Source organism: Micromonospora echinofusca, from assembly GCF_900091445.1.
GTDB lineage: Bacteria > Actinomycetota > Actinomycetes > Mycobacteriales > Micromonosporaceae > Micromonospora > Micromonospora echinofusca.
Window position 1 is genome coordinate 903,098 of the sequence record NZ_LT607733.1, and the last position, 41,903, is coordinate 945,000.

Annotated in this window: 40 protein-coding genes, 2 tRNA genes and 1 rRNA gene (2 of these 43 running past the window's edge); 29 read left to right on the forward strand and 14 right to left on the reverse strand. The window is 70.0% G+C overall.

Features of this window, described 5'->3' with window-relative positions; genetic code table 11:
- The 4 genes in view from GA0070610_RS04210 to GA0070610_RS04225 are tightly spaced (at most 40 nt apart) and all read left to right on the forward strand, a layout consistent with a single transcriptional unit that may run on beyond the window.
- On the forward strand, positions 1-168 hold the 3' portion of the coding sequence (locus GA0070610_RS04210; RefSeq protein WP_088998812.1) for an aldo/keto reductase. Its footprint begins 816 nt before the window's first position; 168 of the gene's 984 nt are visible here — the last part of the coding sequence; its start codon lies off the left edge, out of view; the stop codon is at positions 166-168.
- 40 nt (positions 169-208) lie between these two features.
- Positions 209-946: a sulfotransferase-like domain-containing protein gene (locus tag GA0070610_RS04215; protein WP_088998813.1), complete on the forward strand. Its 738-nt coding sequence runs from the start codon at positions 209-211 to the stop codon at positions 944-946.
- The gene (locus GA0070610_RS04220; protein ID WP_088998814.1) at positions 943-1,800 is read left to right on the forward strand and encodes a family 3 encapsulin nanocompartment shell protein; all 858 of its coding nucleotides are present in this window, start codon (positions 943-945) and stop codon (positions 1,798-1,800) included. Before GA0070610_RS04215 ends, GA0070610_RS04220 begins: the two co-directional genes overlap by 4 nt.
- 36 nt (positions 1,801-1,836) lie before the next feature.
- Entirely contained in the window at positions 1,837-2,997 is a 1,161-nt protein-coding gene (locus tag GA0070610_RS04225) for an MFS transporter (protein WP_231925900.1), read from the forward strand.
- A gap of 103 nt (positions 2,998-3,100) precedes the next feature.
- On the opposite strand, the gene GA0070610_RS04230 is transcribed toward GA0070610_RS04225, so the two are convergent.
- The 4 genes from GA0070610_RS04230 to GA0070610_RS04245 form a co-directional block, all read right to left on the reverse strand.
- A complete protein-coding gene (locus tag GA0070610_RS04230) occupies positions 3,101-4,198 on the reverse strand; it encodes an NAD(P)/FAD-dependent oxidoreductase (protein WP_088998816.1) in 1,098 nt (365 codons plus the stop codon).
- Between the two features lie 134 nt (positions 4,199-4,332).
- On the reverse strand, positions 4,333-5,556 hold the full coding sequence (locus GA0070610_RS04235; protein ID WP_088998817.1) for a S8 family peptidase: 1,224 nt from the start codon (positions 5,554-5,556) through the stop codon (positions 4,333-4,335).
- Between the two features lie 115 nt (positions 5,557-5,671).
- The gene (locus GA0070610_RS04240; RefSeq protein ID WP_088998818.1) at positions 5,672-8,800 is read right to left on the reverse strand and encodes an Hsp70 family protein; all 3,129 of its coding nucleotides are present in this window, start codon (positions 8,798-8,800) and stop codon (positions 5,672-5,674) included.
- A 106-nt stretch (positions 8,801-8,906) separates the two neighbouring features.
- Positions 8,907-9,773, reverse strand: coding sequence for a sigma-70 family RNA polymerase sigma factor (locus GA0070610_RS04245; protein WP_088998819.1), 867 nt, complete (start codon positions 9,771-9,773; stop codon positions 8,907-8,909).
- A 146-nt stretch (positions 9,774-9,919) separates the two neighbouring features.
- Between GA0070610_RS04245 and GA0070610_RS04250 the strand changes: the two genes are divergently transcribed.
- Positions 9,920-10,384, forward strand: coding sequence for a carboxymuconolactone decarboxylase family protein (locus GA0070610_RS04250; RefSeq protein WP_197697793.1), 465 nt, complete (start codon positions 9,920-9,922; stop codon positions 10,382-10,384).
- Between the two features lie 63 nt (positions 10,385-10,447).
- Here GA0070610_RS04250 and GA0070610_RS04255 read toward each other — a convergent pair whose 3' ends face one another.
- Both GA0070610_RS04255 and GA0070610_RS04260 read right to left on the reverse strand, forming a co-directional pair.
- The gene (locus tag GA0070610_RS04255) at positions 10,448-10,867 is read right to left on the reverse strand and encodes an ASCH domain-containing protein (RefSeq protein ID WP_088998821.1); all 420 of its coding nucleotides are present in this window, start codon (positions 10,865-10,867) and stop codon (positions 10,448-10,450) included.
- Between the two features lie 328 nt (positions 10,868-11,195).
- Positions 11,196-11,639 carry a hypothetical protein gene (locus GA0070610_RS04260; RefSeq protein ID WP_088998822.1) on the reverse strand — a complete coding sequence of 148 codons (444 nt, stop codon included), beginning with the start codon at positions 11,637-11,639 and terminating at the stop codon, positions 11,196-11,198.
- 455 nt (positions 11,640-12,094) lie between these two features.
- Between GA0070610_RS04260 and GA0070610_RS04265 the strand changes: the two genes are divergently transcribed.
- The 9 genes from GA0070610_RS04265 to GA0070610_RS30315 all read left to right on the forward strand — a co-directional run bounded on the left by GA0070610_RS04265 (position 12,095) and on the right by GA0070610_RS30315 (position 22,416).
- The gene (locus tag GA0070610_RS04265; RefSeq protein WP_088998823.1) at positions 12,095-12,874 is read left to right on the forward strand and encodes an SDR family NAD(P)-dependent oxidoreductase; all 780 of its coding nucleotides are present in this window, start codon (positions 12,095-12,097) and stop codon (positions 12,872-12,874) included.
- Between the two features lie 175 nt (positions 12,875-13,049).
- Positions 13,050-13,220 carry a contact-dependent growth inhibition system immunity protein gene (locus GA0070610_RS04270; protein WP_157747026.1) on the forward strand — a complete coding sequence of 57 codons (171 nt, stop codon included), beginning with the start codon at positions 13,050-13,052 and terminating at the stop codon, positions 13,218-13,220.
- Between the two features lie 509 nt (positions 13,221-13,729).
- Positions 13,730-14,335 (forward strand): SigE family RNA polymerase sigma factor, encoded by a 606-nt coding sequence (locus tag GA0070610_RS04275; protein WP_331716496.1) that lies wholly within the window; start codon positions 13,730-13,732, stop codon positions 14,333-14,335.
- Entirely contained in the window at positions 14,325-15,731 is a 1,407-nt protein-coding gene (locus GA0070610_RS04280; RefSeq protein WP_157747027.1) for a hypothetical protein, read from the forward strand. The genes GA0070610_RS04275 and GA0070610_RS04280 overlap by 11 nt, the downstream gene beginning before the upstream one ends.
- A 397-nt stretch (positions 15,732-16,128) precedes the next feature.
- A complete protein-coding gene (locus GA0070610_RS04285; protein WP_172896390.1) occupies positions 16,129-17,280 on the forward strand; it encodes an outer membrane protein assembly factor BamB family protein in 1,152 nt (383 codons plus the stop codon).
- Positions 17,281-17,827: 547 nt separating this feature from the next.
- Positions 17,828-18,271, forward strand: coding sequence for a hypothetical protein (locus GA0070610_RS04290; protein WP_157747028.1), 444 nt, complete (start codon positions 17,828-17,830; stop codon positions 18,269-18,271).
- 1,003 nt (positions 18,272-19,274) lie between these two features.
- Entirely contained in the window at positions 19,275-20,057 is a 783-nt protein-coding gene (uppS, locus tag GA0070610_RS04295; protein ID WP_231925902.1) for a polyprenyl diphosphate synthase, read from the forward strand.
- A 344-nt stretch (positions 20,058-20,401) separates the two neighbouring features.
- Entirely contained in the window at positions 20,402-21,013 is a 612-nt protein-coding gene (locus tag GA0070610_RS30310) for a hypothetical protein (protein ID WP_157747029.1), read from the forward strand.
- Positions 21,010-22,416, forward strand: coding sequence for a hypothetical protein (locus tag GA0070610_RS30315; RefSeq protein WP_157747030.1), 1,407 nt, complete (start codon positions 21,010-21,012; stop codon positions 22,414-22,416). Before GA0070610_RS30310 ends, GA0070610_RS30315 begins: the two co-directional genes overlap by 4 nt.
- 279 nt (positions 22,417-22,695) lie before the next feature.
- Here the strand turns inward: GA0070610_RS30315 and GA0070610_RS04300 are convergent, their stop codons facing one another.
- The 3 genes from GA0070610_RS04300 to GA0070610_RS04310 all read right to left on the reverse strand — a co-directional run bounded on the left by GA0070610_RS04300 (position 22,696) and on the right by GA0070610_RS04310 (position 26,024).
- Complete coding sequence (locus GA0070610_RS04300) at positions 22,696-23,940, reverse strand: IS256 family transposase (RefSeq protein WP_088998828.1); 1,245 nt, start codon at positions 23,938-23,940, stop codon at positions 22,696-22,698.
- A gap of 368 nt (positions 23,941-24,308) precedes the next feature.
- Positions 24,309-24,776 carry an NUDIX domain-containing protein gene (locus GA0070610_RS04305; RefSeq protein WP_231925903.1) on the reverse strand — a complete coding sequence of 156 codons (468 nt, stop codon included), beginning with the start codon at positions 24,774-24,776 and terminating at the stop codon, positions 24,309-24,311.
- Between the two features lie 24 nt (positions 24,777-24,800).
- A complete protein-coding gene (locus tag GA0070610_RS04310) occupies positions 24,801-26,024 on the reverse strand; it encodes a helix-turn-helix domain-containing protein (protein WP_088998830.1) in 1,224 nt (407 codons plus the stop codon).
- A gap of 383 nt (positions 26,025-26,407) precedes the next feature.
- On the opposite strand from GA0070610_RS04310, the gene GA0070610_RS04315 reads away from it, so the two are divergent.
- Together GA0070610_RS04315 and GA0070610_RS04330 are read left to right on the forward strand one after the other, a co-directional pair.
- Complete coding sequence (locus GA0070610_RS04315) at positions 26,408-26,665, forward strand: hypothetical protein (protein ID WP_088998831.1); 258 nt, start codon at positions 26,408-26,410, stop codon at positions 26,663-26,665.
- A gap of 583 nt (positions 26,666-27,248) precedes the next feature.
- Positions 27,249-27,974: a GntR family transcriptional regulator gene (locus GA0070610_RS04330; RefSeq protein ID WP_088998833.1), complete on the forward strand. Its 726-nt coding sequence runs from the start codon at positions 27,249-27,251 to the stop codon at positions 27,972-27,974.
- Between the two features lie 51 nt (positions 27,975-28,025).
- On the opposite strand, the gene GA0070610_RS04335 is transcribed toward GA0070610_RS04330, so the two are convergent.
- Entirely contained in the window at positions 28,026-28,472 is a 447-nt protein-coding gene (locus GA0070610_RS04335) for a hypothetical protein (RefSeq protein WP_089003262.1), read from the reverse strand.
- Positions 28,473-28,615: 143 nt separating this feature from the next.
- Between GA0070610_RS04335 and GA0070610_RS04340 the strand changes: the two genes are divergently transcribed.
- Positions 28,616-29,044 carry a hypothetical protein gene (locus GA0070610_RS04340; protein WP_172896392.1) on the forward strand — a complete coding sequence of 143 codons (429 nt, stop codon included), beginning with the start codon at positions 28,616-28,618 and terminating at the stop codon, positions 29,042-29,044.
- A 199-nt stretch (positions 29,045-29,243) separates the two neighbouring features.
- Here the strand turns inward: GA0070610_RS04340 and GA0070610_RS31640 are convergent, their stop codons facing one another.
- Positions 29,244-29,372 carry a hypothetical protein gene (locus GA0070610_RS31640; RefSeq protein ID WP_269458863.1) on the reverse strand — a complete coding sequence of 43 codons (129 nt, stop codon included), beginning with the start codon at positions 29,370-29,372 and terminating at the stop codon, positions 29,244-29,246.
- 54 nt (positions 29,373-29,426) lie between these two features.
- Here GA0070610_RS31640 and GA0070610_RS04350 point away from each other — a divergent pair, with 54 nt between their 5' ends.
- Both GA0070610_RS04350 and GA0070610_RS04355 read left to right on the forward strand, forming a co-directional pair.
- Entirely contained in the window at positions 29,427-30,860 is a 1,434-nt protein-coding gene (locus tag GA0070610_RS04350; protein WP_088998835.1) for an FtsK/SpoIIIE domain-containing protein, read from the forward strand.
- Positions 30,857-31,486 carry a DUF2637 domain-containing protein gene (locus GA0070610_RS04355; protein ID WP_088998836.1) on the forward strand — a complete coding sequence of 210 codons (630 nt, stop codon included), beginning with the start codon at positions 30,857-30,859 and terminating at the stop codon, positions 31,484-31,486. Before GA0070610_RS04350 ends, GA0070610_RS04355 begins: the two co-directional genes overlap by 4 nt.
- Here GA0070610_RS04355 and GA0070610_RS04360 read toward each other — a convergent pair.
- Positions 31,468-31,785, reverse strand: coding sequence for a CPCC family cysteine-rich protein (locus tag GA0070610_RS04360; RefSeq protein ID WP_089003263.1), 318 nt, complete (start codon positions 31,783-31,785; stop codon positions 31,468-31,470). The genes GA0070610_RS04355 and GA0070610_RS04360 overlap by 19 nt on opposite strands.
- A 47-nt stretch (positions 31,786-31,832) precedes the next feature.
- Between GA0070610_RS04360 and GA0070610_RS04365 the strand changes: the two genes are divergently transcribed.
- Genes GA0070610_RS04365 through GA0070610_RS04375 form a run of 3 tightly spaced genes read left to right on the forward strand, consistent with a single transcriptional unit; the run spans position 31,833 to position 35,167 of the window.
- A complete protein-coding gene (locus GA0070610_RS04365) occupies positions 31,833-33,605 on the forward strand; it encodes a replication initiator (protein WP_088998837.1) in 1,773 nt (590 codons plus the stop codon).
- 21 nt (positions 33,606-33,626) lie between these two features.
- Entirely contained in the window at positions 33,627-33,845 is a 219-nt protein-coding gene (locus GA0070610_RS04370) for a helix-turn-helix domain-containing protein (RefSeq protein WP_088998838.1), read from the forward strand.
- Positions 33,845-35,167: a tyrosine-type recombinase/integrase gene (locus tag GA0070610_RS04375; protein WP_088998839.1), complete on the forward strand. Its 1,323-nt coding sequence runs from the start codon at positions 33,845-33,847 to the stop codon at positions 35,165-35,167. Before GA0070610_RS04370 ends, GA0070610_RS04375 begins: the two co-directional genes overlap by 1 nt.
- Before the next feature lie 53 nt (positions 35,168-35,220).
- On the opposite strand, the gene GA0070610_RS04380 is transcribed toward GA0070610_RS04375, so the two are convergent.
- A tRNA-Gly gene (locus tag GA0070610_RS04380) sits at positions 35,221-35,294 on the reverse strand.
- Between the two features lie 188 nt (positions 35,295-35,482).
- Between GA0070610_RS04380 and GA0070610_RS04385 the strand changes: the two genes are divergently transcribed.
- The 6 genes from GA0070610_RS04385 to GA0070610_RS04410 all read left to right on the forward strand — a co-directional run bounded on the left by GA0070610_RS04385 (position 35,483) and on the right by GA0070610_RS04410 (position 40,989).
- Positions 35,483-35,556 (forward strand) — tRNA-Pro (locus GA0070610_RS04385).
- Positions 35,557-35,692: 136 nt separating this feature from the next.
- On the forward strand, positions 35,693-37,045 hold the full coding sequence (gene tig, locus GA0070610_RS04390; RefSeq protein WP_088998840.1) for a trigger factor: 1,353 nt from the start codon (positions 35,693-35,695) through the stop codon (positions 37,043-37,045).
- Positions 37,046-37,214: 169 nt separating this feature from the next.
- Positions 37,215-37,856, forward strand: a complete 642-nt coding sequence (locus GA0070610_RS04395; RefSeq protein WP_088998841.1) for an ATP-dependent Clp protease proteolytic subunit — start codon at positions 37,215-37,217, stop codon at positions 37,854-37,856.
- A gap of 10 nt (positions 37,857-37,866) precedes the next feature.
- The gene (locus GA0070610_RS04400) at positions 37,867-38,529 is read left to right on the forward strand and encodes an ATP-dependent Clp protease proteolytic subunit (RefSeq protein ID WP_088998842.1); all 663 of its coding nucleotides are present in this window, start codon (positions 37,867-37,869) and stop codon (positions 38,527-38,529) included.
- A gap of 219 nt (positions 38,530-38,748) precedes the next feature.
- On the forward strand, positions 38,749-40,044 hold the full coding sequence (clpX, locus tag GA0070610_RS04405) for an ATP-dependent Clp protease ATP-binding subunit ClpX (protein ID WP_088998843.1): 1,296 nt from the start codon (positions 38,749-38,751) through the stop codon (positions 40,042-40,044).
- 147 nt (positions 40,045-40,191) lie between these two features.
- Positions 40,192-40,989 (forward strand): carbon-nitrogen hydrolase family protein, encoded by a 798-nt coding sequence (locus GA0070610_RS04410; RefSeq protein ID WP_088998844.1) that lies wholly within the window; start codon positions 40,192-40,194, stop codon positions 40,987-40,989.
- Between the two features lie 3 nt (positions 40,990-40,992).
- Here GA0070610_RS04410 and GA0070610_RS04415 read toward each other — a convergent pair whose 3' ends face one another.
- On the reverse strand, positions 40,993-41,220 hold the full coding sequence (locus GA0070610_RS04415) for a hypothetical protein (protein ID WP_088998845.1): 228 nt from the start codon (positions 41,218-41,220) through the stop codon (positions 40,993-40,995).
- Positions 41,221-41,871: 651 nt separating this feature from the next.
- Here GA0070610_RS04415 and GA0070610_RS04420 point away from each other — a divergent pair.
- Positions 41,872-41,903: ribosomal RNA gene (locus GA0070610_RS04420) — 16S ribosomal RNA — on the forward strand; it runs 1,483 nt beyond the window's last position.

Genomic DNA, 41,903 nt, shown 5'->3' on the forward strand with positions numbered 1-41,903 from the left:
TTCATCCTGCACCACCCGGCGGTGAGCACGGTGATCCCCGGCATGCGCCGCGTCGAGCACGTGCGCGCCAACCTGGCCGTCAGCGACGGCGTACCGCTGGACGCCGGGGTGCTGGACACGCTGCGCGGCCACCGGTGGGACCGCAAGCCCACGTCGTGGTCGCAGTGAGCGCGGCGCAGCACCGGGCGACGCGGTACGGGAGGCCGACATGCCGGTGATCGCCATGTGGGCGCACCCCCGGGCGCTCTCCACCGCGTTCCTGCGCATGATGATCGCCCGCGGCGACGTCACCGTCGTCCACGAGCCCCTGGTCACCCTCGTCGACGAGGGGCACGTGGAGCTGCCCGGCGTGGACGGCGGCACCGTCACCGTGACCGACGCGACCGAGGTCGGCACGCACCTGCGGAAGCTGGGCCGGGACCGGACGGTCTTCGTCAAGGACACTCTGGAGTACCGCTACGAGCACCTGTTCGCCGATCCCGGGGCGATCACGGACGTCACGCACACCTTCATCGTCCGGGAACCGGCCCGCACGATCAGCTCGCACTACGCGATCAAGCCGACGGTGACCTGCCCGGAGATCGGCTTCGAGCACCAGTGGGAGTTGTTCGACCTGGTCAGCCGGACCGCGCTCCGGCCGCCGGTGGTGATCCGGGCCGAGGACCTGCTGCGGCACCCGGGCGAGACGGTGTCGGCCTGGTGCGAGGCCGTGGGGCTGCCGTTCCTGCCGGAGGCGCTGAACTGGGCGCCGGGGGAGCGCACCGAGTGGCGGCGTACCCGCAAGTGGCACCTCGACGTCGAACGCACCTCGGGGTTCTCGCCGGTCGAGAAGTCCTTCGAGGTGACCGTCGCCAACAACGACACCCTGCGGTCGTACCACGACCACCACCAGCCCTTCTACCAGCGGCTGATCCGGCACGCCATCTGCATCGGGGAGGACTCATGACCACCACCGCCGCGCCGCCAGTGACCGCGTCGTCGACGCTGTCGCCCGGTGAGCTGTTCGCCCGCGCGTACGCCGACGATCCCGCCGGCGCCGAGGTGCGCTTCGACTACACCATCACGGACGCCTTCCAGCCGACCAAGGAACGCCCCCGGGTGACCGTGCGCAACCTGTTCCGCAAGCGGCCGGTCGGCATGGAGCCGGTCCGGTTCTGGTCCGAGGGCCGGCCCGACGCGGGCGGGGCCGCCGCCGTGCACGAGTCGGGCCTGCGCCGGGAGGCCGCCTTCCGGTTCGGCACCGCCTCCGCCGGGGTGCACCCGATCCGCGCCTGGGTGCGCATCCCCGAGGAACTCGCCGACGACCCGGAGGCGGTGGCCTCCTTCATCGACTACCGGCTGCTGGTCCGCCTCGCCACGGCCGAGAACCAGGCGCTGACCATCGGCGAGGGCGGTCTGTTGCGGCATCCGGAGATCGGGCGGCTGCCGTACCGGCACGACTGGCTCAGCGGCCTGCTCGCCGCCTGCGACGAGATCGAGCAGACCGGGGCCACCCCGCACGCGATGATCGTCAACCCGAGGGACTACTACACCCACCTGCTCGGCAAGGGCTCCCTCCTGACGGACCTGACCCGCAACGGCGTCCAGATCAGCCGTACGCGGATGGTGGCGCCGGGCGAGGCGGTGGTGGGGGACTTCGCGATGGCGGCCCGCCTGCTGGACGCGGGGCGGTCCGCGATCCGCGTCGGCACCCCGCCGCCCGGTACCCTGTCCATCGATGGACCGGCCGTCTGTGCCGAGATCCACGAGGGGCTGGCCGTGCACCTGCCGACCCACTTCTTCCACGTAGTACCGGCCTAGGAGCGTCGTCGCAAAGCCATGACCGGCGGAAAACTGTTGACCGGCGAGAAACTGTCGTTCTACCGGCCCATCGTGCCGCTCTTCGCCGCGATCTTCCTGTGCCTGCTCGGCGTCGGCGCGTCCCTGGCCGTGCTGCCGTTCTACGTGCTCGACGAACTGGACGGCAACCGGGTCGAGGTGGGGGTGGTGATCGCCGCGATTGCGGTCTCCGCCGTGATCGCCCGGCCCATCGCCGGCCGGATCGGCGACCGGCACGGGTACCGGACGGTGATGCTGGGCGGGGCGGTGGTGTGTGCCGCCGCCGGGGCGGCCTACCTGGTGGCCGGCAACGTCGGCGTGCTGGTCGGCGTCCGGGTCCTGCACGGGATCGGTGAGGCGGCCGTCTACACCGCCGGCGCGGCCTGGCTGGTGGCGCTGGCGCCGGCCGACCGGCGGGGCCGCGTCGTCGGCCTGTACGGCATCCACATGTGGCTGGGCATCACGCTGGGCGCCCTGCTCGGCGCGGTGCTGCTGCGTACCTCCGGTTATCCGGCGGTGTGGCTGTTCGCGATCCTGGCGGCGGCCGCCGGGGCCGCGCTCGTCGCCGCCCGACCGGGGCCGCAGCAGGCGAGCCCGGCGGGCCGGGCCGGCCTCCTGCCGCGCAGTACGTGGGCGCCCGGCGTCGCGCTCTCCCTGGCCGGGTTCGGCTACGCCGCGCTGGCCGCGTTCGTGGCCCTGCACATGGCCGAGCGGGGCGTCGAGAACGGCATCGCCGCGTTCAACGCGTTCGGCTTCACCTACGTGGGGGTCCGGCTCTTCGTGGGCGGGCTGCCCGACAAGCTCGGCGCCGGCCGGGTGGCCGTGGGGTCGGCCCTGGTGGAGGCGGTGGGGCTGCTCCTCGTCGCGGTCGCGCCGAACCTGCTGGTCGCGGTCCTCGGCGGGCTGGTGATCGGCGCTGGGCTCTCGCTGCTCTTCCCGGCGCTGGCCCTGTTGGTCATCAACCGCACGGACCCGGCCCACCAGGGGGCGGCGCTCGGCGCGTTCACCTCGTTCTGGGACATCGGCCTGGTGGCCGGGGCACCGCTGGCCGGCCTGGTCGCCAGCGTGGCCGGCTACCCGGCGGTCTTCCAGGTGATGCTGCTGGCGGCGCTGGTGTCGGCGGCCCTCTCGGCGTGGACGATGCTGCCCCGTCGCTCCCGTGACCAACACCCCGGCTGACCTCCCACCCACCTCCATGCCCCACTGATCATGAGGTTGGCGGCGAAGTCGGTCTCCCCGGCTGCCGCCAACCTCATGATCGACGCGGGGTGGCCGGGTGGGGTCAGGGGAAGCGGGAGGGGGAGAAGGGGGTGGGGTCGACCGGGGGCGGGGCGTCGACCGTCAGCGCGGCGAGCAGGGCGCCCGCCGCCGGGGAGGTCTGGACGCCGTAGCCGCCGAGCCCCGCCATCCAGAGGAAGCCCGGCGCGTCGGTCGCCGGGCCGATCACGGGCACGTCGTCCGGGGCGGCGGTCCGCAGCCCGGCCCAGGGCTGGTGGACGCGGCGGATCTCCAGTGTGGTCGCCGCCTGCACCCGGTCTGCGCCGATCGCCACGTCGAGGTCGTCGGGGCGGGCGTCACCGGGCGGCGCCGGGGTGGTGTCGCACGGGGAGACCAGCAGGCGTCCCGACTCCGGCTTGAAGTAGAAGCTGCCGTCGACGTCGTTGACCATCGGCCAGTCTCCCGCCGGGACGCCGGCCGGCGCGTCCACCAGGAAGGCGGTGCGCCGCAGGGGCGTCAACCCCACCGGTCGTACGCCGGCCGCCGCCGCGACCTCGTCGGCCCAGGCACCCGCGGCGTTGACGACGACCCGGGCGGTGAACTCGCCGGCATCCGTGGTGACCTGCCATCCGCCGCCGCTCCGCCGCAGCCGGCGCACCCGCGCGCCGCACACGACCCGGCCGCCGGCCGCTCGGACGCCCCGCAGGTACCCCTGGTGCAGCGCGGCGACGTCCAAGTCCCGTACGGCCGGCTTCACCATCGCCCGCCGGCACCACTCGGGCCGCACGACGGGGCAGTGCCGGGGCAGGTCGGCGACGTCGATCTCGCGGGCCGGCGGGTCCACCTCGGCCCCGTCGCGCAGCGCCTCCTCGAAGGCGTCCTCGCTGCCGGGTGGGCAGAGGCTGAGCACGCCGCGCGGGGTGAGCAGCGGGTGCTCGGCGAATCCCGTTGGCGGCGCGGTGAGGAAGCCTCGGCTGGCCCGGGTCAGCGCGCGCACCGCCGACCCGCCGTAGTACTCGGAGAACACGGCGGCCGAACGGCCGGTGGAGTGCTGGCCGGGGACCTGCTCCATCTCCAGCAGCACCACGGTCCCGTACGCGGCGAGGTGGTGTCCGGCGCTGGCGCCCGCGATACCCCCGCCGATGACCAGATAGTCGATCATCGATCGAACGGTAGTCGGCGGGCCCTGCGCGGACAAGGGTCGACAAGAATCGATCTTCCAGCCGCAGCCCGTGGCCGCGGGTGGTCCGCGCGGCCCGCCGGTGCGACGGGCCGCGCGGAGCAGGGTCGCGCGGGTCAGGGGCCGCAGTAGAGCAGGCGGTTCGGCGTGCCGCTGACCACGCCCGTCACCACCCCGATCGTCGCCCGGCCGGTCAGGTGGGCCGCGACCTGGGCGGGACTCCAGGTCGGGTTGGCCGAGAGGGCGAGCGCGGCGCAGCCGGCGACGTGCGCCGCGGCCATCGAGCCGCCGCTGATGGTGACCGCCGCCGCGTCGCCGGTGTGCCAGGTGGAGGTGATGTTGGCACCGGGGGCGTACAGGTCGAGGCAACTGCCGTAGTTGCCGCTCGGCATCCGGGCGTCGGTGATGGTGGTTCCGGCCACGGTGAGCGCCGCCGCTATCCGGGCGGGGGAGTAGTTGCAGGCGTTGGCGTTCGAGCTGCCGGCCGTGACGACGTAGGTCACCCCGGACGCGATCGACCGGTTCACCGCGGCGTCCAGCGCCGTGCTCGCGCCGCCGCCGAGCGCCAGCAGCGCCACCGCCGGCCGGACGGCGTTCGCCGTGACCCAGTCCACCCCGGCGATCACCTGGGAGAACGTGCCGCTGCCCGCGCAGTTGAGCACCCGCACCGGCCGCAGCCGGACCTCCTTGGCCACCCCGTGCAGGGTGCCGCCGACGGTCCCGGCGAGGTGGGTGCCGTGGCCGTTGCAGTCGTCCGCCGGGCCGCCGTCGACCAGGTCGACCCCGCCGCCGGCCCGGACGCCGAAGTCGCCGTGCGTGCTCCGGATGCCCGTGTCGATGACGTACGCGTGCACGTTGTGCGCGGTGTTCGGGTAGGCGTACCGGCCGTCGAGCGGGAGGCGGCGCTGGTCGATCCGGTCCAGCCCCCACGACGGCGGGTTGAGCTGCACGCCCGGCCCGACGAGGGTCACCACGCGGTCCCGTTCCACGTACGCCACGGTCGGGTCGGCGGCGAGCCGTCGGGCCGCCCGCTCGGGCAGGTGCGCCACGAATCCGCTGAGCGCGTGCCCGTAGACGCGGCCGACGGTGGCCCCGTAGCGGTCGGCCAGCCGGCCGGCGGCGTCCGTGACGGCGGCCCGCCGACCGTCGGGGTGCCCGAGCGCGTCGTCCCTGAGCACCACCACGTATGCGTCGGTCACGGCGCTCGCGGCGTCGGCGTGCAGGATCCCGCCGGTGGCCGGGTTCGCCGCCGCGGGGGTGCCCATCGCGGCGACGACCGTGGCGGCGGCGAGTACGCCCACCGCGCGGGCGCGCCATCGCCGGGTACGGGGAAGTGTCATCTGCCGGTCCTCCTCCTGTCGACCCCGCGCCGGCTCGTGACCGACGCGAAGCTGCCTGGCCGTTGAGAGGAGGCTATCGGCTATATAGATCCTTATGAATCGCTGTCGGGAACGGCTACTCGGCGAACCGGTAGAGCACGAATCCGTACGGGGACTGCGCCCCGGCGTCCCCGCTCTGTCTTCCGGCGCCGCAGACGATCACGCTGGTGTTCCACGAGCAGCTGTCGCTGCGTACGTCCTTCAACTGGCCCAGCTCGGCCACCTCGCCCGAGCCCACCGACATCCCGGCGACGCTGCGGTCGTCCTCGATCGAGCTCGGCGGGTCGGCGAGGAGGAGCACGTTGCCCGCGTCGAGTCGGACCGCCACCCCGCCGCGCTCGGAGAGCACGGCGCGACCGTCGGGGCCGAACAGCGTGCCGGCCGCCTCCGGGGTGGTCCGTCGGGCGAGCAGGTGCTCACCGAGCGGCACCAGCAGGGTCGCCTCCGGCGCCTTCCAGCGGGTCCACTTCTCCTCGGTCGCCGCCACGACCTCGGCGGTCTCGCCGTCGCCCCCGGTCACCTCCAGGAGGCACGCCCGGTGCTCGCCGCAGGGCACCAGCGACTTCGGCCGGCGCCGGTCGTCCTCCGCGGTGTAGAGCACCTTCGGCTGGGCGTCGCTCGTCAGGTCGTACGCCAGCAGCTGGTAGCCGGCGTCGTCGCGCGCCACGTAGAGCCGGTCCTCGTGCGCCACCACCAGGTCGTCGTGGTCGGCCACCCCGGCTCGGGTGGAGACCACCCGGCCGCTGCCCATCTCGATCAGCCGGACGGACCGGTCCGCGCCCACCTGCACGATCCGGCTGACGTCCCCGCGCCACGGATCGCGCGGGGAACCGTCGAGGAAGGCCGGGCCGGCCAGCGCCTTGTCGGTGGTCACCGGGTGGACGGCGGTGCGCGTGTTGTCGTACTCGTCGCGCGGGCTGGGCTGCGCCCAGATCTCCCCGCCGTCGCGCAGACGCAGCCCGACGAGCCGCTTGCCGGTGCGGTCGACCTGCACCGCGACGCCGTCGCCGAAGAGGACGTCGTCGTCGCCCAGGATCGGCCGGCGCCACCGCTGGTCGCCAGAGGCGCCGTCGAGCAGCACCAGGTCGCGGGGGGTGTCGTCGCCGATGGCGTCGGCGACGACCGCGACCGCGCCGGGCAGCGCGACGATCCGCTCCCACCGCTCGGAGGTCGCCGCCGTCTGTCTGCGCCACTTCACCGCGCCGGTGCCGGCGTCGAGCGCCACCACCTCCAGCCGCCCGTCGTCGAGCGGATATCCGAGGTACGCCCGGTCGCCGAGGACGGCGGTGAACATGTCCGCCGGGCGCTGCGTGCCGGCGGGCACCCGGGTCAGCTGGTCGACGGTGCGGAACTCCAGGGCCGGGTAGCGGTCCCGGGTCAGGTACAGCAGGGCCGCGGTCGCCACGCCGGCCAGCGCGAGGACGGCGGCGAGCGAGATCCAGAGCGCCCGGCGTCGGGGGAGCGCCAGCCCGCTCCGGCCGCCGCCGGGCGACGGCGACACCGGCGTCCCGGAGACGGGTACGCCTGAAGGCGCCCCGGCAGGACCGCCCGGCGTCGCGTGGGACGCCCCGCCTCCGGCCGGTGCGCCCGGGGCCGGCGTCCCCGACGGGACGTACGGCACCGCGCCCGCGGACGACGACGCAGCCGGCGCCCACGGCGACGGGCCTGTGCCCGGCGGCGCGAACGAGGCCGGTCCCGCGCCCGGCGGTGCGAACGGCGAGGGGCCTGCGCCCGGCGGCGCGAACGAGGCCGGACCCGCGCCCGGCGGTGCGAAGGGAGTGGCCGGTGCCGGTGCGGCGGGCACGGTCGGGGCGGTCGGCGCCAGCCCGGCGGGCATGACCGGTGTGACGCCCTCCGGTCCGGCGACGGCGGTCGGCGTGGGGGCCGAGCCGGCGGGCACGGTCGGCGCACTGCCGTCCCGGCCGCCGACGCCGTCGTCCGGCACGTCGGGCGCTGCTGGGGCGGCGGCCTGTGGCGCCGGCGCGAGGGGACCCGGTCGTGGTGCTCCGGCCGGTTGCGCCGGTGCGACGGCGGGTGCGGCGAAGGCGTCGGCGGCCCGGGCGCGCCGGGGCAGGGGCAGGTCGGTCAGCGCCCCCTCGGCCACGGGCAGCTCCGGCTGCTCCAGCACGGTCGGGGCGACGGCCAGCTCGGCGTGCAGCAGCCGGGCCACCATCGGCATCCGGGTGGCGCCGCCGACCAGGAACAGGCCGGAGAGCTGCTGCGCGTCGAGGCCGGCCGACGCGATCACCTCCCGGGTCACCGCCACCGCCCGACCCAGCAGCGGCGCGGCCACCCGCTCCAGGTCGGCCCGGGTGAGCGTGACCGCCGCCTCCACCCCCGGTACGGCCACCGGCGCGGCCGGCACCCGCGACAGCATCTCCTTGGCGCCCCGGACGTTCTCCCAGAGTTCGTGGCGCTCCCGCCACTGGGTCGCGGACTCCGGACGGGTCAGCCGCTCCCACCGGTCGGGGTGCGCCTCGGCCACCAGCTCACCGAGGCGACCCAGCAGGGCGGCGTCCACGTCCAGGCCACCGAGGTCGTCGGCGCCGCCCGCCGTGACGACCGTGAACCCGGAGTCGCCCCACGGGTCCGCGCCCTCGTTGCGCAGCACCGCGACGTCCAGCGTCCCGGCGCCGAAGTCGAAGACCGCGATCGTCCCGCCCACCGGCACCGGGCGGCGCAGCACCTGGGTGTAGTAGCGGGCGGCGGCCACCGGCTCCCGCAGCAGCCGGGTGCCCGGCGGCGTGGGACCGGAGAGCGTGTGCTCGGCCGCCGACGGCCAGCCGGCCGCCGCCAGGGCGTCGGCCAGCACCTGGCGCCGGGCCGCGTCCCAGGTCGCCGGGCAGGTGAGCACCGCCGGAGGCAGGAACCCGACCGCCTCGACGGCCGCCCGGGCCACCGCGTGCAGCGTCGCGGCCAGCAGCTCGGCTGGCGGGTAACGGCGATCGCCCAGCAGCACCGTGGGCTCGTCGATGCGCCGCTTCGGGTTGGGCTCGTACCGGCCCGGGTCGGTCCGGGCCAGCCGCTGGGCGTCCCGGCCGGCGTGCAGCAGCCCGTCCGCGTCGGCGTACACGCCCGAGGGGATGATCGGCTGCCCGTCCACGAGCAGCGGGCGGGTGTGCCCGTCGGGCCGGCGCAGCACGGCGACGGTGTGGGACGTGCCGAGGTCGACGCCGAGGGCGTACCCCTCGTGCTGGCCTGCCATCTGCCGTTACCTCCGCGGGACGAGGGGATGCCCGGCCCCGCATGGTACGCAGCAGCCGCACCGGCGCCGATCCCGCCCTGACGGGCGGCTCAGGCTGCGCGGGCCGTCAGCCGACGATCAGGTCCAGGCCGGCGATCTGGTCCGGGTCGGCGACCACCTCGATGCCGAGGATCCGGTCGGTAACCACGAAGCTGAGCACCAGGCGCGTACGGCCGTCGACGAGCACCACCGCTCCCGGCGCGCCGTCGACGAACGCCGGCACCGCCCCCTGCGCCTTGCCGGAGAAGAAGTCGGCCACCGTGGCCGAGCCGCGAGCCTCGCCGGCCCCGCCCATCCGCACGGCCGCCGCGTCGGAACGCAGGACGACGTGCGGGTCGAGCAGGGCGAGCAGGTCGTCGAAACGCCCCTCGCGGGACGCGGCGAGGAACGCCTGGACGACCCCTCGCTGCCGCGCCCGGTCGGCCTCCGGCGCCGGCGACCCGCCCTGCACGCGTCGGCGGGCCCGGCTGGCGATCTGCCGTACGGCGGCCGGGCTGCGGTCGACCACGGGCGCGAGCTCGTCGAAGGAGACCGCGAACATGTCGTGCAGCACGAACACCAGCCGCTCGGTGGGGCCGAGGGTCCGCAGCACCACGTCCAGCGCGCGCCCGACCGACTCCGTGAGCATCGCCTCCCGCTCCGGGTCGGCCTCGCCGGCCGCGGCCGTGGTCGACTCGTCGGCGGCCACGTCGGTGGGCCGCTCGTGCCGCACGGCGCTGGAGCCCAGCCGGTCGAGGCAGACCCGCCCGACGGTGGTGGTGAGCCAGCCCGGCAGGTTCTCGATGCCGTCGACGTCGGCGCGGCTGAGCCGCAGCCAGGTGTCCTGGACCGCGTCGTCGGCCTCCGCCCCGGAGCCGAGCATCCGTCGGGCCACGGAGCGCAGCCGTTGGCGCTGCTCCTCGAAGCGCTCGGCGAGCAGGTCGGTGTCGCTCACGGCACCGCCATCCCGGTCGGCCTCCGGCCCTCGTGTGGCCGGGGTCACATCTGTCACATCGCCCCTCCGGCTGTCGACAGCAGGGTGACGAAGAAGGAAGCGCTGCGGCGGGGGCGTCGGCAGCGTAACAGGAAGGACGGCACGCGATGTCCGTACAGGCCCGTATGCAGAACCCCACGACCCTGCTTCCCGATGCCGTGAAGGCGATCAATCTGCTCTACAAGGCGGCCCACTCGGCCGGGGTCCCGGGCAGCACCCTGGAACTGGTCCACCTGCGGGCCAGCCAGATCAACGGGTGCAGCGCCTGCGTCGATTCCGGTGCCCGCAACGCCCGGAAGGCGGGGGAGACCGAGGAGCGGCTGTTCGCGCTGGCCGCCTGGCGGGAGACCCCGTACTTCACCGACGCGGAGCGGGCCGCGCTCGCGCTCGCCGAGTCCGCCACGCGGCTCGCCGACCGGGCCGACCCCGTGCCGGACGAGGTGTGGAACGAGGCCGCCCGGCACTTCGAGGAGAAGGAGCTGGCCGCGCTGGTGCTCTGGCTCGCCACCACCAACTTCTTCAACCGGTTGAACGCGACCACCCGCCAGCCCGCCCCGCAGCACTGGGGCTGAGCGGCCGCCGACCCGGGCGTACGGCGGTACGCCACCGCACGCCCGGGTCGCCGCGTACGGTCGTCAGACGGTGTGCAGCAGCCGGAAGCACTGGAGCAGCACCGGGGTGTCGTCGTCGACGGTGAAGCCCGGATCGCCCAGCTCCGCGCGCACCTCCGCGCTGTGCCAGAACGTCTCGTGCCCGGCCCGCCACTGCGCCACCGACTCGTACCCCTCGCCCTCGTCGAGGGCGTGTCGCAGATCGACGTCGCCGAGCCGGACCGCCCGCACGTCGGTCGTCTCGATCACCGCGACCCGCCGGCCCGCCGAGTCGACCACCGCCGATCGCTGCCCGACCTCGGGCAGCGGCTCGTCCGTCCGCTCGTAGCCGAGCACGAGGCTGGACGTCGAGGTCTTCGCGCCGGACAGGATCGCGGCCACCAACTGGTCCCGCAGCGGCCCCGGGAAGGCGAACTCCGCAGCCGGAAGGTCATCGAGTTCCACGTCGACAGGCTAACCACGTCGCACGGCGGTCGCCTTCCGATCGTCGTGGCGTCGCTCGCCGACCGGTACCCGAGGACTCACCTGGCGGTGGTGCGGCTTGGGCTGCGCAGATCACCGTCCGTCAGGGGCGCTCGATCGTCGGGGCCGGCGATGGCGAAAACGCCTGTCAGTCGGCCTCGGCCCTGCGACGAGAACGGCCCAGGTGCGGCGAGAACGCCGGCGACCTGGGCCGGAAGCTGTGGAGCAGACGACGGGATGGAACCTGCACCGTCAGGTCGAAGAGCGCCTCCCGGCGCTGCGATGCACCGGCCACCAACGGCCCTCGACGCTAACTACCCTTGATGTACGCGATCGTGGGCTTCTCCGAGTTGTACCGGACAAAATGGTCGGTATTGCTGAAGGTGTTGCACCGGTAACTGTCGCCTTCCTGGTCGAAGAAGTCGTAGTCGTAGTGCTCTTCGTTGGAGAATTCCAGCCGATAGGCATAGCCGCCGACTTCTTCCCCCGGCGTGTCGGTATTGGAGTGCAGCTTGTACCGCGAGATGGCCGTCGTGGTCTTGAAACTGGCCTCGGTGGTTATCCAGTCGTTTCCACCAACGGGCCAGTCGCAGCTGATGCCGAAGTCGGTCTTCCCCTCGGGCGCAGCCGATCCGCCCTGGTCCGCGTCGGGTTCGCCGAGGTAGCCCACCTCGTACTTCTTCCCCTTGGCGCTGGTGAACTCCTTCCAGACGATGGCATCCTCGTTTACTTTGACGGCAACCTTCTTCGCCATTTCCCACCTTTTCGACAGGGCGGTTGTTGCTCCGCCTCGACATTCCTGGTGCGCGATCAATGGCCACGATAGGTGAGCGATCGGCAAAGCGACCTGATTTGCTCACTACCGCCTCGGCCTGGCGGTGTTTCGGTACCATGTCCCGGTGCCGTACCGCCCGATCGTGACCGCTGCCGACGGCTGGCGGGCCGAGGTCAGGCGCACGGGATGACCCCTCGGTGGGTGTAGCGACCCTGACCATGACGTCCGGGCCGGGCGCCGCCCAGGTGATCGGCGGGGCACCCGATGGGCGTACCGACGGACGATCCCGCTGTCCGAACCGACCTGGGCACTTACCGTGAGCCGGCGGGCCTCGGGCGTCGCAGTCCCGAGCGTTCGACAGGTGTCGAGTTGCTCGACAGGTGTCGAGTTGCTCGACCGGGGGCGTTTCCCCGACAAGAGACGGGAGATGGAGCGTGCGCGGACTGACAGACAAGGTCGTGCTCGTCACCGGGGGCGGATACAGCCCCGATCAGGTCGGTTCCGGCCTCGGTCAATCCATGTGCGCGGAGCTTGCCAAGGAAGGGGCGAAGGTCGTCGTGTCCGACCTCTCCCTGGAACGCGCCAACGCGACGGTCGACCGGATCCGTGACGCCGGGGGAGACGCGATCGGGGTGGCGGCGGACGTCACCGACGAGGCTTCGGTCCACGGCATGGTGAGCGCCGCCGTCGACGCGTACGGCCACGTCGACGTGCTGGTGAACAACGCCGGCGTGTTCGGCGCCTACCTACCGCTGCTCGACATCGAGACCAGCCAGTGGGAGCGCGTCATGGAGGTCGACCTGAAGGGCGTCTTCCTCGCGACGAAGGCCACGCTTCCCCACATGCTGGAGCGCGGGAGCGGCGTCGTGATCAACGTTTCCTCAGCATCCGGGCTGGTCGCCAGCGAAGTCGGGGCCGAATACACCACGGCCAAGCACGGCGTCATCGGGCTGACGAAGCAGATCGCCTACGACTACGGCCACCGGGGCATCCGCGCCGTGGGCATCGGACCCGGCGTCATCAAGACGGCAGCGTTCGAGGGCGCGGAGATCACCAGCGACTTCCCGTTCTACGACCTGACGATGCAGGCCCCCGCGGGCCGGTACGGCGAACCCCACGAGGTGGCCCGGGCGGTCTGTTTCCTCGCGAGCGACGACGCCTCCTTCATCCACGGCCACACCATCCCGGTGGACGGCGGTTCCCCGATCAGGTGATCCCACCGGCCGGCGCGGTCTGCGGCGCCGCTGCTGCCGGGCCGAGACAGCTGGCTGCGCCCTGCCGGGTCCGGAGCACCGGGATCGTTGCGGGCACCGCAACGGCCGGCAGCGTCGAAGGCTACGACTGCGGCGAGGGCCATGCTGGCGGGGTCGGGTGACTAGCCTGACCGCCGTGACGACCGTCGAGCAGCTTGAGCGGGACATGTGGCCGGACCCCGGCCCCGACGGCACCTCTCTCGTCCGCCGCTGCACCGAGCTACGACGCAAGCCGGTGGCAGAGTTCACGATCGAGGATCTGCGCGTCATGCTCGGCCAGCGTGCGCGGATGGACAACGAACTGTGACGCGGTGACGACCTGACCGTACGGCCTCCCGGGCGACCGGTTCCGTGGACGCGCTGCTGCACAAGGATCACTCCTGGCTGCCGAAGCCTTGGCCACCTTCCTCGCGGCCCCGCACCAGCGGGCTCCCAGCGGCGCGCCCACCGCCGCGACCGCGGCGGCGAACTGATCGACCACGCCGACCGGTTTGCCGAGGGGCGCGCTCACGCCGCGCGGCCCACCAGCCGGCCCCGAACGCCGCCACCGTGCGCCGAAGCCCGCGGCTGGGCGACGGTACGCGCCCTCAGCGGCATCCTCATCGGCGACAACGGCGTCCATGGCAGCCCGGGTCCTGGGAGCCTGGGGACCTTGGAACGGGCGGGTGGGACGGAGAGCGCCTCGGCGACGCGTAGCGACGGCCGGATCCGTGGGTGACGCTCTGACGGTCTGCGGGGAGCTGCGACCTTCGGTCAACCTTTTCCGCCAGTCCAGGGTCTCTCTTTTCGTCGGTGACGCCTAGCCAGGACTGGAGAGTGCAGGTGACGGATGACGGGTTCCGCGCGTTCGTCGAGGTCCGGTACGCGGATCTGCTACGGACTGCGTACCTGCTGACCGGTTCGCGGCACGCGGCCGAAGATCTGGTGCAGAGCGCGCTGATGCGGTTGATGCGCCGCTGGCAGCAGGTCAACGACCCGATGGCCTACGTCCGCCGGACCATGGCCAACGAGCGGATCAGCTTGTGGCACCGGTTCGGTTCCCGGGAGTTGCTGGCCGGGATGACCGACGCCTGGCGGCTGCACGCCGAGCGGGGCCGGAGTTCAGACGTAGCGCACGACATCGCGGTACGGGACGAGGTACTCACCGCATTGCAGGGCCTGCCACCCCGTATGCGGGCTGTGCTGGTGCTGCGCTACTGGGAGGACCTCCCCGAGGCACAGATCGCCCAGGCGCTCGGATGCTCGATCGGCACGGTGAAGAGCCAGGCGTCGCGTGGGATCGCCCGGCTACGTGCGGTGCTGCAGGTCTCGCCGGTCGGTTCATTTCCGTCGGATTGCCAGGCGCTGCCGCTCGACAGCCAGGCGCCGTTGGATGTGGCACCCGTAGCGACGAAATGGAGAGGTGTGAACGATGGACGATGAGATCAAGCAAGCGTTGGCTCGGCTTGCCGAGCCGGTGGTGCCGCGCCCTGACCCGTACCAGCGGTTGCTGGTCCGCGTTCGTCGGCGTCGGCAGCGGCGGGCGGCATTGACCTGCGTGACCGGCCTGATGGCGGTGGCGATGGCGCTGCCGCTCTTCGGTGCGGCCGGGCGGTCGACGCTCACTGGCGTGGCGTCCTCGCCGCCGCCGGCGGCCGGGACATTCCAGCCGGCAAGCTGGATCGACAAGCCGACGGTGCGGCAGTTGCTCAACTCGCCGACCCGAGGGAACCTGGCCGGCGACAAGGCACTGATCGCCGACATCGAGCGGCAGTACCGGAAGGCCCGCGCTGAGCTGCTGGTCGACCCGGCGCTCGATGAGGTGAAGGTGCTGCTCGCACACGACGCACCGGGTGCGCGGGTCGTGGTGGTGGTCTTCCTGGACGAGTCGCACGGACTGCTCCGCCATGGCAGCGGGCAGGCCGGGGCGTCCGTACGGGAACTGCTGAACAAGACCGGCACCCCGGTCGAGCCGCAACCTCTGGAACCGTTGGTCTTTTTCGGCCGACGCATGCCGGTGAACGGTGGCCACATTGCTGATCTCACCGTCGGGCTCGCACCGGCCGGGTGTCTCGTCGAGGCGTCCGCTGACGGTCGGATCCAGCCGGACGGGTCAGTCAGGCGGACCTGGCAGGTGGTCAGTGCCGAAGGTTTTGTGGTCCGGGGGGCGGGCCGCGCGGCCGAACGGTGGCGGTTCACCTGCGACGGTGCGGTGCGGTACGCCGGTCCGGCAGGTGGTGGTCTGGGTGTGATCATCCCGACGGAGCCCGGCACGCCGGTCTCCACCGCCGGTGCGCGCGGTTCGGTGGACGCCACGCTTGCCGCCGCCGCGGTGCACGACCTGCGCAGGGAACTCGATCACCACGGACTCACCGGAGGATCACCTGAGGTGATCTGGGGCGGGCGGCTACCTGCCTGGGTTGCCGGCGCGCCGGTGGCCGCACTGGTGAGTTCCTGCTCGGCCGACGGTGGCTGCGCCGCATTGCTCAAGACCGAGGCCAAAGCACCACCGCGGATGGACTCGGGGTCCCCGCCCGACTACTGGACCGCCACGGGGAGTCCGGCGCTGGCCGTCGTCCAGGTGCCGGGAAAGACAGGCGGCGTGCTGGTCGTGGGGCCGGAACCGGCGGTCCGCGTCGAGTTGCTCGACGGAAAGGGGCGGACGATCGCCAGTGGCCGGCTCGAGACCGGGGTGGGCGCGGTGCGCGTCGATCCTCGAAAGGTAACCAAGGTGAAGATCTTTGACAGGGAGGGCCGGTTCCTACGAACCGAGGCCACACCACGCCTCGACGTCAACCTCGGCGAGCGGTTGGGTGAGCCGACCGTACGGGCCTGGTGATGACAATCCGTCTGGTCCTCCGTCGACAGATGTGCGACGTGCCTCCACCAACTGATCTGCAACACCTCAGCGCGCTGGCTGCGTGAGATCCGGATGCGGAGGGCATACGGCATCGGGCGGTGATGGGTGCCGGCATGCCGAACCTTCTCTGTCCGGACAGACCACACCTCGGTTCAGCCGCTGAATCAACCGGCCTCCCGTGATTGATGGACGCCGGGAGGCTATGCCCTGCTCCAACGTGTCGTCGGCGGGCAGCCATGGACGTCGTTCGAGCCATAGGATCACCGGCACTGCGCCGCCGAGGCAGCAGGGACGCATCCCGGCACGACGCCGTGGAGACAAGGGCGCGGGGTCTTGCAACGCCGTGCCGAACGGGGAGGTACGAGTGAAGCCTTTAGTGAAGGTGCTGACCGCTGCCGCGGTGCTCGCGGCGACGGTGGCGATGCCGGCAGCGCCGGCCGCCGCGGGGGGCACGGGCTGGTGGGCCATGTCCGGCTACCTGGTCAGCAACAGCGGATTCAATCCCAACGAGTCGAACGTGACGGTGCCGACCGTCCCGAACCTCAAGCTCACGTACACCGGCACCCCGGCCCGGACCGGCCAGCGTGCACCGGTCGTCGCCGACGGACTCGTGTACACGCAGGATGACACTGGCGTCACGGCCACCGACGAGGGGACCGGCGCGCAGAAGTGGCGCTTCGAGCCGGACCTCGAGAGGTTCGGGTCGCCTTCGCAGCTCGTCCACACGGCCGGCCGGATCGTCTGGGCGGTGAACGACAGCCCTGCCATGCCTGGCGCCGATTCCACCAAGATCTTCGTGCTCGACGCTGCGACCGGAACGGTGGTCCGGGACTTCCACGACGAGGGCGTGGTCACGCAGATCCTCGTCGACCGGGATGTCGTCGTGGTCTCCGGCGAAAGCCGCTACAGCAGTGACACGCGTGCCTACCGCCTCACCGACGGACAGCTGCTGTGGCAGCGCAACCAGTACATGAAACAGCCGGTCTCGGCTAACGGTCGCGTCCTTGTCTCCGGAACCGGAATGGGCGCCGGACCCCTGACGAGCACCATCGTCGACATCGGCACCGGCAGCATCATCCACACCACTCAGGACCGTGACTACCGGCCGCTCGCGGCGGACGAGACGGGGACCAAGTTCTACGTCGCATGGGGGCACAGCCTGCAGGTCCTCGACGCGACGACCGGCACCCTGACCTGGCTCGCGTCGGGCCTGTACCCGAGGTTCGTGGTGGTCACCCCGACCAGGCTGTATGTCACCTCGACCGAGGGCACCGTCTCCGCGTTGAACCGCAGCACCGGCGCAACGATCTGGAGCCGGAGCATTCCGGAAAGCCAGCACCAGCGGGCGATCATCGCGGGTGGCGTCTTGTACGTCACCGCCAAGAGCGACCGGGTGTACACCCTGAACCCGGTCGACGGCGCCCCGCTGAAAGCGCCGGCGTTCACCGGCGCGGTCGGCCAGCTCGTGGTCACCTACGGCAGGGTGTATGTCACCGACGGCACGAAGCTGACCGTCTACGGCCTCTAGCCTCCGGTCCACGGCACGGCCGGCGCCGCTGGCCCTCAAGATCGGTACGGTTGGAACAAGAACGGCCCAGGCTCGGCGACAACGCCGCTGACCTGGGCCGTTACTGCTGGAGCGGGCGACGGGAATCGAACCCGCACCGTCAGTTTGGAAGATCGTTCTCGGCTGACCTGATCTGTCCGGAACGCCTGGCCAGCGGTGTTGTTGTGCTGCCCGATCATGACCGCTACAGACCGTCTGGGACACCGGTTACTGGCACGTAGCTGGCACGGCTACGCATGGGCACGCGGTTGTCCCGGCGGCATGCGGCTTACCGCCCTCAGATGGCATTTTGGCTGATCTTCGAGGTGCCCCCGGCTGATCCCAGCGAGAACGCATCCAGCGCTGCTTCCGGGCAGAGCAGGTACGCCACAGGTACCGCAAGTTGTGGCTCACGCCATACTTGCCCTCTGCTGCCAGATGAGCGACGAAATGAGGAGGGGAGACACTAGCCGTGGCCAGGCGCAGGTACCGCAAGTCCCAGCCGGTGGAGTTACCAATCCCGCCCCTGATGCCCCGCACGCTCATGGGCAGGTTCCTACGCGAGAGCATGCTGCGCCAGTCATCGGAGAGCGGACCACTCACGGCAAGGTTTTCAGAGTTCAGCTCGCTCGGCTCCGTCCATGTCATGATCGCCGCCTTCCAAATCGCAGTGGATCGACTCTTCGAACCCAACAACGGGCTCAAAGACGTCGGCCTCCTCATATCTGCCATGCAGCGCGCATTCGGCCTGGAGCTGCCTTGGCCGGAGACCGAGGCCCTCATCCGCTTCGAGATGGGTGAGGACGTTGCGATCGAAGACCTCTCGGTTCGCGCCAAGACTTCCGCCATGATCTTGACCCTTGGGGCCTATGCCGACTTCGTGGAGCGGAACGAAGCAGAGGTAGACGCTCTCCTCATCGAAGCCGAGCGAAGAGCCTTCGACCGCGGGCACCATCCGGAGCTTGCGGAGTAGCAGCGGCTGCCGACCGGCGGTACCGGTGGATGCGGTTGTCCGGCGGCGTACGGCTTACCGCCCCCGGCCTCTCGGGCCGGGGACGGCTTGCCGTGTCGACGGCTCTCCTGCGCCTGGTCCCTGGTACCCGGTGGCAAGCCGCGAAGCGGCGCGGCAGCGATCGCCCCGCCCTCGACGGTGGCCAGCCACCCTCGCGATCGTCACGGCCTGGCGGTGGCCGTGTACGGCTGACAGGATGTCGAAATGAACGCTATCCGAAGGGGCTATGCCGCGTAGAAGACCGGCATCGCTTCGACTGCGGGAGCGGACCTGGCGACGACCGTGTTTGCGCTATCGCAGCACTGCCAGCCTTTCCGGAGCAACCAACGCGGCGATTCGGCAGCTCGAAGGCGCGCGACTGATGCCAGGGGCCGTGGCTGCGGCAATCAACGTCTGGTCCGTGCACGTACGTGGGATACGACGTTCGTGGAAGCAGTGGGAGGCCGAGTTCACCTGTTCCTGCTGCGGTGCGGGCTGGGCCCGCGACCTGCTCGAAGACGTCGTGATGATGCTTCCACCGCACGCCGGGAGTGAAGTGCGCGCCCTCGTTGATGCCCTGGACGCCGTCCTGCTGCGCCGGAGCCTTCATGATCCGCGGACCTCGCCCGAACTACCGTGGTGGCACCGCCGATGCTAACCCAGCCGAACGATCGGCCCGCCGTGCCGGCCGATGCCGGCCGGAGGCCGCCAGCAGGCCGAGTGCGGCGGGCTGCGCCGCGCTTGCGCGGCGCCTTGATCCTAATGAGAACGTTTCGGCAGTGGCGTCGCTGGCAGGGTCCATCCGACGTCTCGTCTACAAGAACCGTGCGCTTCGTCTGCCTGCGTCCGCATCCGTCGCCCGCCTCGGCCGACCGTCACGCGACGCCGGGCGTGGGCGTCTTTGTTCCGGCTCGTAGCTGTCACCGTTGCTGTCGACAGTCCGCGCGGGCCAACGCCAGCGCCGATGAGGTGATTTCATTCGATCATGATGCAGCCCATACGCCGTGGCGCCTACCGGTTCTACGCCCATCGCCTCCGCGCCCAGCTGGCTGGGAAGTCGCTGCCACGGCACGTAGCAATGGTGATGGACGGGAACCGCCGGTGGGCCAGGCAGGCGGGCTTCGATGACCCCGGGGTGGGCCACCGGTACGGCGCGGAACACGTCCACGAGGTACTGGGCTGGTGTGCCGACATGGGCATCCATCACGTCACTCTGTTCATCGCCTCCGTCGACAACATGCGTAAACGGGCATCCGAAGAGGTGGAGAACCTGATGCGGATGATCGAGGAGGTCGTCGCGGAGCCGCTCCTCCGCCCGGCCAATCCCTGGCAGCTTCACCTGGCCGGCCGCGCGGACGTCCTACCCGACTCGACACGCCACGCCCTGAAACTCGCGGAAGACGCCACCCGCGAACGCGGTGCCGAGTTCCATCTCACAGTCGCCATCGGCTACGACGGCCGCGAGGAAATCGTCAGTGCAGTTCGTTCCCTGCTGGAACAGGAGGCACGAGCGGGCGCCACACTCGACGACGTCGCACAACGACTAACCGCCGACGCTCTCGCGGCGCACCTGTACACCGGCGGCCAACCCGACCCTGATCTGGTCATCCGCACGAGCGGAGAACGCCGCATGTCCGGGTTTCTGCTCTGGCAGGCCGCCTACTCCGAACTGTACTTCTGCGACGTGTACTGGCCCGGCTTCCGGAAGATCGACTTCCTGCGCGCCCTGCGCTCCTACTCGGCCCGCAGCCGACGATTCGGAGCGTGACAACCACATCCCCCTGCTCCCGGTTCCGTGGCACAACCGCAAAGACCGGCGACCGTCAGACGTTGAAGCGGAACTAAGTCCCCCGGCACGTCTACCTGCGGCAACAGCGGCTGACGCCTGCTCACATGCAGTCTTACGCTGCCATGGTTGGCCACTGTTTGACGACGTTTGACGGTGTCTCGTGCCCCCTGTGTGCCCCACGCCGCCATCACCGGCCCGCGACGCGGTCGAGCCTCGCCAGCCTGCCGTCGAGAGCCAACCAGACCTTCTCGCCAGCCAACCGACGGGCTCCCGGTGGATCTTCGGCCCTATTGCTGTCCGTGTGGGTGATATACCCTGCTGTGATGGTGGCGGGCGAGCTACGGCAGCAGACCGGCAGCATTGGCGTAGATAGAGCTAAGCGGTGGCTGAACTACTCGACCCGCGTCGCGTCGATCTACACAAACACTGACAAAGTGTTTAAAGACCTGCTGCATTTCCAGTGGCCCTATGGCGGTCAAGGCTTCAGCTTTGACATAGGGGGCAAGTTGCGCGGCGGCGATCTGCATGACAAGTCATTCATGGCGGAAGTCAAGGCATATCGCTACGAGATGGACTCAGCAACAGAGTATCGGAAATTCATCGCCGAATGCTACGTAGCATTTCAAGAAAAGCCCGACCGATGCGATAATCTGATATGGCTATCCTGGGCTCCCTTTCAAGCGCAGAGTTGGCACAAGCATCGGAGTGCAGAGTCCATCAAAAAACACCTTCTTCACGCCGACAACACCTTTCGGGTATTTGGAACAGAGTCAGCCGAGGAAGCGCATGGAAAATTAGACACGCAAGTAATATACGAATTAACCAATCGCTTGTGGCTGCTGACGCTCTGCGATGAGCAGGAGGGCCTAGTAATCACGAGCGACCACTACCAGCGGGTTATGGCGTTCATGGGCATCGGGGAGGAGTCCCAATGAGCGGCGAATTCAGCGCGGCTCTGCGTCATGCGCTAGATTTCGACACACCGGATCGGCGCATCGACTCCTTGAAAACCAGCGTCAGCAACTTCCTGCGATCCGGCGACCCGTCTGCCCGGGTCAGGAAGACTGAGTACTTCAACCACACTTTCGCGCCAGACCTAGTACTGACCTGGCCGGAGGAGAATCGGGAGAGGCTCGTCTTTCTGCGCACCGATCCAAACCCAGAATGGCTAGCAGCTGACCTTAAAATCATCGCACCCAGTCACCCAATCATGCTCACTCTGGACGACTCCGGATCCGGACAGGATTCAGCCGCTCACGAACGCTTGGTGATGGCTGCGAAAGAGGCTCGGGCCCTTATTACGAATCCGGATGCGATCGAGGAATTTGTGTCCCCTCGCGTCCCGATTACTTCGGTGCTTACGAACGCCGTCATCCGTGGTGGCCTGGGCCTAGTAGATGAGCAGGCCGCGAGGGGTGCGGCCGAATCAGCCATCGCGGGGTTCTCTGCTGCGGAGCATTTGGAGGCGGAGCCGATCAGGTCGGCGCTCGTAGCAGCCGAAGGCATGTTGGACGACGAGCAGGCCAACCGGTTCAGTCGTCTTTACCGGGCAGTCTGGGAGGGACAGGGCGGGACTCCTGAAAATTTCCCGTCCCATCGCAACCTGGCCGGCCCACTAACAGGCAGAGACCTTTCCCTTCTTCTTGCAACCCTCACAACTGATGATGTGCAATTCTGGCGCAGGATCGGGCGTAGCGTCCGACTCGAACAAGTAGTAGCCCTGGGGCCAGAATCAGGACCGAATCTAGGCCACCTAGTCGAAGCGAATTTGGATCGGTTGCTAGCACGTGGAGCGCGTGTCTTCGGCCAGAGCGGCGCGTCGAGCTCCGAGGGCCAGCGTGCGAACTGGGGAGTAGAAAAGGACTGTCTAGCACTGCGCGGTGACGGCTGGATTGCCTACTTCGCCGCCAGGTCTAACGACTTGCCTCCGCATGAGACACGACGCGGCGTGTCGGTTACTACCCTGATTGATGGCATCCGCCAGCTAGGAGTTCGCATGACGGATGTCAAAGTGCAGCAGGCCAACTTCGCCATCTCGATCCAAGCTGTAGGCAATGCCGACGTCGTCGACAGTCCAGACTTCGGCCAACTAGTGGCTCGTGGCGACTCCGTGGCGCAGACGGCCGCAATAGCGATGTCTAGCGGACGTAATCTAATAGCGGATTTCGTTACTGGAACGGCCATGGGCCACACCAACGCCTCTTTTCCACTTCACGAACTAGCGCAAGCCGCAGTTCGACTTCTACTTGAGTTGAGCCATCGGAATGTGCCCGATGCTGACGTGAGGCTAGTCTCTGGCCGTGATCCAGTAGTAATTCAGGACCCGCTCTGGGAATGACGTCCCCCTAAGCCACCCTGCCATCCCGTCTGCCCTCGACCCGCCCTCCTGGGGAGCAGGCCGCGGCCCTCCGGGTCGAGGGCAGGCGGGATGGACTACCGCAACCACCCACGGACCGTGACCCGCCGACGGAGCCCCGGCCATCCTGGAGCCCGAGCGCCCCCGCCGGAGGCGCTCTAACCGCAACCCTGCGACCACCGCCAGCTCGCCGACGCGGCCGGCGTGGGTCACGTCCGCGCGAGTGGTGTGGGAGACGGCCATCGCGGATCCGATCTGATGTTATGCGGCGATCGGGGTGGGGTCGGGCTGGTCGGTGTCGTGTCGGCCGGTCTCGACGGTGATCATGCGGGCTTTGGCGAGTAGTTCCAGGCCCATGTAGCGGCGACCTTCGGTCCACTCGTCGGTTTGCTCGGCCAGGACGGCGCCGACGAGGCGGATGATCGCTGGCCGGTTGGGGAAGATCCCGACGACATCGGTGCGGCGGCGGATCTCCTTGTTCAGCCGCTCCTGCGGGTTGTTGGACCAGATCTGGCGCCAGATCTCACGCGGGAAGCCGGTGAACGCGAGCAGGTCGTCGCGGGCGGCGTCGAGGTGTTCGGCCGCGGCCGGGAACCTCGCCTCGATCGTGGCCACGACCCGCTGGAACTGGGCCCGGACGGCGTCGGCGTCGGGCTGGTCGAAGACCGTGCGCACCAGGGTCGCGATCCAGGGCTGCGCCGACTTCGGCACCTTCGTCAGCAGGTTGCGCAGGTAGTGGGTCCTGCACCGCTGCCACGATGCGCCGGGCAGGGCCGCGCCGATGGCGGCCACGAGGCCGGCGTGTGCGTCGGAGATGACCAGACGGACTCCGGACAGGCCGCGGGCCGTCAGCGACCGCAGGAACGCCAACCAGCCGGCCCCATCCTCTTCAGAGGCGACGTCCACGCCCAACACTTCGCGTTGGCCGTCGGCGTTGACGCCCACGGCGATCAGCGCGTGGACGTTGACGGTTCGTCCGGCTTCGCGGACCTTCATCGTCAGCGCGTCCATCCACACGAACGTGTAATGCCCGGAATCGAGGGGCCGGTTGCGGAACGCCTCCACCTGGACGTCGAGGTGGGCGGCCATCTCTGAGACCTGCGACTTCGACAGCTGCCGGATGCCGAGTTGCTCGACCAGCTTCTCCACCCGCCGCGTCGAAACCCCGAGCAGATAGGAGGTGGCCACGACCGACACCAACGCTTGTTCGGCCCGCCGCCGGTGCGTCAGCAGCCAGTCGGGGAAGTAGCTGCCGTGGCGCAGCTTCGGGATCGCCAGGTCGATCGTCCCGGCCCGGGTGTCCCACTCCCGCTGCCGGTAACCGTTACGCGAATTGACCCGCTCGTCGCTGCGCTGCCCGTATACGGCGCCGCAGATCGCGTCGGCCTCAGCGGACATCACGGCCTGCGCGAACGTCTTGATCATCGCCTGCAACATGTCCGGCGACGCGCCCGCGATCTGCTCGCACAGCAGGTCAACAGGGTTCACACTCTCAGATGCGGCCATCGCGCTTCACTCTCCTTCGTTGGACTTAGCCGTCTCGAAGGATCGCGCGGTGGCCGTCTCCTATCTACGCAACACGCCCATCACAGGCAAGTCGTACACCACTACCGTGGACGCAACCGCCGGCGTGCGCTCCCCTACGCCGCGCGGGCTCGTGGCCGCGCGGCCCGGCCGGCTGCCGGCCCACCCCTCACCGGTCAACGCTGCTGTCGTCATGCGGCGGCCCCTCCGGGCTTCCCGCCCTCCGCGCCAGCCGCCGGGCGTGTTGCGGGGGCCGGAGTCGGAGCGCCAGCGGAGCGACGGACGCGCGCCTAGGCGGCGGCGCGTGCGGCCCGTCAAGGGCCGCCTTGATCGTGTATCGAAACTGTGCTCTAGATTGCGCTGCCGTATTCGGCGTACGCAGAGCTGCCAGTACTACGCGCTGCAATCGCCGAACGGATCCTGCGGGCGAGCCGGGCCGGGCCGTACTGGTCCAAGGACTCTGCGCCCACGTAGCGCCATTCGGTGAGTTCACCATCGGCGAAGCGGATGTCACGCTCTTGCTTGGCGCCGAGTGAACCGCCGTCGAAGATGAACAAGAGCTTGTCGCCCTCGTGTTCGGCGGGCGCCCAGTCAACGACCAGCATCGGTCCGAGCGCGGGCGTGAGGCCGAGTTCCTCTTGGACCTCGCGTACGCATGCGCCTCGTGGTGACTCGCCGGGTTCGACGTAGCCGCCGGGGATGTCCCAGTGCTCCTTGTAGCTCGGGCGTACGAGGAGCACGCGGCCTTCGTTATCGAAGAAGAGGGCGCCTGCGGCGACGCGTGGGGTTGCCATGGGTGGCATCTCGTTGGCCGTCACCAGGGCAGCCTAGATGGGCTGGGTTCAGTCGAGCACCTTGAGCCGCCGGGCCAGTCCGACTAGTTCGGCTGAGGGCTTGCCGCGCTGCCGGCGTACCCAGGTCAGGGCGAGTTGTCGGCTGAGGAAGTGGTGTCGGACCTGTTCGGGTGCCATCTGCTCGGCGTCGAGCAGGACGGCCTGGGCGTCGTTAACGCGGTTCCAGGAGCTGTAGGCGCGGGCGACTTCGAGGGCGTGCCGTACGCGGCGTTCCATCGGTAGGCCGGCGGTGTCGACGCGCGGGCCGAGGTCGATGGCGACTTGCAGGTTGCCCAGCTCGGCGGCGGTGGCGACGCGGTGGATGGCGACGTTGGTCGGGCCGAATGCGGTCCAGAGGTGGTTGGCGTCGGCTCCGAGTTGGCCGGCGGCGTGGTCGGCGGCGGTGAGAAAGGTGCGGGTGGTGGCGGCGTCGTTGGAGCGGGCGGCGGCCATCGAGCCGGACAGGAACAGGGTTCCGTAGACGGAGAGCAGCGCTGGTGTGGCGTGCTTGAGGTGGGGCTCCAGGTAGCCGGCGGCGTCTTCGGTGAGGCGTACTGCTTCGGCGTAGCGGCCGGTGGCGTGCAGGGCGTGGCCGACGGAGCGGAACAGTGAGCCGGTGATGAGCGAGTCGCCGGTGGGGCGGACGGCGGTCAAGCCGCGGTCGGCGGCGATCCAGGCGAGGTCGCTCTCCCCGAGTTTGGTGAGCTGGGTCGCGGCGAGCTGGTACGCGAGGCCGAGTAGGCGGCGGGCCTGGTCCTGGTCGTCGCCGTCGTGGTGGTCGGCGGCGGCCTGGGCGCGGTGGAGCAGGTCGGGCAGGCGGCCGGTGACGTATCCGAATCGTGAGTCCTGGTAGGCGTCCCAGAGGGCGCCCACCTCCTTCTTGAGCACGGCGACGCTCGGCGGCTCCGCGTGCGTGCCGCCGCCGAACGGGGCGATAGCGCAGTAGTTCATCAGGGCGGCGCGGAGGGCGGGCACGGTTTCGGTGCCGCTGTCGCCGGTCCAGTCGAGCAGCGAGGGTTCGCCGAGCAGGTCTCCGAGGGAGATGTCCAGGACTTCGGCGAGGGACTTGATGACGGAGAGCCGGTCCAGCTCGATCCGGTTGTTCTCGATCTTGCCCAGCCAGTCGGCGGTACGGCCGATGAGCCCGGCTAGGACCTCTTGGGACAGGCCGCGTCGCCGGCGGTACCAGGCGACGCGCTCGCCGATGGTCAGGGTGTTGGTTGTCCCGCGCACCGGTTCACTGTCTCCCCTCGGTCGACTGCGACCCCGGAAGGATTTTCCGGGTCGCCGGGCGGTATATGCCACAACCTGTCTGCATGACGGGGCTGAACGTATCGAGCAACTGCCAATCCTGCTCGGGCGCGGGCTGGAAGTACACCCTCGCCCGCACCGCCATCCGGGGGATAGGGCGCGGGTCGGAGCGGACCCGTTCCCTGGCCCGGCGGTCCTGCCTGGACTGCGCGGGTTCCGGTCGCGCAGCGACCTGCTGAGGCTGGCCCGGGGTGGGTGCTGGCGTGGGACCGCGACCCGAACGACGGCCCGTGAATGGCCCGCCCACCCCGGCGCTTCGCACACCAGCGCCGCGCCGGCCGGGTGTCCCGGCACCGGGCGACCTGGTGCTCATCGGCGGCCGGGCCTCGGTGCAGTTCGGCGGCGACCGCGCGCTGTGGCTGCGGGTTACCTCGGTCTGCGACAAGCCGACGTACCACGGCTGGGTGTGGCTCACCGGCTACTCCATCAACCCAGCCACCGGTAAGGCGCTGGCGCGGCGTGAGGTCTTCGCGCAGATCGCCGGCCTTCAGATCCAGCCACGCACTACCAACAACGCGCCGCCTCGCAACGTGGCGCCGGTGATGAGGAGACGCGGTGTTTGACGTTCGGGTACGACTCGGCGCGGTGCTGACGATCGATGCAACAGATCGTCTCCTGCCATCGGACGGGCCGGTGACGTTGTGGGTGACCGGGGTTCGGCTGGTGGCCAACCGTCCGCCGCAGGATGAGTGGATCTGGGTCGAGGGATTTAGGCTCGGTCCGTCCGGCCGGCATGGTCGGCAGGCGCAGATCCTGGTACGCGCGAGCAAGCTCCCGCCAGATGGGGCGGCCCGGTGAGTACCTACCTGTCCAGTGCGGTGCGCGACCAGCTCCGGGCGGCACAGGCGCAGCTTGACCAGCACACCCCGTCGAGCGCGGACGGGCGCTGCGCCACCTGTGGAGAGGAGGGGCCGTGCCCGCAGCGTCAGGCAGCGTTGCGGGTATTCGGCCGGTACAGGTGCCTGCCGCGTCGGTGGCCGGGTGCGACTCGTCCGGAGTCGGTGGGAGCGCCGTCGTCGTGGTCGGGGTGGCTTGCCGCAGCGGTGGAGCATGTGACGCCGAACGGCTGACCTTACTTGTCCTGTCATGCAAACAACTCATAAGCTGCTGAGATTCATGCAGCGTTCCTAGGTGGGGTGGCCCGCGATGGCGTACGAGATTCCGACGCCGAAATACCTGCGCGTGTTGAACACGCTGCGGAAGCGCATCGAGGACGGCGACTACGCCCCCGGTGCGGCACTGCCATCGGAAAACCAGCTCTGTACGGAGTTCGGGGTGTCCCGCCCGACGGTCCTCAAGGCGCTTGGCATCCTCAAGCAGGACGGATGGATCGAGTCGCAGCAGGGCAAGGGCAGCTTCGTACGCGGCCGGCCCGCCTCAGGGCGTACCTCTCCCGACTACGCCCGCGACGCGGTCGAGCTGGACGAGACCGGGGAGACGGAGATCCTACATGTCGGCCCGGTGCTCGCGTCACCGCGGATCGCGGCGGAGTTGAAGATCCCGGAGGGTACGCCGGTCTACGAACGGCGCCGCCGGACCGTCTCGGAGGCAGGGCCGGTGGACCTGGTCGCCACGTTCGTGCCGGTGGACATCGCGGTCGGTACCGACATCACCAGGCCGGACCCGATCGCTGGCGGCCTGCTCGACCTCATCGCCCGCCGCAAGGGCCTACGACCGGACTACGCCACCGAGCGGATGACCGCCCGCCGGGTGAGCGACGTCGAGGCTGAGGCGTTGGACGTGCCGGCCGACGAGTCGGTGATGAGCGTCGTCATCACAGTGCACCAGGCATCCGGCGACCCGATCATGACGTCGGTGCTGGTGATGCCGGGCAGCCGCCACGAAATCGAGGACACCTACGCCCTGTCCTGAGATCGCAGGGGGCGCACCAGGGGAGGTGCGTCCTTCGCTGCTTTCCGGTAATCATCGTCGTGCCGCGAGTGCGCGGCCCACGCCTCGGCGCATCCGTCTCGACGCGCCAGGAAGGCGCTGCAAGCGAAGCACCTCATGAGGCGTCAGCTCGCGGCGGCTGGCTAGCGCAATCGCTGCGGCGTAGGGCCTCGAAGTCAGCCGGTCGAGATGGACGGCGATCTCCTCCAGGACCTTGAGCAGGACATCTCGGTCTGCCTGCGGATGCTGAGCGACGAGCCGTAGCAGGCAGTTGCGGTCCCACTCGGAGAACTCGCCACCAAGCAACTCGCTTAGGGCTGCTGCGTCCGTGCGGGCGTCTTGGGCGACGGCCAGCCGCACGAAAGAGTAGGGACTGCGGGCGAGTAAGCGCATCCCGGCTGAGTCGACGCGCGGGTCTGCCACCAGGTCCAGGTAGTCCCGTGGTGTTCGCGACCGTGGAAGCAATGCTTCGATCTCCAACCACCGCTCCTCACTGGGTCTCCACATTGTGCAACCCGCTCACCTTCGACCTTGCTTGTGCTTACAAGCTGACGTAACTTGTTAGCTCAACCGGTTGTCAGATAGATGACTGGTGAGGCTAGGAGGCTGTCCAGGTGGTTCCGATGACGTTGAAGGTGCCCGTCCCCTCCGAGTACGTGTTCCCCGCCGGGGCGTTGTGCCTGGGTGTGTCGCCGCAGATCGATTTTGAGCGGCGTGGTGAGGCGGATAACCAGGCGCGGGACAAGGAGACCGGGGAGCGGGTCTGGGTGGTGCGGGTGATGGACCTGGACCCGGAGGCCGGGAAGTTCGGTCGGTCGACCGAGGTGAAGGTGAAGGTGGTCGCGCCGCAGCAGCCGGTGCCGCCGCCGTCGACGGTGCCGGGTTACCCGCCGGCGGTGGAGTTCGAGGGCCTGACCCTCACCCCGTACGTGGATTCGCAGCGCTGCAAGCCGGGTCGGTCCTCGGGCGACTGCCGTTCTCGCATGGCGTACTCGCTGCGGGCTACCGCGATCCGGCCGGCCTCGTCGGTGCCCGGTTCGGTGGCGGCCTGACTGCTCGCTGTTTAGCGCGCGGGGCGGGTCGTTTCCCCGCCAAGAGTCCCGGCCCGTCCCGCGCTCTTCCATCCCTCACGTGTGAAGGAGGGCGTGATGCCCACCGTAGTTCCCCCTGCCCTGAACCGCTCTGAGGGTCGCTGCTCGTCGGGGTGGTGGTCCTGATGTCCCGTACCCGTCTGGTCGGTCTGCGCCACGCCTACCGGGAGGCGGAGGCGGCCGTCCGGTCGGTGTTGCGGTTGCCGCCGGCTGCGGCGCGGGTGTGCGCGATCCGCTGCCCTCGTTGCGAGGAGTGGGTGAAGCCGCGCCGCTTCGACCTGCGTCGCATGTCGTGCCGCTCCTGCATTTCGACCCTGGCGCGTCCTGGCAGGGGTGGTGACCTGTGCCTCTGATCAACATCATTCCGGGCGACAAGATCCCGGTGGCGCCGATGAACGTGCGCCTTCCGGCGTGGCGGGTTCCGGGTTGGTTGCTGGTGTTCTGGTGGCTGGCCCGGGGCCTGTTCCGCCTCACGGTGCTGGCGGTGCGGTACTGGTGGCTCACCGCCCCGATCGTCGCCGCTCTGTGGGTGCGGGCCGAGTATGGCGGCCGGGTCCTGGCCGGCGTCGGCCTGGCGGTCGCCGTCGCCTGTGCGGCCTGGTGGCGGTGGCACCCGTCGTCGTGGCTGCGCTTCGGCTGGTACCCGATCGTCGGCCGGGTCCGTGCGTTGGTGGTCTACCGACGTCGGTGGGCGTCAGTGATGGCGACGTGTGGGCTGGCGACGGCGTTCGCCGGTGACCGCTACGTGCCGCAGCTTCTCAAGGTGCGCTGTGACCGGTACGGCGACGAGTTGACCGTCCGGATGCTGCCGGGGCAGATCCCTGACGACTGGGGGCAGGCCGCGGAACGCCTCGCCTACGCCTTCCGCCTGCGCACCGGGCAGGCCCGCTCGACGGCCCGCCCTGATCGCGTGGTGATCCGATTTCTGCGCCGTGACCCCTTGGCCGGCACCGTGGCCCCGTTGCCGGTGGCTGAGGTGCCGGACCTCGGCGGGCTCACGCTCGGTGTGCGCGAGGACGGGCAGCCTTACCGGTTGCGCCTGGCCGGCTCGCATGTGCTCATCGCCGGGGCCACGAACTCCGGCAAGGGGTCGGTGTTGTGGTCGCTGATCCGGTCCTTGGCCGGCGGTGTGCGGTCGGGGTTGGTGGAGCTGTGGGCGTTCGACCCCAAGGGCGGGATGGAGTTGGCGGCCGGGGTGCCGCTGTTCGCCCGCTTCTCCTACGACGACCCGGACGGCATGGCCGGCGTCCTGGAAGAGGCCGTCAAGCGGATGCGGCTGCGGGCGGCCCGCCTGCGCGGCGTGGCCCGCCAGCACACGCCGACGCCGGATGAGCCGCTGATCGTCCTGGTGGTCGACGAGCTGGCGGCGCTGACGGCCTACATCACCGATCGGAAGGTCCGCGACCGGATCAAGGAAGCCCTCGGCCTGCTCCTGTCCCAGGGGCGCGCGGTCGGGGTGCACGTGGTGGCGGCGTTGCAGGACCCGCGTAAGGAAGTGCTGCCGTTCCGGGATCTGTTCCCGACTCGCATCGGGCTGCGGCTGACCGAGCCAGAACAGGTGGACATGGTTCTCGGCGACTCCGCGCGTGACCGGGGCGCGCTCTGCGACCGCATCCCCGAATCGGCCCCCGGCGTCGGGTTCGTCGTCCTCGACGGCGTCCGCGAACCCGTCCGGGTCCGCTTCGCCTACCTCACCGACGACGACATCCGCGAGCTGGGCCGGGACTACCGGCGGCTCTGCGACGACACCAACGACGAGCAGGAGGTGACCAAGTGAAGACCAACGCGAACGCAGACCGGGTGGAAGGCATCGTCCTGGTCCTCATCGTCCTGACCGTCGGCGGGCTGGCCGGGGCAGCGTCGTTCACCCACGTCCACGACTGGACCATGGCCAACTCGCCCGCCGGTACCGGGGACTGGTTCGGTTGGGCCAACGCCGCCATCTCCGAACTGCTGCCCCTGGCGGCGCTACTGACGATCCGGCGGCGCCGCCGCACCGGCGGCCCGATCGGGTACCCGATGTTCCTGCTCGTCTGCGCCGTCGCCCTGTCCCTGTCGGCGCAACTCGCCGTGGCCAAGCCGGGCGTGTCCGGGTGGCTGCTGTCAGCCGTGCCGGCGCTGGCGTTCCTCGGCCTGTCCAAGCTCATCTTCTCCACCACCCCCGCCCCGGCGGCGGTGTCCGTCGGTAAACCGGCAGACGCCGACGACTGGGGCGACGTCCCGCCCGGCTACGACCCGATTGAGGACCGGCCGACCGTCGACGTCGTCAACGAGGACCAGGCGGTGACCGTTGAGCCGCGGCGGCCGGCGGTGGCGGTGCAGCGGCCGGGGCTGGTGCCCGTGCCAGCGGCGGCGTTCGCGCCTCGCAATGGTGCTGGCTTGATTCAGGGGGTGCGGCCTTGATCGCCGAGCGGATGTTCCTCGGGTCGAGGCGGCCGTACGTGCTTCAGGTCTTTCGGGTCGGCCGCTCCGTGGGTGGCGAAGTTGCGGCGCGCGTCGAGCAGGCTCAGATCCCGGTTCGGCCCGCCGCGTACTCGGCCGGCGTCATGGTCGTCCTGACCGTCGTCCTCCCAGAAGCAGACATCGCAAATCTCGTAACCGCCTCGCTCGCTCAGCGTCAGGTAACCGCAGCACGGGCAGGCATACGGGCTGCCTTCCGGCCCTCGCTTCACGTTGACGAACGGCCCCGCGTCATCACCCATCACGGCGCGCAGCTTTCCATCCCCGCCACGGCAGCGGTATCCCACCAATGACGCAACCAATGCTCACCACCGTTGATCAGCCCCGGCCGGGGTCGCGGGCCGATCGGATGCGCAAACCCTTGGCCAAGGACGCGCTCAAGCAACTCGCCGAACAGAACGGCGTCTGCGTCCGCCCCCTCGCCCTGCGCCGCACCGACACCGCCACCGGCCTGACCGAGGTCGTGGAGGTGCCCTGCGGGGCAACCCTGGCGGTCAAGTGCAAGCCCTGCGCGGAACGGGGCCAGCGGCTGCGCATCCAACAGATCCGCGAGGGCTGGCACCTCGCCGACGAACCCGCCGTCCGCCCCGACAAGCCCGAGGAAGACGTGCTCGCCCTCGTCCGGGTCCGGGCACACCTGGAATTCGAACGGGAAGCCGTGCAGTACCAGCCGATGGCCCCCGACGAGCGGGTCGCGAACCTCGCCGAGATCGACGCCGCGATAGCCGAGCTGGACGAAGCCCTCGCCGAAACCAGCCTGCGCGGCCACCTCACCCCGAAGGAACGCGACGAGCGGCCCCGGCGCAAGCGGTCGACCCGGCGGCGGCAGGACTCCCCAGACCTGCCACGCCTGCCCGTCGACCCGCGCACGGTCGGCCGCGCCTACTCCGGCAAGGCGGGCAAGACACACCGACCGTCGATGCTGGTCACGCTGACGCTCGGCTCGCACGGGCCGGTGCACTCCCACCTGCGACGCGGCGCCTACGTCGCGCCGTGCGAGTGCGGCCAGCGGCACGGCTCGTATGACGACCTGCTCGGCACCCCCGTTGACCCGGCAAGCTATGACTACCGGCGGGCCGCCCTGGACTCGATCCACTTCGCGCGGGTCCTCGACCGGTGGTGGCAGAACGTCCGCCGCGCCGCCGGCTGGAACGTCCAATACGCCGGAGCCGTCGAGCTGCAACGGCGCCTCGCGCCGCACGCGCACTTCGCCATCCGCGGCACCCTGCCGCGTCGGCTGCTCAAGCAGATCGCGGCGGCCACCTACCACCAGGTGTGGTGGCCACCCTTCGACGAACTGGCCTACCCGGTCGACAAGCCGCCGGTCTGGAACGTTGACCGACAGGCGTACGTCGACCCCAAGACCCGGGAGCCGCTGCCCACCTGGGGTGAAGCCCTCGACGCCCTGGAGGAGCCCGACAGCCGACCCGCCTACGTCGCCCGGCTCGGGCGGATCGACGCACGCGGCATCGAGCAGGGCACCAAGGACGCCGAACGATCCATCCGCTACGTGACCAAGTACGTCACCAAGGATCTGACCGACCAGGCCAAGCCGCGCTCGGATGCGCAGAAGGCGCACTTCGACCGCCTGCACGCGGAACTGGCCGTGCTGCCGTGCTCGCCGACGTGCGCCAACTGGCTGCTGTACGGAGTCCAGCCGGACGGGGTCAAGGCCGGCTTGACGCCCGGCCGGTGCACGGGGAAGGTCCACCAGCGCTCCACGCTCGGCTTCACCGGCCGGCGGGTGCTCGTCTCGCGGCAGTGGTCCGGCAAGACCCTCGCTGACCACCGCGCCGACAACCGGTCCTGGGTCCGGGCGATCCTCGCTGGCGGCATGGCCGACACCCCCGAGCACGACCAGGCGGCCGACGACGCGGACGGCTCGAAGCGGTACCGGTTCGAACTCGCTCGCCCGGAAGACCCCGACGTGCCGCCTCTGGAACACCGGCTCCTGCGCGCGATCTCCGCCCGCATCCGCTGGCGCGCTGACCTCGACACGGCCCGGATACGAACAGCCGCCGCCGTTTCGGCAACCGCACAACCCGCCGCGCTCGCGGTCTGAACTGCTGGGAGGAGCAACCGCATGGATGACGAGCTGTTGACCCCTGACGAGGTCGCCGCTCGCCTGAAGGCAACGCCGCGATTCGTCCGCCGGCTGGTCGCCGAACGACGGATCGCCTTCGTCAAGGTCGGCCGCCTGGTCCGCTTCGAGGCGTCGGCCGTCGCCGCCTACATCGACAGCAACCGGGTTGTACCGATGACCCGGGCGCACCTGCGCAACTACCTGGGGGAGGTGGCCTGATGGCGGCCAGCAAGGGCCGGCGGCGTTTCGGCAACGTGCGTCGCCTCCCCTCGGGCCGTTACCAGGCGCGGTACCTCGGCCCGGACGGGTTGGAGCGGAAGGCGCCGCACACCTTCGAAACCGAGCGCCAGGCGGCCAAGTGGTTGACCGTGGTGGAGTCCGAGATCATCAAGGGGGAGTGGACGGCCCCGGAGGCGGGGGAGGTCAAGCTCGACGCGTACGGCCGGAAGTGGATCGCCGAACGCAAGCTCCAGCCGCGCACGCGGGAGAACTACGAAGACCTGTTCCGGCTGCACATCCGCCCGCACCTCGGCGCGCTCGCCCTGGGCGCGATCAAGCCGCAGACCATCCGCACCTGGCGCCGGACGCTGCTCGACGGTGGCACCACGGAGCCGCAGGCGGTCAAGGCGTACTCACTCCTCCGGGCGATCCTCAACACCGCCGTGAAGGAAGACGAGCTGATCCGGCAGAACCCCTGCCGCATCCCGGGCTATGACCGCTATCACACGCCTGAGCGGCCGGTGGCGACCGTCGCCCAGGTGCTCGCGCTCGCCGGGCGGATGCCACCCCGGTTCTCCGCGCTGGTGATCGTCGCCGCGTTCTCCGGGCTTCGCTGGGGCGAGCTGGCGGCGCTACGCCGCTCGGACGTCGACCTCGCGGCCGGCACGGTCCGCGTCCCGCGCAAGCTGGCGGCGTTGCGCAACGGGATGGAGTTCGGGCCGCCCAAGTCGGAGGCGGGCAACCGGACGGTGACCCTGCCGGCGGCGGCCCGGACCGCGCTGGCCGATCACCTGACCGAGTACGTGGGGGAGGGGTCGGAGGCGCTGGTCTTCACGGGAGACAAGGGTGCGGTGCTGCGTTCCGGCAACTTCCGGCGGGCGGTCGGCTGGGCGGTGGCGCTGCGGGCGGCTGGCATGCCAGAGGGCTTCCACTTCCACGACCTGCGGCACACGGGCAACAACCTGGCGGCGGCGACCGGGGCCAGTACCCGGGACCTGATGCACCGGATGGGCCACGCGAGCATGCGGGCGGCCCTGGTCTACCAGCACGCCAACAGCCAGCGGGATCGGGAGATCGCCGACGCTATGGACCGCCGGATCGTCAAGCAGGCGAAGCGAGCGGCGGCGCCGGTCAAGGCGAGCAAGACGAAGGACAAGGCGCCCAAGGGCAAGGCTGCCAAGCAGAACGCGGCCAAGGGGAAGCCAGCGGCGCGCAAGGCGGCCAAAGGCACGAAGACCAAGCGGCCGGCACGGGAACCCGTCTCGGACGGCACGGCCGGCGCTACTGGCACGCCAATGGCACGCAAGATCAAAGAGGGCTGAAACGAGAACGGCCCAGGCTCGGCGACAACGCCGTTGACCTGGGCCGGAGTTCGTGGAGCGGGCGACGGGAATCGAACCCGCACCGTCAGTTTGGAAGACTGAAGCTCTGCCATTGAGCTACGCCCGCGTACGCCCCGGTTGTTGCGGGCGCGCCGACAGCGTACCCAATGACCCGCGCCCCCCGCTCAGCCGTGTCCCGGCGGGTCCCCGCGACCCGTCCGCAGCGCTCGGATGCCCGGTTGGTCCCTCTTCGGCGCGTTGAGGGACGCCCCGGGACTTCCGGCGGGCCGCGACGGCATAGACTGCTCGTCGCCACGGGGTGTGGCGCAGCTTGGTAGCGCACTCGCTTTGGGAGCGAGGGGCCGTGGGTTCAAATCCCGCCACCCCGACTGTCGTCCGCGGCCGGCCGCCGGGGTCACCCTTCGCGCGGTGCCCGGCCGCTGCCGGTGCGTCCGGTCGGCTCGCCTACACTCGATGGGCTTATCACGCCCAGACTAAAACCGAGATCCGTCAAGGAGTACGCCTGTGAAGAGCACCGTCGAGACTCTGAGCCCGACGCGCGTGCGGCTCGCCATCGAGGTGCCGTTCGTCGAGCTCGAGCCGAGCCTCAGGAAGGCGTACCGGGAGATCGGGCAGCAGGTCCAGGTGCCCGGCTTCCGTAAGGGCAAGGTTCCGGCGGCCGTGATCGACCAGCGGGTCGGCCGGGGCACCGTCCTCAACGAGGCCGTGCAGGAGGCCATCCCGCAGAACATCCTGGCCGCCGTCCGCGAGCACGACCTGAAGACGCTCGGCCGCCCCGAGGTCGAGATCACCGAGTTCAACGACGGTGACTCGCTGAACTTCACCGCCGAGGTCGACGTCCGCCCGGAGATCACCCTGCCGGACCCGGCCACCATCGAGGTGACCGTCGACGAGCTCCAGATCGACGACAGCGAGATCGACGAGCAGGTGAAGAGCCTGCGCGAGCGGTTCGCCACCCTGAAGACCGTCGAGCGGGCCGCCCAGGAGGGCGACTACGTCCAGATCGACCTGAACGCGACCGTCGACGGCGAGGACGTGCCGGGCGGCTCCGCCAGCAACATCTCCCACGAGGTCGGCAGCAAGCAGCTCCTCCCGGGCCTGGACGAGGCCGTCGTCGGCCTGTCCGCCGGCGAGAGCACCAGCTTCACCACCCAGCTCGTCGGCGGCGACTTCGCCGGCCGCGACGCCGAGGTGGCGGTGACCGTCCGCACGGTCAAGGAGAAGGAGCTGCCGGAGCTCAACGACGAGTTCGCCCAGATGGCGAGCGAGTTCGACACCATCGAGGAGCTGCGCGGCGACCTGCGTGAGCGGGTCACCCGGGGCAAGCGGGTCGAGCAGATCTACGCCGCCCGCGACAAGGCGCTGGAGCAGATGGTGGCCGCCGCCGAGGTGCCCGCGCCGGAGGGCATCGTCCGCGAGGAGGTCGAGAGCCGCAAGCAGGCCATGGTCGACCAGCTCGAGCGGATCGGCGCCTCGCTGGAGGAATACCTCGCGGCCGAGGAGAAGACCGAGGAGCAGATCGACGCCGAGCTGACCGAGGCGGCGACCGAGGGCGTCAAGGTCCAGCTGCTGCTGGACACCCTCGCCGACGCCGAGGACGTGCAGGTCTCCGACGACGAGTTCGGCCACGAGATCGTGCACCGGGCCCAGCGCGCCGGGATGGCTCCGCAGCAGTACTACGACCAGCTGGTCCGCTCGGGCGCGGCCGGTGCCGTCTTCGGTGACGTGCGGCGGGGCAAGGCCCTGGCGTCGGTCATGGAGCGCATCAAGATCAAGGACTCGGCGGGCAACGAGGTCACCCTCGACGCGCTGCGCGCCGAGAGCGAGGCCGAGCACCAGCACGACCACGAGCACTGATCGTCGGGGAAGGCCGCCGTCCGCCGCCAGCGGTGGACGGCGGCCGATTCCCTTTTCGGGTACGCCTCGGCGGTGCTGCGCTGATAGCGAACACTGCCCGGACCGGCGCTCTGCCATCCGGCTGAGCGGTTAGTGTCGGGTAGGACGGTACGGAGAGCGAAGGGCTGCCATGACCGACATGCACATCCAAGCGAAGCCGCTCCGGGCGATCGATGCCCGCGGTGGCGACACCATTGGCAACCTCGACGACTCGGTCTACAACCGGTTGCTCAAGGAGCGCATCATCTTCCTGGGCAGCGAGGTGACCGACCAGGTCGCCAACCGCATCTGCGCGCAGCTCCTGCTGCTCGCCGCGGAGGACCCGGACCGCGACATCAACCTGTGGATCAACTCGCCGGGCGGTTCCGTCTACTCCGGCATGGCGATCTACGACACCATGCAGTTCATCGACAACGACGTCTCGACCGTGGCGATGGGCATGGCGGCGTCGATGGGTCAGCTGCTGCTCTGCGCCGGCACCAAGGGCAAGCGCTACGCCCTGCCGCACGCGCGGATCATGATGCACCAGCCCTCCGGCGGTCTGGGCGGCACCGCGTCCGACATCGCCATCCAGGCCGAGCAGATGCTCTACACCAAGCGGATGTTCCAGGAGCGGGTCGCGCACCACACCGGTCAGGACCAGGCGCAGATCGAGGCGGATTCCGACCGCGACCGCTGGTTCACCGCCCAGGAGGCCCTGGACTACGGCTTCATCGACAAGGTGATCATCGGGGCCGCCCAGGTTCCGGATGGCGCCGGGACCCTGAGCTGAGGAGCTGACGATGACCGACCTGAGCCTGCCGCCCCAGTTCGCGGCCGTGCACAACCGCTACGTCCTGCCGTCGTTCGTCGAGCGCACGTCGTACGGGGTGAAGGAGTCCAACCCCTACAACAAGCTCTTCGAGGACCGGATCATCTTCCTCGGCGTCCAGGTCGACGACGCGTCGGCCAACGACGTCATGGCGCAGCTGCTGACGCTCGAGGGCACCGACCCGGACCGCGACATCATCATGTACATCAACTCGCCCGGTGGCTCGTTCACCGCCATGACGGCGATCTACGACACCATGCAGTACGTCCGGCCGGACATCCAGACGGTCTGTCTCGGCCAGGCCGCCAGCGCGGCCGCCGTGCTGCTGGCCGCCGGCACCCCTGGCAAGCGGATGGCGCTGCCGAACTCGCGGATCATCATCCACCAGCCGGCCACCGAGGGCGGCTACGGGCAGGGCTCGGACATCGAGATCCAGGCCCGGGAGATCCTGCGGATGCGGACGCAGCTCGAGGAGATGCTCTCCCGGCACTGCAACCAGCCGCTCGACAAGGTTCGCAAGGACATCGACCGTGACAAGATCATGACGGCCGAGGAGTCCAAGGAGTACGGGCTGGTGGACACCATCCTCACCAGCCGCAAGAAGGGCCTGCTGGCGGCCAACGCCGCCAGCTGATGAGCTCGGGTCGAGGTCGGCCGGGAGTCCGCTCCCGGCCGACCGTCTGACACACCCGTTTTGGGGGTCGGAGAAACCTCCGCCAGCGGGTAACGTCGGGTCTGTGCGGCTCCACCGGTCCGCCGGCGGGGTGAACGAGCGGGGTGAAACGAGGCGGGCGCTTCCACGTCCGCAGGCGAGGGCCGGGGTCTCCGGCCGACGAGTGCAGGGAGAACGTAGGTGGCACGGATCGGTGACGGCGGCGACCTACTGAAATGCTCGTTCTGCGGTAAGTCGCAGAAGCAGGTCAAGAAGCTCATCGCGGGCCCAGGGGTCTACATCTGCGACGAGTGCATCGATCTCTGCAACGAGATCATCGAGGAGGAGTTGGCCGAGTCCGGCGAGGTGAAGTGGGAAGAGCTTCCCAAGCCGATGGAGATCTGCCAGTTCCTCGACACCTACGTCGTCGGGCAGGACCAGGCCAAGAAGGCGCTCGCCGTCGCCGTCTACAACCACTACAAGCGGATCCAGGCCGAGGCGGCCGGCGCGCCGGGCTCCGGCAGCGACGCCGTCGAGCTGGCCAAGTCCAACATCCTGCTGCTCGGCCCCACGGGGTGCGGCAAGACCCACCTGGCGCAGACCCTGGCCCGGATGTTGAACGTGCCGTTCGCCATCGCCGACGCCACCGCGCTCACCGAGGCCGGCTACGTCGGCGAGGACGTGGAGAACATTCTCCTCAAGCTGATCCAGGCCGCCGACTACGACATCAAGCGCGCCGAGACCGGCATCATCTACATCGACGAGGTCGACAAGATCGCCCGCAAGTCGGAGAACCCGTCGATCACCCGGGACGTCTCCGGTGAGGGCGTCCAGCAGGCGCTGCTCAAGATGCTGGAAGGCACGGTGGCCAACGTGCCGCCGCAGGGCGGGCGCAAGCACCCGCACCAGGAGTTCATCCAGATCGACACCACCAACGTGCTGTTCATCTGCGGTGGCGCCTTCGCCGGGCTCGACCAGATCATCGAGGCCCGCACCGGGCACGGCGGCACCGGCTTCGGCGCCCGGCTCCGGTCGGTCTCCGAGCGGTCGACCGACGACATCTTCAGCCAGGTCATGCCGGAGGACATGCTGAAGTTCGGGCTGATCCCCGAGTTCATCGGCCGGCTCCCGGTGATCACCAACGTGCGCAGCCTCGACCGCACCGCCCTGGTGCGCATCCTCACCGAGCCGCGCAACGCCCTCGTCCGGCAGTACCAGCGCCTCTTCGAGCTTGACGGCGTCGAGCTGGAGTTCGAGCCGTCGGCGCTGGAGGCGATCGCCGACCAGGCCATGCTGCGTGGCACCGGCGCCCGCGGCCTGCGCGCCATCATGGAGGAGGTCCTGCTCTCCGTGATGTACGAGGTGCCGAGCAACCCCGACGCCGCCCGGGTGCTGATTACCCGCGAGGTGGTGCTGGAGAACGTCAACCCGACGATCGTGCCGCGCGAGTTCACGGGCCGGCGTGCCCGCCGGGACCGCGAGGAGAAGTCGGCCTGATCCATCGTCGCCGCGCCCGTCCGTCCAGGTCGGGCGCGGCGTCGCGTCCGCCCCCCGGCTGGCCGGCGGCGGAGCCGATCGTCCCGGGAGCCCCATCGGCACCGTTGGCGCTGTCGCCGCGCGCGCTCCGGCCGTACGCTGATACTCATGCGCGTCGCCGTCTGCCAGCTCAACTCCCGGGAAGACCGTAAGGCGAACCTCGCGGCCGCGGAGGCCCTGGTGGAACGCGCGGCGGCAGCCGGCGCGGACCTGGCACTCCTGCCGGAGTTCGTCGACTACCTCGGTCCCGACGCGCACATGCCGGCGCCGGAGCCGGTCGACGGCGAGATGGGTCAGTTCTTCGCCGGCGTCGCCCGCCGGCTGGGCATCTGGTTGATCGCCGGGTCGATCCACGAGCGCGGGCCGGACCCCGCCCGCACCTGGAACACCTCCCTGGTCTTCGACCGCTCCGGCACGCTCGCCGCCAGCTACCGCAAGATCCACCTGTACGACGTGGAGATCCCCGGCCGGGTCTCCTACCTCGAGTCGGCCACCGTGGCCCCGGGCGACCAGCCGGTGGTCGTCGACGTCGAGGGCCTTCGCGTCGGCCTGTCGATCTGCTACGACCTCCGGTTCCCCGAGTTGTACCGGCAGCTCGTCGTCGACGGCGGCGCCCTACTGCTCGTGGTGCCGGCTGCCTTCATGGCCCACACGGGGCGGGACCACTGGGAGGTGCTGTTGCGCGCGCGGGCGATCGAGAACCAGTGCTTCGTGGCCGCGGCGGGCCAGACCGGCGACCACGAGCCGAGCCGGACCTGTTACGGGCGCAGCATGGTGGTCGACCCGTGGGGCACGGTGCTCACCCAGGTGCCCGACGGACCGGGCCTGGCCGTGGCCGACCTCGACCTCGACCGGCTGCGGACCATCCGCGCCGAGCTGCCCAGCCTGGCGAACCGTCGCCTCTGACGCTCACCCCTGCAGCAGTACGCCCACCACGGCGAAGCCCGCGATCGCGGCGGCCGTCACCAGTAGTGCCGTCGTCATTCGCGACCGCCCCCGCCGGGCCAGCCGGGCCACCGAGATCAGGACGACGAAGACCACGAAGGCGCCGATGACCAACTGCCAGAACGGCAGCAGTAGTCCCGTCAGCGCGTCCTCGGCGAGCACGGTCACCCGGGTATGCGGGAGGTCAGCCATGACAGACACTCTGGCACGCCCGGGCCGCCTCCGGACCCCCGCGCCGTCATCGCGATCGGGCGACCGCCGGCGGGTCCCTCGCCGATGACAGCGACGAGCGCCGATTTGCCTTCTGCGGCGGGGCCGCGTAACTTTCTCTCTGCACGCGGAAGGCCGGACAAACCGGCCGACAACGGCACCAGGCTCGTGGCGGAGACGCTGAGCGAGGCTGGGGATCCGGGCGATGCGAGGACGCTCCGAGACGGAGTTGCGATCGCGAAACCGACCGGGTAGAGTGCTGAAGCCGGCAGGAGCCGGGCGGATGGCCACCAAGTGGCGATCGGCCGGTCTGCGGCTTCCCACGACAGCAACGACCGCCGTAATCCGGCGTGCGTCATCGTGGAATCGGAGCGCACCTCCTTGATCACCTCGGACACGAGGTTGACGCGGAGAGGCGGGCCGAGTAAGGTAGAGGAGTTGCCCCAAGCGGGTTCCCACGATGTGGGACGCCCGACTGGTGTGTGGTTGTTCTTTGAGAACTCAACAGGGTGCTTGATAAGCCAGTGCCAAATTGATTTATACCCCTTGGCTGGCAGACTGTTTCGGTGGTTTGTTGGTCTTGGATTCCTTTGGCAACACTTTTTGTTGTCGGGACAGTTTTTCAACAAGTTTTTGTTGGAGAGTTTGATCCTGGCTCAGGACGA

Coding starts and splice junctions, on each gene's coding strand:
- GA0070610_RS04330 (WP_088998833.1), top strand. CDS start 27,249: ATGGCGTACGAGATTCCGACGCCGAAATACCTGCGCGTGTTGAACACG.
- GA0070610_RS04260 (WP_088998822.1), bottom strand. CDS start 11,639: ATGGCGAAGAAGGTTGCCGTCAAAGTAAACGAGGATGCCATCGTCTGG.
- GA0070610_RS04280 (WP_157747027.1), top strand. CDS start 14,325: ATGGACGATGAGATCAAGCAAGCGTTGGCTCGGCTTGCCGAGCCGGTG.
- GA0070610_RS04410 (WP_088998844.1), top strand. CDS start 40,192: ATGCGCGTCGCCGTCTGCCAGCTCAACTCCCGGGAAGACCGTAAGGCG.
- GA0070610_RS04340 (WP_172896392.1), top strand. CDS start 28,616: ATGACGTTGAAGGTGCCCGTCCCCTCCGAGTACGTGTTCCCCGCCGGG.
- GA0070610_RS04215 (WP_088998813.1), top strand. CDS start 209: ATGCCGGTGATCGCCATGTGGGCGCACCCCCGGGCGCTCTCCACCGCG.
- GA0070610_RS04370 (WP_088998838.1), top strand. CDS start 33,627: ATGGATGACGAGCTGTTGACCCCTGACGAGGTCGCCGCTCGCCTGAAG.
- uppS (WP_231925902.1), top strand. CDS start 19,275: ATGATGCAGCCCATACGCCGTGGCGCCTACCGGTTCTACGCCCATCGC.
- GA0070610_RS30310 (WP_157747029.1), top strand. CDS start 20,402: ATGGTGGCGGGCGAGCTACGGCAGCAGACCGGCAGCATTGGCGTAGAT.
- GA0070610_RS04415 (WP_088998845.1), bottom strand. CDS start 41,220: ATGGCTGACCTCCCGCATACCCGGGTGACCGTGCTCGCCGAGGACGCG.
- GA0070610_RS04235 (WP_088998817.1), bottom strand. CDS start 5,556: ATGACACTTCCCCGTACCCGGCGATGGCGCGCCCGCGCGGTGGGCGTA.
- GA0070610_RS04365 (WP_088998837.1), top strand. CDS start 31,833: ATGACGCAACCAATGCTCACCACCGTTGATCAGCCCCGGCCGGGGTCG.
- GA0070610_RS04400 (WP_088998842.1), top strand. CDS start 37,867: ATGACCGACCTGAGCCTGCCGCCCCAGTTCGCGGCCGTGCACAACCGC.
- GA0070610_RS30315 (WP_157747030.1), top strand. CDS start 21,010: ATGAGCGGCGAATTCAGCGCGGCTCTGCGTCATGCGCTAGATTTCGAC.
- GA0070610_RS04220 (WP_088998814.1), top strand. CDS start 943: ATGACCACCACCGCCGCGCCGCCAGTGACCGCGTCGTCGACGCTGTCG.
- GA0070610_RS04230 (WP_088998816.1), bottom strand. CDS start 4,198: ATGATCGACTATCTGGTCATCGGCGGGGGTATCGCGGGCGCCAGCGCC.
- GA0070610_RS31640 (WP_269458863.1), bottom strand. CDS start 29,372: ATGCGACGCAGGTCGAAGCGGCGCGGCTTCACCCACTCCTCGCAACGA.
- GA0070610_RS04240 (WP_088998818.1), bottom strand. CDS start 8,800: ATGGCAGGCCAGCACGAGGGGTACGCCCTCGGCGTCGACCTCGGCACG.
- GA0070610_RS04290 (WP_157747028.1), top strand. CDS start 17,828: ATGCCCCGCACGCTCATGGGCAGGTTCCTACGCGAGAGCATGCTGCGC.
- GA0070610_RS04300 (WP_088998828.1), bottom strand. CDS start 23,940: ATGGCCGCATCTGAGAGTGTGAACCCTGTTGACCTGCTGTGCGAGCAG.
- GA0070610_RS04395 (WP_088998841.1), top strand. CDS start 37,215: ATGACCGACATGCACATCCAAGCGAAGCCGCTCCGGGCGATCGATGCC.
- GA0070610_RS04250 (WP_197697793.1), top strand. CDS start 9,920: ATGTCCGTACAGGCCCGTATGCAGAACCCCACGACCCTGCTTCCCGAT.
- GA0070610_RS04375 (WP_088998839.1), top strand. CDS start 33,845: ATGGCGGCCAGCAAGGGCCGGCGGCGTTTCGGCAACGTGCGTCGCCTC.
- GA0070610_RS04360 (WP_089003263.1), bottom strand. CDS start 31,785: ATGGGTGATGACGCGGGGCCGTTCGTCAACGTGAAGCGAGGGCCGGAA.